44 protein-coding genes (1 of these 44 cut by a window edge) are annotated in these 57,671 nt (G+C 50.8%); 16 read left to right on the top strand and 28 right to left on the bottom strand.

All coding sequences use genetic code 11. The annotated features are described in order from the left end of the window. The first annotated feature begins 57 nt into the window (after positions 1-57). Positions 58-1,155 (top strand): M20 family metallopeptidase, encoded by a 1,098-nt coding sequence (locus tag ABEB26_RS00360; RefSeq protein ID WP_345719953.1) that lies wholly within the window; start codon positions 58-60, stop codon positions 1,153-1,155. Between the two features lie 212 nt (positions 1,156-1,367). On the opposite strand, the gene ABEB26_RS00365 is transcribed toward ABEB26_RS00360, so the two are convergent. The 18 genes from ABEB26_RS00365 to ABEB26_RS00450 all read right to left on the bottom strand — a co-directional run bounded on the left by ABEB26_RS00365 (position 1,368) and on the right by ABEB26_RS00450 (position 31,577). Next, entirely contained in the window at positions 1,368-2,114 is a 747-nt protein-coding gene (locus ABEB26_RS00365; RefSeq protein ID WP_345719954.1) for a DUF4388 domain-containing protein, read from the bottom strand. A gap of 167 nt (positions 2,115-2,281) precedes the next feature. Then, positions 2,282-12,496 carry an isopeptide-forming domain-containing fimbrial protein gene (locus ABEB26_RS00370; protein WP_345719955.1) on the bottom strand — a complete coding sequence of 3,405 codons (10,215 nt, stop codon included), beginning with the start codon at positions 12,494-12,496 and terminating at the stop codon, positions 2,282-2,284. 32 nt (positions 12,497-12,528) lie between these two features. Continuing rightward, positions 12,529-13,656 carry an ABC transporter substrate-binding protein gene (locus ABEB26_RS00375; protein WP_345719956.1) on the bottom strand — a complete coding sequence of 376 codons (1,128 nt, stop codon included), beginning with the start codon at positions 13,654-13,656 and terminating at the stop codon, positions 12,529-12,531. Between the two features lie 21 nt (positions 13,657-13,677). Beyond that, positions 13,678-14,175 (bottom strand): phage tail protein, encoded by a 498-nt coding sequence (locus tag ABEB26_RS00380; protein ID WP_345719957.1) that lies wholly within the window; start codon positions 14,173-14,175, stop codon positions 13,678-13,680. 44 nt (positions 14,176-14,219) lie between these two features. After that, a complete protein-coding gene (locus tag ABEB26_RS00385) occupies positions 14,220-14,735 on the bottom strand; it encodes a phage tail protein (protein ID WP_345719958.1) in 516 nt (171 codons plus the stop codon). Positions 14,736-14,789: 54 nt separating this feature from the next. Then, the gene (locus ABEB26_RS00390) at positions 14,790-15,302 is read right to left on the bottom strand and encodes a phage tail protein (RefSeq protein ID WP_345719959.1); all 513 of its coding nucleotides are present in this window, start codon (positions 15,300-15,302) and stop codon (positions 14,790-14,792) included. 17 nt (positions 15,303-15,319) lie between these two features. Beyond that, a complete protein-coding gene (locus ABEB26_RS00395; protein WP_345719960.1) occupies positions 15,320-15,802 on the bottom strand; it encodes a GNAT family N-acetyltransferase in 483 nt (160 codons plus the stop codon). Positions 15,803-15,853: 51 nt separating this feature from the next. Next, complete coding sequence (locus ABEB26_RS00400; RefSeq protein WP_345719961.1) at positions 15,854-16,999, bottom strand: type 1 periplasmic-binding domain-containing protein; 1,146 nt, start codon at positions 16,997-16,999, stop codon at positions 15,854-15,856. Positions 17,000-17,296: 297 nt separating this feature from the next. Next, positions 17,297-17,857 (bottom strand): ribosome recycling factor, encoded by a 561-nt coding sequence (frr, locus tag ABEB26_RS00405; RefSeq protein ID WP_345719962.1) that lies wholly within the window; start codon positions 17,855-17,857, stop codon positions 17,297-17,299. 28 nt (positions 17,858-17,885) lie between these two features. Continuing rightward, positions 17,886-18,632 (bottom strand): UMP kinase, encoded by a 747-nt coding sequence (gene pyrH / locus ABEB26_RS00410; protein ID WP_345719963.1) that lies wholly within the window; start codon positions 18,630-18,632, stop codon positions 17,886-17,888. Positions 18,633-18,787: 155 nt separating this feature from the next. Then, positions 18,788-19,372: a translation elongation factor Ts gene (gene tsf / locus ABEB26_RS00415; RefSeq protein WP_345720279.1), complete on the bottom strand. Its 585-nt coding sequence runs from the start codon at positions 19,370-19,372 to the stop codon at positions 18,788-18,790. 122 nt (positions 19,373-19,494) lie between these two features. Further along, a complete protein-coding gene (gene rpsB, locus ABEB26_RS00420; RefSeq protein ID WP_012192480.1) occupies positions 19,495-20,262 on the bottom strand; it encodes a 30S ribosomal protein S2 in 768 nt (255 codons plus the stop codon). Between the two features lie 341 nt (positions 20,263-20,603). Continuing rightward, positions 20,604-22,457 (bottom strand): hypothetical protein, encoded by a 1,854-nt coding sequence (locus tag ABEB26_RS00425; protein WP_345719964.1) that lies wholly within the window; start codon positions 22,455-22,457, stop codon positions 20,604-20,606. Between the two features lie 17 nt (positions 22,458-22,474). Next, positions 22,475-25,483: a DUF7948 domain-containing protein gene (locus ABEB26_RS00430; RefSeq protein ID WP_345719965.1), complete on the bottom strand. Its 3,009-nt coding sequence runs from the start codon at positions 25,481-25,483 to the stop codon at positions 22,475-22,477. A 16-nt stretch (positions 25,484-25,499) separates the two neighbouring features. Then, positions 25,500-25,637: a hypothetical protein gene (locus ABEB26_RS00435; RefSeq protein ID WP_345719966.1), complete on the bottom strand. Its 138-nt coding sequence runs from the start codon at positions 25,635-25,637 to the stop codon at positions 25,500-25,502. A 206-nt stretch (positions 25,638-25,843) separates the two neighbouring features. Next, positions 25,844-27,160: a nucleotide sugar dehydrogenase gene (locus ABEB26_RS00440; protein WP_345719967.1), complete on the bottom strand. Its 1,317-nt coding sequence runs from the start codon at positions 27,158-27,160 to the stop codon at positions 25,844-25,846. Positions 27,161-27,384: 224 nt separating this feature from the next. Beyond that, the gene (locus tag ABEB26_RS00445; protein ID WP_345719968.1) at positions 27,385-28,614 is read right to left on the bottom strand and encodes a glycosyltransferase family 4 protein; all 1,230 of its coding nucleotides are present in this window, start codon (positions 28,612-28,614) and stop codon (positions 27,385-27,387) included. 113 nt (positions 28,615-28,727) lie between these two features. After that, complete coding sequence (locus ABEB26_RS00450; protein ID WP_345719969.1) at positions 28,728-31,577, bottom strand: glycosyltransferase family 39 protein; 2,850 nt, start codon at positions 31,575-31,577, stop codon at positions 28,728-28,730. A 110-nt stretch (positions 31,578-31,687) separates the two neighbouring features. Here ABEB26_RS00450 and ABEB26_RS00455 point away from each other — a divergent pair, with 110 nt between their 5' ends. Next, complete coding sequence (locus tag ABEB26_RS00455; protein ID WP_345719970.1) at positions 31,688-32,293, top strand: HAD family hydrolase; 606 nt, start codon at positions 31,688-31,690, stop codon at positions 32,291-32,293. Here the strand turns inward: ABEB26_RS00455 and ABEB26_RS00460 are convergent. After that, on the bottom strand, positions 32,269-33,069 hold the full coding sequence (locus tag ABEB26_RS00460) for a TrmH family RNA methyltransferase (protein ID WP_345719971.1): 801 nt from the start codon (positions 33,067-33,069) through the stop codon (positions 32,269-32,271). The two genes, ABEB26_RS00455 and ABEB26_RS00460, sit on opposite strands and share 25 nt — an antisense overlap. 249 nt (positions 33,070-33,318) lie before the next feature. Here ABEB26_RS00460 and ABEB26_RS00465 point away from each other — a divergent pair, with 249 nt between their 5' ends. The 5 genes from ABEB26_RS00465 (at position 33,319) to ABEB26_RS00485 (ending at position 37,562) form a co-directional block, all read left to right on the top strand. Continuing rightward, positions 33,319-34,074 carry a class I SAM-dependent methyltransferase gene (locus ABEB26_RS00465; protein WP_345719972.1) on the top strand — a complete coding sequence of 252 codons (756 nt, stop codon included), beginning with the start codon at positions 33,319-33,321 and terminating at the stop codon, positions 34,072-34,074. Positions 34,075-34,107: 33 nt separating this feature from the next. Further along, positions 34,108-34,719: a class I SAM-dependent methyltransferase gene (locus ABEB26_RS00470; protein ID WP_345719973.1), complete on the top strand. Its 612-nt coding sequence runs from the start codon at positions 34,108-34,110 to the stop codon at positions 34,717-34,719. After that, a complete protein-coding gene (locus tag ABEB26_RS00475) occupies positions 34,688-35,098 on the top strand; it encodes a hypothetical protein (RefSeq protein ID WP_345719974.1) in 411 nt (136 codons plus the stop codon). The genes ABEB26_RS00470 and ABEB26_RS00475 overlap by 32 nt, the downstream gene beginning before the upstream one ends. A 151-nt stretch (positions 35,099-35,249) precedes the next feature. Next, positions 35,250-35,624: a hypothetical protein gene (locus ABEB26_RS00480; protein WP_345719975.1), complete on the top strand. Its 375-nt coding sequence runs from the start codon at positions 35,250-35,252 to the stop codon at positions 35,622-35,624. A gap of 9 nt (positions 35,625-35,633) precedes the next feature. Beyond that, a complete protein-coding gene (locus tag ABEB26_RS00485) occupies positions 35,634-37,562 on the top strand; it encodes a hypothetical protein (protein ID WP_345719976.1) in 1,929 nt (642 codons plus the stop codon). Positions 37,563-37,722: 160 nt separating this feature from the next. Here ABEB26_RS00485 and ABEB26_RS00490 read toward each other — a convergent pair whose 3' ends face one another. From ABEB26_RS00490 to ABEB26_RS00505, 4 genes are all read right to left on the bottom strand, one after another. After that, the gene (locus tag ABEB26_RS00490) at positions 37,723-38,574 is read right to left on the bottom strand and encodes a hypothetical protein (RefSeq protein ID WP_345719977.1); all 852 of its coding nucleotides are present in this window, start codon (positions 38,572-38,574) and stop codon (positions 37,723-37,725) included. A gap of 67 nt (positions 38,575-38,641) precedes the next feature. After that, positions 38,642-39,016, bottom strand: coding sequence for a hypothetical protein (locus ABEB26_RS00495; protein ID WP_345719978.1), 375 nt, complete (start codon positions 39,014-39,016; stop codon positions 38,642-38,644). A 40-nt stretch (positions 39,017-39,056) separates the two neighbouring features. Beyond that, positions 39,057-39,263, bottom strand: coding sequence for a YwbE family protein (locus tag ABEB26_RS00500; RefSeq protein ID WP_345719979.1), 207 nt, complete (start codon positions 39,261-39,263; stop codon positions 39,057-39,059). Positions 39,264-39,292: 29 nt separating this feature from the next. After that, a complete protein-coding gene (locus ABEB26_RS00505) occupies positions 39,293-40,123 on the bottom strand; it encodes an MOSC domain-containing protein (protein ID WP_345719980.1) in 831 nt (276 codons plus the stop codon). 214 nt (positions 40,124-40,337) lie between these two features. Here ABEB26_RS00505 and ABEB26_RS00510 point away from each other — a divergent pair, with 214 nt between their 5' ends. The 8 genes from ABEB26_RS00510 to ABEB26_RS00545 all read left to right on the top strand — a co-directional run bounded on the left by ABEB26_RS00510 (position 40,338) and on the right by ABEB26_RS00545 (position 50,276). Next, the gene (locus ABEB26_RS00510; protein ID WP_345719981.1) at positions 40,338-40,508 is read left to right on the top strand and encodes a hypothetical protein; all 171 of its coding nucleotides are present in this window, start codon (positions 40,338-40,340) and stop codon (positions 40,506-40,508) included. A gap of 54 nt (positions 40,509-40,562) precedes the next feature. Further along, on the top strand, positions 40,563-41,570 hold the full coding sequence (locus ABEB26_RS00515; protein ID WP_345719982.1) for an aminoglycoside phosphotransferase family protein: 1,008 nt from the start codon (positions 40,563-40,565) through the stop codon (positions 41,568-41,570). 14 nt (positions 41,571-41,584) lie between these two features. Next, complete coding sequence (locus tag ABEB26_RS00520; RefSeq protein ID WP_345719983.1) at positions 41,585-42,766, top strand: DUF4419 domain-containing protein; 1,182 nt, start codon at positions 41,585-41,587, stop codon at positions 42,764-42,766. A 230-nt stretch (positions 42,767-42,996) separates the two neighbouring features. Further along, the gene (locus tag ABEB26_RS00525; RefSeq protein WP_345719984.1) at positions 42,997-43,998 is read left to right on the top strand and encodes a WXG100 family type VII secretion target; all 1,002 of its coding nucleotides are present in this window, start codon (positions 42,997-42,999) and stop codon (positions 43,996-43,998) included. Positions 43,999-44,020: 22 nt separating this feature from the next. Next, a complete protein-coding gene (locus ABEB26_RS00530) occupies positions 44,021-44,413 on the top strand; it encodes a hypothetical protein (protein WP_345719985.1) in 393 nt (130 codons plus the stop codon). A gap of 75 nt (positions 44,414-44,488) precedes the next feature. Continuing rightward, positions 44,489-46,927 (top strand): YfhO family protein, encoded by a 2,439-nt coding sequence (locus ABEB26_RS00535; RefSeq protein WP_345719986.1) that lies wholly within the window; start codon positions 44,489-44,491, stop codon positions 46,925-46,927. Then, a complete protein-coding gene (locus ABEB26_RS00540) occupies positions 46,927-49,365 on the top strand; it encodes a tetratricopeptide repeat protein (RefSeq protein WP_345719987.1) in 2,439 nt (812 codons plus the stop codon). The genes ABEB26_RS00535 and ABEB26_RS00540 overlap by 1 nt, the downstream gene beginning before the upstream one ends. A 167-nt stretch (positions 49,366-49,532) precedes the next feature. Continuing rightward, the gene (locus ABEB26_RS00545; protein ID WP_345719988.1) at positions 49,533-50,276 is read left to right on the top strand and encodes an amino acid hydroxylase; all 744 of its coding nucleotides are present in this window, start codon (positions 49,533-49,535) and stop codon (positions 50,274-50,276) included. 146 nt (positions 50,277-50,422) lie between these two features. Here the strand turns inward: ABEB26_RS00545 and ABEB26_RS00550 are convergent, their stop codons facing one another. The 5 genes from ABEB26_RS00550 to ABEB26_RS00570 form a co-directional block, all read right to left on the bottom strand. After that, positions 50,423-51,007, bottom strand: a complete 585-nt coding sequence (locus ABEB26_RS00550) for a histidine phosphatase family protein (protein ID WP_345719989.1) — start codon at positions 51,005-51,007, stop codon at positions 50,423-50,425. Next, positions 51,004-51,879: a class I SAM-dependent methyltransferase gene (locus tag ABEB26_RS00555; RefSeq protein WP_345719990.1), complete on the bottom strand. Its 876-nt coding sequence runs from the start codon at positions 51,877-51,879 to the stop codon at positions 51,004-51,006. The genes ABEB26_RS00550 and ABEB26_RS00555 overlap by 4 nt, the downstream gene beginning before the upstream one ends. Before the next feature lie 261 nt (positions 51,880-52,140). Continuing rightward, the gene (locus ABEB26_RS00560) at positions 52,141-52,554 is read right to left on the bottom strand and encodes a hypothetical protein (protein WP_345719991.1); all 414 of its coding nucleotides are present in this window, start codon (positions 52,552-52,554) and stop codon (positions 52,141-52,143) included. A 1-nt stretch (position 52,555) separates the two neighbouring features. Beyond that, entirely contained in the window at positions 52,556-54,208 is a 1,653-nt protein-coding gene (locus tag ABEB26_RS00565; RefSeq protein WP_345719992.1) for a spermidine synthase, read from the bottom strand. Between the two features lie 89 nt (positions 54,209-54,297). Continuing rightward, positions 54,298-54,552, bottom strand: a complete 255-nt coding sequence (locus tag ABEB26_RS00570) for a YggT family protein (protein ID WP_012191371.1) — start codon at positions 54,550-54,552, stop codon at positions 54,298-54,300. A 201-nt stretch (positions 54,553-54,753) separates the two neighbouring features. On the opposite strand from ABEB26_RS00570, the gene ABEB26_RS00575 reads away from it, so the two are divergent. Beyond that, a protein-coding gene (locus ABEB26_RS00575; protein WP_345719993.1) for a hypothetical protein crosses the window boundary here: on the top strand, positions 54,754-57,671 show its 5' portion. It continues 502 nt past the right edge of the window; 2,918 of the gene's 3,420 nt are visible here — the first part of the coding sequence; the start codon lies at positions 54,754-54,756; the stop codon falls past the right edge of the window.

The following is a 57,671-nucleotide window of genomic DNA, read 5'->3' on the forward strand; positions in this document are numbered from 1 at the left end:
CAGGTTATGCTGGGGCTTTTGCTACAATACAGTCAGGTTTATCGAAAGGGGTTCTGTGTGTCAATCCGTACAAGTTTGGTTGATCTAACCTCGCGTTTAGTGGCGATTCCCAGTGTTTCCGCTGAAAAACGCGATTTGCAGCCAGTGATCGATCTGGTGGTGGCTGAGTTAGCCGATTATCCAGCGGCCTTGCTGCATCACCGTGATGCCAATGTCTACCCAATGTTGGTGGTCAATTTCAACCAAGAACTGCGTAGCGATCTTATCTTAAATGCGCATTTGGATGTTGTGCCAGCCCGCCCTGAGCAATGGCAAGCCTTCGAGCGTGATGGTAAATTGTATGGTCGTGGCACGCAAGATATGAAGGGATCGGCGGCAGTCTACATTGAAATTATTAAGGAAATTGCCCAATTGCCTGCTGCGCAACGCCCTAGTGTCAGCTTTCAATTTGTCACCGACGAGGAAATTGGCGGTGCTAATGGCACGGCTTTATTACGTGATGAAGGTTGGCAGGCCAATCTATTTATTGCTGGCGAGCCGACTAACCTGAATATTTGTCATGGAGCCAAGGGCATTTTATGGTTGGCAGTCGAGCAGCCAGGTGTGCCAGCCCACGGCTCGCGGCCTTGGGAAGGCGTGAATCCAATTGAGCGCTTGGCCAGTGGGCTTGGGCGTTTGTACGACTATTATCCAACTCCTGCGCAAGAAATTTGGCGTACTACAGTCACGCCTGCGATTATCAAAGGCGGCGATGCTGGTAACCGCATTCCAGCCAATGCCCAACTTAATCTTGATATTCGCTGGACACCTGAAGAAGGCGCTGATGCGGTGATTGATAACGTTAAGCAAGCCTTTGCGACTACCAGCGAACCCAACCCCAACGTGCAGATTTTGCATCGTGGCACGGCCCTAAATACGCCTGCCGAGGAGCCAAACTTACAACGAATTGTTGATGCTCAACAAACCAGCCTTGGTCGCCAAGCCCAACTCTTCCGCGAGCATTTCGGCTCTGATGCCCGTTTCTACAGCGATGCAGGCATTCCAGCAGTCTGTTGGGGGCCAGAAGGCGCAGGCTTACACACCGACGACGAGTGGGTCAGCATCGATGGCTTGGTCAATTATTATCAGGCGGTCAAAGCCCTGCTTGGGATGTAGGTGATCCACGAAGGCCGAGGGATCAGGGATCAGGGGTTAGGGGTCAGAAATCAGCTTGGCAGTACGAGGCTGATCCCTGGCCCCTGATAAACCCTGCACCTCTGTGTTAAAGCTTGCGCCCGGTCTTGCGCTTGCATCCTCAGCAATGATTAAAACAAATTGGCTACAGTACGGGAGCACTGTAGCCAATCAAGGAAGATATTGTAAAATTTTTAGCGGCGGGCTGGGCCTTGAGCCAAACGCCCAAGCAGACCACCTTGATTTGGTCGGCTAATATCGCTTGCTTGCGTTGCTGCTGGTTGGGTTGGCAGTGGAGCCGTCGTCAACTCAGGTTGTTTGGCTGGGGTTAGGGTTGGCGTTAAGCTAGCCAATGGCATCGGCGCAGTCGTTGGCTCCAACACCTTAGTTGCTAAGCTTTTAGCAGGATCAACCCCCATAATTGCCACCACGCCAGCTTTGACCAAGCGGACAATTGCTCGTGAAACATCGATTGGCTCGATGATCAAGCGTTCAGCGATCTGGCGAATGCTACTTTCTCCATTGATTGTTCGTGCTACCGCCACCGCCATCGAATCGAGTGGTTGGCTGGGCGTTGCGCCATTGCGAATGTAGGGAATCGCATTATCGCTAGGGATGAAAATGCGCAATTCGCTCCACGAACGAGCGCGATCCTCAGCTTCATCGCATAAGCTCATTGCATCCGAGAGCATTGTTTCTTGGGTTAGCTCGCGTAAATCGCGCACGGCGAATTCAGCGTTGGGTTCTTCAAATAGCAGCCAAACTGCCTCTGGCCCAACTTTATCGTTATATTCAGCGTGGCGTACCAGCCCATCGCGGGTCAGGATCAAGCCACGTCCATGTTTGCCGACAATTTCAAGCTCGCCACACATTGAGCTTTGTTGCATTAGTTCGAGTAATTCACGTAAAGGAAAGCTGTTGAATGTGCCTGTTAGTTCCATGGCAACCTCCCGAATCTGTTTGCCATAGTAACATAACTAACTTATACATATGTCAATCTGTAGTCCCCTTCTTGGTTAGTACTGAGATTTACTCCTGCGGTTAAAACAATCACGAGGCAGTAGTACTGCCCCGTGACTTCCGTTAATCCGAATTGATTATTTGGGATTTAGCGTGGTAATGGCCGTTCTGGCACGCCAGTCAAATCTTCTGGGGTGCTTGGGCGTTGCTCAGCAAAGACCAAGGTGGTGTTGGCTGGCACAATGTATGGCCCGCGAATGTTGTTGTATGTTCCACCGTTGATTTCGTGAGTTTCCAGAATCGCGCCATAGCTGGTCAAACCAAACGAATCGGCTTGCGCATAGATTCGACTGCCAGCACTGAGTTGGCCTGGTGGTACGAAGCTCAAATCTGAGCGATAGTATTGGCCACCGCTGATTAAGGTCAGGGTTGCGTTCGGTGCTAACACCGGCGCATTGGTTGGAATTGCCCATGCCATTCCGAAGAGCCCAATACTATTCCATGGTTGGTTGACTGCGGTCGGTGCTTGGGCTGGATTGATATAGGCATCAACCCAATAGCCGCCCGACAGTGGCTCCGAACCTGTGTTGCGAATCGTGACTCGAACTGTACCATTGAGCACTTGAATGCTATCAACCACTACGTCAACCGAGGCTGGTTTGGTCGCCATTGGGATGAAGACCAAAGCCCGATCATCATTGATGATCGTGATTGTGCTGGTGATTGGGGTGCCAAAGGCTGTTCCAGCTGGGTTGGTCAAGCTCAACAAGATGGTTTCGTTGAGTTCATAGGTGCTATCATCAAGGATTGGCACAATCACTTCAACGCTGGTTTGGCCTTGTGGGATGGTCAGCGTTTGAGTAACTGGGGTGTAATCGCTGAGATTGGCCGTACCGTTGCTAGTAGCAAAAGTTACCTGAACTGCGCTATTTGGATTTGGCGCGTTCAGTTGAACGGTTACGGTTGCGCTGCCAGTTGCTTCGACCACCTCGTAATTGTTGAGGCTGAAGCTGATGCGTGGCACAACCAAGGCCACAATCGCGCTAGCATTATTGTTGGCTAGCAGTTGGTCAATCTCATCGCTGACACTGACATTGTTGATTAAGGTTGTATCGCTCGCCAAGCTTGGGCTGATAATCCCCGAAATTTGAATCGAACCACTCGCGCCTGCTGGCAGATCATTGACCGTCCAAACGTAACTTGGGTTGGCTCCAGTATCGGTGATCGTCAAGCCTTGGCTGCTCACATTCACGTTGGTCAGCAATGGTGAGACAATATCGGTCAAGACGATGTTGCTGGTTTGCAGGTTGCCAGTGTTGGTCAGATGGATGGTAAAGGTGACTGGCGTGCCTGGCGTTGCAACACTTGGTGTAACTTGCTTGCTAATCGCTAAATCAACGCTGGTTATGGTGACAGTTACATCATCGCTGGCGTTGTAGCTACGTTCTAAGTTAACCGTACCACTGGCCGAAGTCCAACTGAGATCAACCTCGTTGACCAAGCTTGCGCCAATCGCTAAGGCTGGTGGCGAAGCGACGCGGGCTTGGTAGCCCAGTACCGTGGTCGAGCCAGTTGCGAAGCTAGCGAAGGTTGCTTCGACCGTTGTGCCATTGATTACAAAGCTGGTTGGAGCTGGGCCTGAGATAACGTTCAGCGAGCCAGCAACTGCACTCAAGCCGGTTGGCAAGCTATCTGCAACCAGCAGATCATAGGCGATCGAATTGCTTTGGGCGGTGTGTTCAATTGTCAAGGTGTAATCGAGCACTTGACCAAAGTCAGGCGTGCTGTCATCAACCGCCTTCACAATTGTCAAGGTTGGTTCAATCACATCGACGGTGGCGGTGTTGATTGTATCGGTCAAGCTTGGGTCGGCGCTACCATTGACGCTATTCAGCAGTTTCGCGCCACGCACCACGCTACTGCTACCATCGACGGTTGCTTGGTAGGTGATCGTAAAGCTGTCGTTATCGATGGCATTGGCAGCATTGACATTGCCTGGGTTGACCACGCTGCTCGCAGCAATCGTCAAGGTTTGACCACTGAGGTTAGCAGTCAAGCCATTGACGGTCATGCCGTTGGCGTTGGCAACGCTGGCCGAACCAGCGACATAGGTCAAGCCAACTGGCAAGGTGTCAACAAAGCTCAGATTGTTGGTCGTGCCTTCGAGTACCGTTGCGGTTAAGACATAGGTCACAACTTCGCCGAAGGTTACTTGGCTGCCAACTGTGCTAGCAATGCTGGTGCTCGCCACGGCTTTTTCAAGCTCAAAGCTGGTTGCAACTGCGTAATCCAACACATTGCTGTCAGCAGTGAAGCTTGGTAATTGTGATCCGCTAACATTCTTCCAGGTGATTGAACCTTCGCTGCTAGCCGTCGCACCTTGGTTGATGCTATTGGGCAGGGTGTATTCAATAACGACGGTTAGACGTTGGTCGTTGCTGCCATTGGTATTGATCAAGAGATTAATGTTGCCAGTGTTGATCAAATCGCCGTTGGCATCGAAGCCCAAATTGCCACTAAAGTTGGTGCTAGTTGCGCCATCGCTGACAATCGCCGAAACCAAGGCTGGTGTGCCAAAGCTTGCTGGCAAATCAACATTCAAATCGACATCATAGGCTGAGGCCAAGCTATTGGTGGTATGGCTAATCACCAGTTGCTGGCGGAGCTTATCGGCGGCATCTAAGCCACCATCAGCAGTAAGTTTGCTCAAATTGATGTTGAGATCTGGCTCAACCACAGTAACGGTAACTGAGTTATCGCTATCGCTCAGGTTGGGGCTAGCCGTGGCATCAACATCGTTGGTCAAGGCTGTACCCGAAGGCACGTTTTGGCCGACAGTTGCACGATAGATCAAGCTGAAACTATCGGTGTCGAGGCCATCACTTGGGTAGCTACCAGGGTTGGTCGCTGGATCGACGCGGAAGATCACATTTTGGCCAACGCTGGTCACTGTAAAGTTATTCAGCGTAATTCCGCCATTGCTCAAGATTGCGCCTGAGCCAACTTCATAGCTCATGCCAACTGGCAAGGTATCGGTCAGCACAATATTGCTGGTGCTACCTTCAATCACTGCTACTTCGAGGGTATAGGTGACGGTCTGGCCAGCTGAAACCGTACTAGCAGCGGGCACAATCGCCTTAGTCACTGTAAAGAACGAAGCAATTGCAGCGTCAACGCTATCGGTTTGGCTGTAGCGAGGCAAGCTCACATCTGCTGCGTTGCGCCATGTTACGCCGCTTTGCATGCTGGCCAAGCTGGCTGGAGCAGCAGTGTTGTTCACTTGAGCGCTAATCGTCAAGACAATTTGCGAGCCAATTGGCATGCTTGCTGGGGTATTGGTTTGCAGGTTGTTGCCAACAATTGCAAAGCTACCACCAGTTGCCCCGCCAGTTTGTTGGGCATTAACAATGTTCAAATTGCTGAGATTGCTGGTAAAGCTGCTGGTAATTGCCACGGTGTTGGCATCCTGGGCATTGGCTCCAGCAGGGTTGTTAATCGTCACGACGAAGGTGATTGGATCGCCTGCTTCGAGCTGGGCATCGCTGGTTTCAGCAACATTCAGCGTCAATTCAGGTTCTTGGACTGTGACGCTGACCGCATTGTTGTTATCAACCAAACCTGGGCCGGCGGTTGCATCAACATCGTTGGTTAGGGTTGCGCCCAAGCTCACATCGTTATCAACAGTTACCAAATAGCGAATTACAAAGCTATCGCTATCGGTTGCTGCGGCGTTATTGACATTACCTGGGTTGACCACGCTGCTGGTTGCAATCGTCAGGGTTTGGCCGCTAAGCGAGGCATTGAAGCCGTTGATCGTCATGCCATTGGCATCGAGCACTTGGGCTGAGCCAGCAACATAGCTCATACCAACCGGCAATGTATCGACCCATTGGGCATTATTGGTTGTGCCTTCCAGTACCGTCGTGGTTAAGGTATATTCAACTACTTGGCCTGGCGAAACTGTACTGGTTGCTGGCGAAATCGCCTTCGTTACGCTCCAAACACTTGGAACCGTAATTGTTGGTGATGAGCCATTGGCTATGTAAATTGGTCGGCTTACTCCACTGGCATTCGACCAAGAGATGTTTGCTGTGTTGCTAAAGCTCGCGGTTGGAGTAATGCTATCGCGAACTGCGCCTTGCACAATCACAGTCAAAACCTGATCGTTTGAGCCATTGGTATCAATCAAAAGATTGAGATTGCCAGTTACCCTGAGAACACCACCACTGAGCGAGAAATTACCAGAAACATTGGTGCTGGTAGCACCATCGCTGACAATTGCTGAAACCAGCGTCAGGTTTTGGAGTTCTAATGGCAAGGTGTCAGTCAGCAAGACCGACGTTGCATTATTGTTGCTGCTTGGCACGTGAGCTACGCGAATTTGGTAGCGTACCGTATCGCCAGCATCAACCCCACCAGTTGCGGTGGTGATGGTTTTGACTACGCTCAGGGTTGGTTCAACCACGGTCACCGACACCTGATTGTTGTTATCGACCAAGCTTGGGCTAGCACTTGAATCAAGGTCGTTGGTCAAAACAGTGCCACCAGCGACATTACCGACTACTGTTTGGTAGCTCATCAAGAAGGTGTCGATATCAACGCTGCCAGCATTGTTGGTATTGCCGGGGTTGACGATACTGGTTGCGCTAATCGTCAGGGTTTGGCCGCTGAGCGATACATTGAAATTGTTGATCGTCACGCCGTTGGCATTCGAGATTTGCGCCGAACCCGGCACATAGCTCATACCAGTTGGAATTGTATCAACCCAGACTGGATTGAGGGTTGTGCCTTCAATCACGGTCGTGCTAACGGTGTAAGTTACGACTTGACCGATGCTGACTTGGGTGATTGGCGGAACAATAAACTTACCAACTGTCCATGTGCTCGCCACATTGATCGTGGGAGTCGTGGCACTATCGTTATAGTTGGCGTTAAAGACACCGCCCGGGTTACGCCATGTAAGGTCGGCAGTATTGTTGATCGTGCTGAGTGGCGTAGTTGAGTCAGCCACCGCACCCCGAACCATCAAGGTCAACACTTGGTCGTTAGCGCCATTGGTGTTGAGATCCAGGCTAAGGTTGCCCGTGGTGCGTAATTGGCCTCCAACAATTGTGAAATTGCCAGCAACATTGGTGGTAGTTGCCCCATCACTGACTGTTGCCGAGAGAATGCTGGTAGCAGTCAATTGGCTTGGCAAGGTGTCGGTAATCATTACGCTAGTGGCGTTGGCTCCGCTACCTGCGGTTGGCTGCACCTTGATGAAATAGCGTACTTCATCACCAGCATCAACTCCAGTGGTGACTGAATTGATCGTCTTGCTGATGTTGAGTTCTGGCTCAACCACCGTAACTGTGACTTGATTGTTGGTATCGCTCAAGCCTGGGTCGGCACTCGCATCAACATCATTAGTTAAGAGCGTGCCGCTGGTGGCGTTGCCTGCTACGGTTGCCTGATAGGTAATCGTAAAGCTATCGGTATCGGCAACCGCTGCATTATCAACGTTGCCTGGATTGAGCACGCTGCTGGCGCTGATGGTTAGTACTTGGCCGCTGACATTGGCGGCAAAGCCATTGACCGTCATGCCGTTGGCATTTTCAATCACTGCCGAAGCTGGTACATACGTCATGCCAACTGGCAACGTATCAACCCATTGAATATTATCGGTTGTACCTTCGATTAAGGTTGTGCTCAATCGGTAGGTAACGGTTGCTCCAGCCCCAACTTCAGGGCCAGGTGCAACTACCGTTTTGGCTACGCTAAAGCTGTTGGCAACGGTAATCGTTGGCGCAAGATCGGTCGCCGTGTAGCTGGCCCGTTGGACACCAGCGCTATTTCGCCATGTGACGGTTGCAGCGTTAGCAATCGCGCCACCTGGGTTAATTTGGTTGCGGACTTGGCCTGCCACGATAATCGTCAAACGTTGATCATTGGTACCATTAGTATCAAGCAACAAGTTTGGTGGCGTGATAGTTACTAAATCGCCGCTACCATTGATTGCAAAGTTGCTAGAAACATCGGTGTTGGTTGCGCCATCGCTAATCGTGGCACTTTCAATCACAAAGTTTGGCACGCCAGCTGGCATATCATCGCTGATATTGATATTAAATGCGTTGGCATTGCTTGCGGCTTGATGCGAGACCTCAATCCGGTAGCGCACGGTATCGCCAGCATCAACCCCGACTGAACTGGTTGTGAGTGCTTTATCAATTGCCAAGCTTGGCTCAACCACTGTAACGCTGGCTGAATTATTGTTGTCACTCAAACCTGGGTTGGCACTCGCATCAACATCGTTGGTCAATACTGTGCCAGCAACATTGCCAGCAACATCATTCACGGTCGCTTGATAACTGACGGTAAATGCATCGGTATCGGCAACGGCAGCATTATCAACATTGCCGGGGTTGGTTACACTAGTGGCATCAATTGTTAATACTTGACCACTGATCGAAGCATTCAGCCCAGTAACTGTCATGCCGTTAGCATTTTCAATCACTGCTGAGGCAGGTACATAGCTCATGCCTGCGGGCAAGGTATCGACCCATTGCAGATTATTGGTTGTACCTTCAATCACGGTCGTGCTCAAGCGATAGGTGACGGTTGCGCCGACGGCAACGTTTGCGCCTGGGGCGGCCACCGTCTTGGTGACACTAAAGCTAGCTGGAATCGTGATCGTTGGTGCAAGATCGGTGGCGGTATAGCTGGCCCGTTGCACACTTTCGCTATTGCGCCATGTGACAGTTGCGGCGTTGGCAATCGTGCCACCTGGATTAACCGTGTTGCGAACCGTTCCGCGCATCACAATCACCAAGACTTGATCACTTGGCCCATTAGTATTGAGCGCTAGGTCTACTGGCGTAAGTGTGACCAAATCGCCACTGCCATTGATGCTAAAGTTGCTCGCAACATCAGTGGTAGTAGCACCATCGTTGATGATCGCACTTTCAATCACTGTGCCTTGCAAAGCGGCAGGCATATCATCGGTGATATTCAGGCCAAAGGCGTTGGCATTACTGGTTGCTTGAGGGAAGACTTCAATGCGGTAACGCACGGTATCGAAAGCATCGACCCCAGCGGTGCTGGTGCTGATGCTCTTATCAATCGACAAGAGTGGCTCACGCACTGTAACACTAACCGAGTTATTGTTATCGGCTGCTACGCCATCAGCAGTCGCATCAACATCATTGGCTAGCACCGTACCAGCAACATTGCCAGGCACATCGTTGACCCGAGCCTGATACGAAATCGTAAAGCTATCTGTATCCATAGTTGCCGAATTATCGACATTACCAGGATTGACGACACTTGCTGTAGCGAAGGTCAGGGTCTGACCCGAGAGTGAGACGGTAACGGTTGCAATGGTCATCCCATTTGGGGTTATGGTTGATGAGCCAGAAACATAGCTCATGCCAACCGGCAAGGTATCAACCAATTGCAGATTATTGGTTGTGCCTTCTAAGACATTGACGGTTAATTGATAGGTAACAATACTGCCAATGGTAGGTGTGCCACCTGCAATTACTGTTTTGGTTACCGTAAATGGTGCTGGAACCGTAATATTTGGCGCGGCGCTCGAATCGTTGTAATTTGAGCGTTGGAGTGAGGTTGCGTTGCGCCAAGTAATATTGGCGGTGTTGGCAATCGTTGCGCCAGGCGTTACTGCATTGGTAACAACCCCACGAACAATAATCGTTAAGGATTGATCGGTTGTGCCATTGGTATTGATATTAAGATTGGTAGCGGTTGTCGTCGAAAGTTGGCCTGAGCCATTGATTGTGAAATTACTGGTCACATCAGTATTGGTTGCGCCATCGCTGATCGTTGCCGATTCAACAACTGGTGAACCAAGCAATGCCGGAAGATCATCAACCACACTCAGATCATAGGCTTGGGCCGTGCTGGCAGCGGTATGATCGACCCGAATGCGGTAGCGCACGGTGTCGCCAGCATCGACGGCGGTTGATACGCCAACAATTGTTTTGCTCACATCCAAGAATGGCTCAACGATCGTCAGGTTGTGGGTATTGCCAGTATCACCTTGGCTTGGGTTGGCTGCGGCATTGACACTATTGGTCAAAACCACGCCGCTGACATTGGCTGGTACATCAAGCACTTTTACTTGATAGGATAAGCGGAACACATCGCTATCAGCGGTTGCCCCGTTATCAACATTGCCTGGGTTAACCACACTGCTTGCATTAATCGTCAAGGTTTGGCCGCTGACATTGGCAATTAAGCCATTGATTGTCATGCCATTGCTATTACTAACGTTAATTGAGCCTAGCACATAACTGGTATTCGCAGGCAAGGTATCAACAAATTGTAAGTTATTAGTCCTGCCTTCAATCACCCCAACATCAAGATGATAAGTAACATCTTGGTTAATCAAGGCCTCAGTTTCAAGGCTCGATTTGCTGACGGTAAAGGCGCGGGCCATGGTTGCATTGACATTGGCACTGCTATCAGTCAAGCCAGCAACCGTGCCAAGTGAGGCGCTATTGCTCCAAGTCGTATTAGCAACATTGCCAAAAACTGTACCTGCCACAGTTGTATCAGCAACTTTGGCGTTGAGCACTAAAGTTAGTTTTTCGCTGTTGTTGCCATTGGAACGATAGCGCAGATTAAACGGCGCTGTTGTGGCTAGGTCGCCACTTCCAATAGACATATTACCTGCTACGTTGGTATTCGTTGCTCCATCGCTTACGATAGCGCTAACAATACTGGGGCTATTGAGTTGAGCTGGTAAATCATCAGTCAGGTTGAGGTTAAATCCATCGGCTAAACTCAACGAAACCGTATCAGCCCCTTCAACAATGGTGGCATGTTCCACTTCAATTTGATAGGTGATCGTATCAAAGGCATCGAGGTTGGTAATATTGCTGGTGATGGTTTTGCGCACATTCAGAATTGGCGTAATCAATTGGCCAAAAATTTCTGATTCGCCCGCTGTTTGACCATCACGATTATCGGCCCCACCCCAGACAACCAAGCTATGGTTGAGGGTCTGGCCAGCGTAGGCAATCCCAATGAAGCCATTGGCAAAATGAGTATCACTGCCACTTGGCCCCATATCGCTCACTTGCACATCATTGGGAGCGATGCGTGCGCCAGTTTGGGCATTAATTTTTTGAGTAAAGATTTCGCGTTCGGTATTGCCAGGCGCACTGGGAGCCATCCAGGCGATAATAAATTGGTTATCGCGTGAGTTATAGGTAATCGCGGGGTCGGTTGAAACCCCGGTATTGGTTGATGAGAGCGCCAACAGGCCACCACTCAGCGCACCAGTTGCTCCATTGACCAGCTGACCATAGACGTTATAGACCGAGTTGGTCACATTATCGCCCGACCAAATAACCATGTAGAGATTATTATTGGGATTATAACCAACATTAACATCAAACGAATCTTGATTAACGTTATTGGCGATCAAGAAATCGTCAGCGCCAACCTCAGTTAAGGCTGCGCTCAAACGTTGACCATAAACATCAAAATCGCCGTCGGTGCCACTATCATCGGAGCGCCAAACGACTAAATATTCATTATTGACACTATTCCACACAATATTCGGGTCTTCAGGGCGGATGGTGGCAGTACCAGTTGTACCAACATCGGAAACTTTAACATCGCCACCGATCTCGATCAGGTTGCCGCCGCTATAGCCGAGCAACTGAACATACACTTCAAATTCACCCTCGGCTCGTCCGCCAACCATATCATCGCCATACCAAACCACTGCATATTGGTTGTTGGTGGCGTTATAAGCCACGGATGGCTCAAAGGCATCAAGCGTATTTACGCCATCTGCGCCCATTTGGCTTACTCGGAAGGGAGTGCCAATCAAGCTACCATTGGCAGCAACCCGCTGAGCATAGATTTCTAGTTCATTGGTGATCCCGGCGGCGGCTTGGCTATCGCCTTCAAAAATCACTAAATATTCGTTATTGACGCTATTCCAAACTACTTGCGGCTTGGCGTAGGTATCTTGAACATCAGCATCATCGGCAATCAAAAAGTCGTTGGTGCCAATTTCAGCACCAGTCGCTGCATCGATTAACTGACCATGCAAGTTTAATGAGCCAGTGGCAGTTTCTAAGCCTTCCCACACCAACAGATATTGGCTATCGGTGGCATTATAGGCAACCACAGGATTAACGGCGATACTGCCATCACTATTGCCAAGCCCACCCATATCGCTCAACAACACATCGTTGGAGCCAAGGAGGGGCGCAGCCATCGGGCGTTCAGCCAACGTTTGGGCTTGCTGCACAGGCTTTGGAGCGGCAAAGGCTCCACTTCCTTGCAGCACAAACAGCACTCCAGCTAGGAGTGCCGCTACCACAGCAGAAAGTCGAGATTGTTTCAACACAGCGGGATACCTTTCTGTTTGGGTTACCTTCATCAGACACACAAATATGAGTTGAGCCAGCCACTGCGTGGCGCTTGTTCGATTGTGCGAAGCAGTGGATGAAGATCAAGATTCGCCAGCTCAAGTGGCATAACTTGGTTGGTGGCTTGATCGGTTGGATGAGCTTGAACAATAAACAATGTAGGCACACTGGTTTGTTGGCTTGAATAGCGCTCGATTGAGCCGCGTGGAGTTGTCCATACCGCCTTGGCTAGCACTTGCAAGCGCTGTTGATCGTCAGAATTGGGCGAATCAAGCAAGGCTTGAGCGAGGTAAGCCCCAGCTTCTAGACCTAAAAGATGCGCCAATGCTTCAAATGGGCTTGTTGCTGCATTCGCTGTCGCAAGCGCATCTGGATGCCATGGCAAACAGGTAGTTAGGGCTAACTTTGAGCGTAGCTCAGGCTCGATTTCAAACCAAACCATTGGGCTAAGCACTAACTGACGCTTGCCAACAAACGGGCTATCTATCCACGCTGCTAAAAATTGTTTTGCCTCAGGGCCGCATGCCGTATAAAAGAGCAGATCGCTAGGGGTTTCTGCCAAATAATGCCAGAGTGGCGCAAAATTGCCGCGATCGGGCGCAACATGGCTCAGGTAGTGGCCAGTTGCCTCGCCTCCAGCATGGTTAAACCCCTCTAAAAGGGCATAATGCAGATCATAACCACTATCGTAGTGGCTCAGCGCATGCACAGTTGTGCGGCCCAAATGTTCAGCCGCCCAACGCCCAAGCGCATAGTGGGCCTGCCATAACCCCAAACTGTGTTGAACAATCCACGGATGTTGTTCGCTGTGGCGCGGAATATTTTCACCAAGATTGACAACCAGCGTTGGGCGTGGCATGCGCTCCAAAAAGGGCGTAACGTATTCGATTAAGCCAGTTTGAAGCCACAGCACTAAAATATCGACCTGACGGTTGCCGAGCAATTGTTGGATTTTTTGCTCAAGCATAATCACTCCAGCCCCAACTTCTTCAACATACACGTGTACATCGTTGATAATGCCATCGTGAATGCTGGGGGCTAGAGCGCTACGAAACCCTTGTTCAAATTGCTCAGCAATCGCCGATCGATCGACTGCGAAAGGGATGAGCATACCAATACCCAAACGCTGATTGTTCATTCCTTTAAATCCTCAACCAAATTAAGTTTGTGATGGGAAGATGCCTTGTAAGGCAATACAAAAATTAATTGTCAAAAACGGAGCCATATTCAGGTGGGCTTGGCTGCCCCCAACATTGCTAACCGCCAGTGGGTTCATCGTACCATTTGGGCCTGTGGTGGTATAGCCATTGACCCCACTCGAACGGGCAGGCGGATAGCCACTAGCGCTATTGGCTGGTTGGTTTGAGGCGGCTAAGCTATGATTATGGGTTGGTAATTCTGTAATACTCAAGGTATGTGCTTGCTCACCCGCCCGTTCGCCTAAAGTATGCCCACCACCCATATGGATCGGAACGCGCCCACGTAAATCGGGCAAAGCAAAATTAACGCGACCATCGCCACCATAGGTTGTACCCAAGAGCGAAAAGAGGGCTTGGTTTTGGTTGATTGGCAACAATTGGCCATTACACAAAGCCCAACCACGTGGGGCAAATACGAACGAAAACAGGCGAATTTCGGCTAAAAATGGTTCTGCCATATTAATGTCATCCTCTTAAATAGCTTAATGCCGATCGTTCGAACTTAGGTGCGGGGTGGGAAGACCCCTTGTAGGGCAATAATAAAATTCAGGGTTAGATAGGGCTGCATATTATTATGCGGTTGATCTCCACCAGTTAATGAAAGTTCTTGCGGCGATAGCGTTGTATCGGGAGCATTGCGAAAGGCATCGGTTGATTCGCTGCCACCAAAGAGATTATTCGTTGGATCAGCGTTATTGCCATCGATCCCAACATAATTAAAGATATGGTTATGGCTGGGGATTTCGCTTTGTAATAAGGTGACAGTTTCAGAACCACCAGTTTCTCCCAGATCGCGTAAACTCAAGCCTGGCCCTTGTCCTTGATGCATTGGGGAACGCCCTTGGAAATCGGGCAGGGCAAAGTTGCTTTTGCCATTCCCCCCATAGGTTGTACCTAATAACGAAAATAAAGCGGTATTTTGGGAAAGTGGCAACAACTGACCATCACAAAAAGCCCAACCGCGGGGTGCAAAATTGAATCCAACAATCCGAATTTCAGCGACAAATGGGTCTGACATACAAGCACCTCAACAATTACATATACTTAACGATTCAAGGCCTGTTTTTTTCGCTTAGGTTGGGGAGGGGAAGATGCCATATAACGAAATAATGAAATCTACAACTAAATAGGGGGACATATTCATATGTGGCTGCGAACCACCAAGCAGGCCAATGGTGTTGTTGGCAAATGGCGAAAGATCCCCAGCGGTTGCGCCTGCAACATATAAATTGGTTGCCCCAGCCTTGGCCCAAAATCCATTTTGCGGAATATTGGTTGTACCATTGTTCGAGCTGACCAAAGCTGGGTGGCTATGGGCAGGTATTTGTGAAACCGTCAGCGTGACTTCTTCCACTCCACCCGTTTCAGCCAAAACGAACCCGTTGCCTTGATGCAATGGAAAACGCCCACGTAAATCGGGCAAGGCAAAGGTTTCTTGGCCATCGCCGCCATAGGTTGTGCCAATTAATTGAAAAAGGGTTTCATACTCTGAGATTGGCAACAATTGTCCTTCGCAGAACATCCAGCCAGCCGGGGCAAAATTGCCACCAAACATCCGAATTTCACCAACATACGGTTGTCCCATGTGCGATCCTCCAAAAACTAAGGCCGCCATTCCATTTCGGTATACATACTCAAGCCACCGACAGCTTGAAATCCGAGGCGCTCGTACCAAGTACTTACCTGCGGATTTTCTTTATAGACATATAAACGAATCCGGCGTTGGCTAGCCTTAGCTTCAGCAATAAACTGAGTCATAAGTTGCCGACCAATGCCACGCCCACGAAATTGGGGCAGGATCGTTATATCTAAAACGCGCATTAGGGTTAAACTTTGAAATGTGTACCAGTTGCCAACTGGCTTGGCTTTATACAGCACAATTTGGTAGTTGCCATCGGGGTAGTGTTGCATGTAGTGGGCATGCTGGGCATGATATTGCATTTTGATGAAATCGGCCTTACGGGTTTCATCCCAATCAACGCGAGCCAATTCGGCTGCCCGCGTCGAGGCATACAAATTAAGTAGCAGCGACTCATCCTTAGGAGTCGCTGCCCGCAGACTCAGTGGGGCTGCTAATCCAATCATCGGTGATCTCCTTCAGCACACCAAACCCTAGAGAATCAAGCAAACCGAGTCTTATTCAAAATATGGTTGAATTACGCCGCTACGAATTGAATCAAGTCGCTGTTGAACGCTGACTTGATCAAGCGCTGCCAAGCTGATTGGTGCTACTTGCCGTTGTTGGCTAACTAAAAAGTGCAGGTAGGTTGGAGCATGGCTTGTACGATAGGCATTGATCGTGGTTGCCCCACGCAACCCATCATAACGAATGGCTTTTTGCCCAGCCTGAGCACTGGCAATCAACAACGCTGTATCGTAGCCAAGCGCATGATGACGGGTTGGTTCAGCCCCAGACACTTTGCTAAATGCCTGTTGGAAACTTGGGTTACTCGCTGTATTCCAACCACCAGCATAGGCCAAATCTAGCCCTTGTTTGCGCAGCCGTTGGGCTAATTTAGCATCGATCATGGCATTGGGCGTAAGCCACAGGGCTTTGCTGCTGGCGGTATAGCTCTGCCACCATTGCTGCGATTCGGCGGCATTTAATGCTAGATACACAACATCTGGATTGAGGTTGGCAACTTTGGCGGTGAGATCGGCTGAATCAAAACTGAAATCGCCAATTAACTCAGCGCCTGCCGCCGATAGACCTTGGGCAAAACCCCAAGTACAATCATAGCCACTGAGCGCATTTGAACGAATGATGATCGCGCGTTTGCCCCGTTGTTGGCTGGCCCAAACTGCGCTTTGCCAAGCAGCATCGGCCATGCCAAAACTATTGATCAACAAATTAGGGCTGGGGTTGACCAAGGCGAAATGCTCACCCAGGGTTGCCGCAACAATCGCTTGGTTGGGCAAACTGGCACTGAGGTTTTGTAGCCCCAAGGGTGTGCCAAGGCTTAGCCAAAGATCGGCGGTTGCCGATTTAGCGGCGAACACTTGGCTAAGGCTTTGGGGCGTTTGAAGATTAAATCGAAAGGGAACTACTGCTTGCTCGCTGGCAAACTGCAAGCCTGCCAAAAACGCTAGTGTTGCACGATGGTTGTGCAATTCTGTGGGCAGGATAACTCCAACCTGCATTACCTCTGGCTCTCGTAGCCGAATAGGGCTTCCCTCGTTGGCAGCGGCTAGCTCGGGCATGCTGGCAAGCAACCCGGATATAGCGCCCAACTTGAGAAACTGCCGCCGATTGATGGCTTGATTGTGATCTTGATCGGGCATGGTGGCATCCTCAAATGTATTAAATATGGGTGTGGATCGGGCAATGCGCCAAAAGCATACCATAGCCCTGGAATAACCCTTGTAGGAAAAAGGTCATAGTAGGATATAGTACCTAGGCTGATAGATAAAAAATTAAAAAGCCACCGCATGGGGTGCGGTGGTGAAATGAGCCTTGCAAGAATCAAAACTTACACTTGGCTCATGGGGGATTTTCGGGCTTGTACAGTCAGTTGAGTTGAATTAAGCGTTGGCCTACTGGTGGTAGGCCAAGCTGCAATCTTCCAACAACCACAAGTCCTAGACTTCCATGACCTCGGCTTCTTTGGTCGTGCCGATGGTTTCAACTTCCTTTTGGAAGCGGTCGGTCAATTTTTGCAACTCTTCTTGGCCACGGCGTTCGTCATCTTCCGAGATAGCCTTATCTTGTTGCAATTTGCGAATCGCATCTTGGGCTTCGCGGCGCACATTACGAATCGCGACTTTGCCATCTTCGACTTTGGCCTTGACCTGTTTGACCAACTCCTTACGGCGTTCTTGGGTCAATTGGGGAATCGCCAAGCGGATGATTCGGCCATCGTTGCTGGGGTTGATGCCCAACTCGGAATTTTGGATGGCCTTTTCAATCGCCTTGATCGCCCCTTGATCGTAGGGTTGAATCGTGATCATACGTGATTCGGGGGTAGCGATGTTGGCCAATTGGTTGAGTGGCATTTCAGAGCCATAATATTCAACCTTCAAATCTTCGACCAAGGCGGGAGAGGCGCGGCCAGTGCGCACTGCACCAAGGGTATGGCGCAACGAATCGATGCTCTTTTTCATTTTGCTTTCAGCATCGCGTAAAACATCTTTAACCGTCATACAAAAACTCCTTGTCATTTGGCTAATGCTACCCAGCGGTAGCGGGGGCTTCAGTGCTGGCTTTGCTAATCAAGGTTCCAACCTGTTCACCTAGCACAATTCGTTCCAAATTGCCTGGGCTATCGAGGCTAAATACAATGATTGGAAGATTATTATCCATGCAAAAGGTCAGCGCCGTACTGTCCATAATCGTTAAGCCACGGGTCAGGGCATCAAGATAGGTGATATGGTCAAATTTGGTTGCTTTGGGGTCGGTGCGTGGGTCAGCGCTATACACCCCATCAACCCGGTTTTTGGCCATCAGAATCACATCGGCATCGAGTTCGGCAGCGCGTAAAGCTGCGCCCGAATCGGTGGTGAAATAAGGATTACCAGTGCCAGCGGCCAAAATAACCACCCGCCCTTTTTCCATATGGCGCACCGCTCGCCGCCGAATGTACGATTCTGCCACCTCATCCATTTTAATCGCGGTCATGGCACGGGTTTGCATGCCGTTCCGCTCAAGCGCATCTTGTAAGGCTAAGGCATTGATAATCGTTGCCAGCATGCCCATGTAATGAGCTTGGGGTGGTTCCATACCAGCTTTGATTGCTGGGCCACCACGCCAGATATTGCCGCCGCCAAGCACAATTGCCACTTGCACCCCATGCGCCAACAATGGCTTAATCTCGGCTGACATATAGTTTAACACGTCAGGCGAAATATTGGTTTTACCATCGCCAGCCAATGCTTCGCCACTGAGCTTGAGCAAAACCCGTTTGTAGCGTGGTTGCATACCAGAACCCTCCAAGTGAAAGTCAAAAGGTCAAAAGCAAGGAAGAAACAAACACCTGCCTGATTTCAGAAAAAAACCGCCGCCTGCGGATTGAGTACAATCCACAAACGACGGTTGAAAGTGCCAAGATTGGGTTGCGCCAATCGTCGCACTGTTTAGTTGCTGCCAACTTCAAAGCGGCTAAAGCGGCGTACCACGATGTTTTCGCCCAATTTAGCAATCGCTTCTTGGACTAAATCTTTGATCTTGACGCTGGGGTCTTTGACAAATTCTTGTTCGAGCAACACGACTTCGCCATAGAATTTCTCGATACGACCTTCAACAATTTTTTCGATAATATTGGCTGGCTTGCCACTATCGACATTTTGTTGGCGCAAGATTTCGCGTTCGCGTTCGACTTCGGCTGCTGGCACTTCTTCGCGATTGACATATGATGGGTTGGTTGCAGCAACGTGCAAGGCCAAATCATAGGCCAATTTCTTAAAATCGTCGGTTTTAGCCACGAAGTCGGTTTCGCAGTTTACTTCTACAATCGCAACAACTTTATTGCCTGGGTGCACATAAACTTCGATCCGGCCATCGCTGGCATCGCGTGATGATTTCTTGGCGGCGGCGGCCAAGCCTTTTTCGCGCAAAATTTTGATTGCAGCATCAACATCGCCACTGGTATCGGTCAGCGCCTTCTTGCAGTCGAGGATGCCAGCGCCGGTGCGTTCGCGGAGTTCCTTGACTTGATCCATCGAGATACTCACAGGGTATTCTCCTTGTTGTAAAAACGGACGAGCATTGTTGCTCGTCCGGGGTCTGGGTGTCTATCGATACTAGGACGGCATTCGCGAGCGCAGGCCGGAATGACCTCGGCCTAGAATGCGTCTTCTTCGTACTTGGTTTGTTCTGCCAAAGCACGTTCTTCGATATGTTGTGATTGACGGCGGTTTTGGCCTTCCAAGGCTGCGTCGGCAATTTTGCCAGCCATCAGGCGGATAGCGCGAATCGCGTCGTCGTTTGATGGAATTGGGTAATCGATTGGATCGGGATCGCAGTTGGTATCAACCATTGCCACGACTGGAATGCCCAGCTTCTTAGCTTCGCTAATTGCCAAGGTTTCTTTGTGTGGATCGATCACGAACATAGCTGCTGGCAAGCGTTCCATCGTTTTGATCCCGCCGAATACGCGGTTCAATTTAACGATTTCGTCTTCCAACTTCAATGCTTCAGCCTTGGTAACCAAGTTGAATTCACCACGGTCGCGGCGAGCTTCCAAATCGTGCAAGAATTGCAAGCGGCGCTTGATGGTTGAGAAGTTGGTCAACAAACCACCCATCCAGCGTTGGGTCACATACAATTGATTTGAGCGGGTGGCTTCATCGCGCACAGCTTCTTGAGCTTGCTTCTTGGTGCCTACGAACAGCACCTTGCCGCCGCCAGCAACTGCATCGGCTACAAAGCGATAGGCGCTTTGCAAGCTGGTAACAGTTTGTTGCAAATCGATAATGTGAATCCCATTGCGATCCGTGAAAATAAACGGACGCATTTTGGGGTTCCAGCGCTTGGTTTGGTGGCCGAAGTGAACACCTGCTTCAAGCAGGGCCTTCAGCGACACTACACGGTTGGTAGTTGTGTCGGTCAAGGGATGACTCCTTACAAAATAATGTTTTCCTCCGCCGCCGCAGTTATTCCAGCACTGAACCAATCACCCAAAGGATCGGCAGGAGCGGTGCCATGCAGACGACGTGCGTCACTAGCGACCAGCCCAAGGGCTGGCACACCGTCGATTAGTATAGCATGACTAGTAGTAAAAATCAAAAGGCAGAAGCAAGAACATAGAGCATAGAACATAGAGCATAACGAACGATAGCCATTGATCCACGAAGGGCACGAAGGACACGAAGTAATTAATCTTCGTATCCTTCGTATCCTTCGTGGTTAAAAAGTCTGATCCCTTGCCCCTGAATCCTGACCCCCTAAACCCTACTGGCCCGTTGCCCACGCGAACGCAGCCTTGACAAGGGTTTGGCCATCGCTGCTGAGCGTGCCGCTGTCGCTCAGGAATAAGCCAACTCGTCGTGCTGGCGCAATCACGCTGCCAATCATGGTTACCCCTTGCTCGTAGCCGAAATAGACTTTTTTACTGTTGCTACTGCCTTGCGGGGCAATGTTGATTGCGCTGCTGGCTGGTACACCATAGGCCATGCTGCCACTCCCCGTGTAGACCGTGACCGTGCCACTTAAGCCGCCTGCCAAGCCATGGGTCGCATTGCTGATTACCAACGTATTGCCCGAGGCCGTGCCATAATCGGTGGTGGTGGTTGGTCCGGTCATGCCCAAATCGTCGTAGAGCGCATGCTCCCACACGATCACTGGCACGGCGACACTCGTGAATTTGCTGCCGACATTGCCCGCTGAGACCGATGACGAAATTAGCACCAGCTGCTTGCCCGTGGCATCCGCGCTGCTCGATTGAGCGGCGCTCTTGAGGCTGACCGTGTAGCCTTCGCCAACTAACAGTGACTGAATCGCCGTGTCATTGGCATTCAAGGCGCTGGCATCACCGACGACAAACAACGCGGTTTTGGCTGCACTGGGTGTGCTGGTGCTGCCAGTGCTGGTTGGGGTCGCAGGCACGGGCGTGATGCTGGCGGGAATGCCCGTGGCGGTTGCCGTCGCTGGTGCAACCGTCGCCGTTGCCGTATCAACGACGGTAAAATCGAGCGTGAAACTGCCGCCTTGTGTTCCCGTCGCATTCGCACCACTAAACGCGGTTACCACCAGTTGATGCTGGCCTGCGCTGGGAGTCCAGGCGGCATAATCGCTGCCCGTATTGCCCTGTAATGCATAGGGCGCACCACCCTCAATCCGATAGGGTGCACCGTCAAGGCTAAAGCGGACACTGCCGACCGTGGCCGGGCTGGTGTTGGCGCGAATGTTGAGTCGTCGCGTGCCCAAGGCCACAAAATCGAGGATAGTGGGAGTATCCATCGGATCAAAGCCGATAATCGCTTGGTCGGTATCAGCATTGAACAAGGTTAATGACGTGACGGCAATCCCACCAGCTGGGGTTGGCGTAGCAACCGTTGGTTCGCTGGTGCTGGTTGGTGTTGCCGTCATGGGCATTGGTGTGCCATTGGGGTCGAGCCACTGGCGGGTTTCGAGATTGAAGATTAAGGATTGAGTCGGCGTGGTTTGGGTAGTGATGTACACCAATGGCCATGTCGCCGATTCGATCATGATACCCCCAATATTACTGGGTGTGGTATATTCCTCAACACGTTGTTGTGCAATGGTTAGTTCGCTACCCATTGGCTGGACTAAGATAAAACCATGCTCATTATTTTCCAGATCAGCCCCAGCCAGTAAGAAGTAATTGGCAGTAGCGGTTGGATTATGCAAATTCCAACAATTTCCAAGCCTCGTAAAGCGACTCAATGGACATTGAGTCTTGAGTCCTGCTTGGGGAAGCGGTTCTGGAGTTGGACTATAGCCTAAGGCCATTTTTGTTGCAAATGCACTACGGCGTGGTGAAAGTGTCGAAATAATGCTCGGGGTTGGTAATACGCCGCCTGCTTCGACCGTGGCCAAATCCCACATTTCTTGGGTTTGCTGCACAGCCATCTGATCTTTAAAGGCGACTACACTGGCGATCTCGTTGAGTTCGGCCTGAGTTGCAATAGCGACAGTCGTAGCGGTTGTATCGGCTGTACCAACTGCGGTTGCTTGTTGACCACTGAGCGGCTCAGTAGGTAGATTGCGGCCACAACTCAGCAGTAAACCACTGATCAAGAGACTGATGAAACCCACGCTACGTAGGGTTGATTGCTTAAGCATATTAATTATCCTCTCTATTAACGTGAGCCACACGATGGATCACTGACTTGACCGCAAATATCGGTTACATGTTTGGGAGGAGTTGTTTCAGAGCGGGTTGCCGTCATCTGGTCGGTAAAGGCTTGCCAGCCATGATGCGGCGGAAATTCTTTATAGGCTGGTGTAAGCGGATCTGAGTCAATTAATAGGCTATAGGGTTGCCAATCACCATTCGGGCAAAGCGCATCACTCCCTTGCACAAAACAATCAAAGGGAGTGAGCCGTGCACCACCGCCACGTGGTAGTTGACAATTGGCAGTATTAGCACAATCAGTCATCAATTGCCCAATATGCATACCGATATTTTGATTACGGGCATAACGCACCACATTGACCCATTCAAAGATATAGGGTGCTTGATAAAGTTGCGGCATGGGATAGGCACTATAGAGCTTCCAATTAACATAGATAACCCGTCCAAAGACTGTTTTGATATCAGTCCCCCAAGTGTCAGGTGACCATGCACGCGGACAACTCTCGCAACTTCCAAAAATATAAATATGATTACTTTGCGCAGATTGGCGTTGATACTGATCATAGGAAAGCAACCATGCCACTGTCCACGCATAGGTTGACCATTCCCAAGACCCATGTTTTTCCCCATTAATTGGAACACGATGTGATCGGTCATCGCCCCATGGATGTTGATAATATTCGGCATCAAAGCCTGCAGCTATTTTGACCCGCGGAAAAATTTTGGTAGTAATCGACCCAAGATTAAGTGGATTTCTTAAATCCTCTTCAACATCATTAATCAACTCACCCCAGGCGATCCCATCATCGCCAGTCAGATAGGGGTTATCTTGATAGGTGATACCATCGTAGCGTGCAGCATTGCTTGAACCCAGCACAAGGGTCAATTCAGCCTTGGGCAATAAGGGCGAATCGAGGGTCGCTGGATTATACTGGGCTGGCAGTCCCGTGCACTGTTCGCCTTGCCATGTAGCATAGGGTGTTGCATAGCCTACAGCAAACGCCAAAGCCCATTCATAAATTTGATCATAGGATATGTATAACGATTCGGCCTGGTCGTTTTGTTGGACTAATAACATCACTCGCGTCGTCGGATCGCCATCTTGGCGACTTGGCCGACCAAATGCCAGCACAACCATGCGATCACCACCACGCCGCGCATCGCAACCTGATTGCAGCGCACCTTTAATACTTTTGCTCTGAACGTAATAGCTCACACTATAGGCAGGGGGTTGTGGTTTGGTTTGGATGGTGATATCGGCTACTGTGGCAAGAAATGATTGATTGGAGTTTGGACTGGTGGCTTGCCAGGTTTCGTGCCCGCCCACCAGCAGCATTCCGGCTTGATTCATGCCAAGGCCACTCACCACCGTATCAGCATGGTCATCCTCACGCAGCGCTAGTTGATCCACAATTTGCCCAGCGCTATCAACCGTGAGCACAAACCCACTCGTCCACTCAGCTGAGAGCGTTGCCAGCGGATAACCATAGCCTTGACTAACCCCACCAATCGCAACCTGCCCATTGGCCAAGGCGACCATAGATCGTGGATAGGTATAGGTAAATCCGTTCGGCTGATGATATTCCTGACTCAATGGTTGCTGAACCACAGCCCCTGCGGCGGGAACCCGCACATACCACAATTGTTCGTAATGACTATTGACCAGTGGCGCAGTATCCTGCTTGATCACACTGGCGATCACCTGTTCTTGCGCATCAATCACCAGTGGTCCAACTGTCCACCCACTGGTGGTCGTGCCTGATTGTCCCCAAACACTCACCCAATTGCTGCCTGTCCAGCGCTCAATCCCCGCGCTTTGAATCCCACTGCCAAGCGGCGTTTCACGATACCCACGATACAGCATGCCGTTAGGACTCTGCGCCAACTGGGTATAGATCCGCCCATTCCCTGCCAATGCCGTGTTGGTCAGCAAACTGCCTTGATCGAGCGTGCTCAGATAGCTGATCGGTGGCGTGATTCCTTCTTGGCCGTCTTGCCAAAGCACCTGCGTTTGCCCATTGCTTGGATGGATGACCATGCCAATCACGGCGGGTCGTGAAGCGGTTGCTGGTAAGGTCACGACGCTCGGTGTGCTTGTCGGCGAATTCCAGTGCCACACTTGGGCTGGGGTTGACGGACGATCACGGCTCCATGTGGCAACGGCAATCGCGCCAGTCGGACTCAGTGCTAGATTGGTACAGATACTGCCTGTGCTATAGGCTGTGCCAACCAACATCCGCTCAATCACGGTTGTGGCGCTTGAATCGTAGACCGTCACAACACTTTGTAAGCCCGAACACCCAGCAACATACCATGTGCCATTCGAATGCGATTGAATGACGCGTGGTTCGGTCATATCGAATTGTGATGGATTGGCCGTGATCGTCAAACTGGGGTCAAGCACCAAGGGCTGGCTCGGGTCGTATGCCCCAACCGCGAAGCCCACTGTGCCATCGTGGGCAAGCTGAAAGGCCACGGGTACGAACACGCGATCCTCACCGAGATCTTGCCAGGCGATTGGCGTACTTTCGGTGATGGTGGTTGTTGGATTGACCTGAATAACCAAGGAGCCATCATGGGCAATCTCCACCCCCAACGCCTCGGGATAGCGCCACGCAATCTGGCTGGGGTCGGCTCCGGCGGCCACGAGATAGCTGCTTTTGAGCGTCGCTGAGGGTGTAACGGTATACTGCAGATCAATCTGGGGATAGATGCTGCGGGCCTGAATCTGCTGATATTGGGGGACATCGCTGCGCCAGCGGCTTGGATCGGGCTGCCGATAATCCGAGACCGTCGTGACGAGCGGCTGGCTGGATTCCCACGCGGCTGGCGACGAGGCTCCCACTAACTCCATGGTCAACGTGATCGGCTCAATGCTGCTGGTGAGCGGCGGGGAGAGCTGCAATTGCCAGCCCAACGGCTGCACCTGCACCACACCGCCAGCCAACGCGGCTTCGTAGACCACATCATCGGCTAACTGGCCGTGATTGGGCACAAAGCCACTGCTGGTCATGGCTACTTGAATTATGTCAATATCGGGGGGGGGTAGGTGTGGCGGCTTGGCTGGTTGGGGTCAGCGGAGCGGCCAGCCAACTCAGGCTGCTGAGTAGCAGCAGGCCAACCACCCAACGCCGCAGGGGTTGCGGCCAACGGGCACGATCGTTCATGAGGCATGTCCTCCATCAACTCACAAAATTCACCTACCCAGCCTAGCACACTGGCGACGGGCTGGTCAATGATAGCAGGCTGAGAGTGAAGGATGAGGGATGAAATTTAACCACCAAGGGCACGAAGGACACGAAGTAATTAATCTTCGTGCTCTTCGTGTCCTTCGTGGATCAAAAAGATTTATGGCTTCGTGGTTACGCTTGCTTTACAACAAGCGAATTTTTTCGCGGTGGGTTTTGACTTCGCGGGTGGCGTTGCGGGTATCGACGACCACACGGCTTTGCTCGACGATCTTGGCATAATCAAAAGCACTGTGATCGGTCACAATTACCGTGCAATGGGCTTGCTGTAGCAGCTCATCGGTTAGCGGCACGGTTTGATATTCATGATTATGGTGATCGTAAAAGACGGTTATATGCGGATCGCAGCAATAAACGTTGGCTCCATCAGCTGCCAACAAATCCATTACTTTGAAAATTGGAGATTCGCGGTAATCGTCGATATCTTTTTTATAGGCCACACCGAGCAAGACAACCGTTGAGCCTTTGATGCTGCGTTCTTGATCGTTCAGGGCATGGCTGATCCGATCGCGGACAAAGCGCGGCATGGTCAAATTGATCTCGCCTGCCAGTTCGATAAAGCGGGCCGAAATATCGTAATGCCGCGCCTTCCAAGCCAAATAGAAGGGATCAAGCGGGATACAGTGGCCACCCAAGCCCGGGCCAGGTGTAAAGCGCATAAATCCAAATGGCTTGGTCGCAGCAGCATCGATAATTTCCCAGACGTTCAAGCCCATGCGATCACAAATTAACGTTAATTCGTTGACCAAAGCAATATTGACGTTGCGGAAAATATTCTCGAAGAGCTTGGTCATTTCGGCGGCGGCTGGCGAGGAAACTTCGGTTACTGCCGTCACGATATGGCCATAAAACAGTGAAGTTAGCTCGTTACACTGCGGCGTAACCCCACCAACCACCTTAGGAATATTGTGCACTTTAAAATTAACCGAGCCTGGATCGATCCGTTCGGGCGAGAAGGCCAAGAAATAATCTTCACCCACGCTGAGGTTGCAGGCATCAAAGGCTGGTTTGAGCACTTCAACTGTCGTGCCGGGGTAGGTGGTGCTTTCAAGAATAATCAATTGGCCCGGACGGAGCCGCGCGGCAATCTCGTTGGTCGCCGATTCGATATAGCTCATATCGGGGTCACGAGCTTCGTTGAGTGGGGTCGGCATACAAATAATAATGATATCGCAATCACGCAATCGCTCAAATTGGGCGGTTGCTTCGATCAACTTATTATTGCGTAGCGCGGCCAAATCGCTGCTTGGCACATCGCCGATATAGCTCACGCCCTCGTTGATGCTGGCAATTCGTTCAGCACTAATATCGAAGCCCAGCACATTAAACCCAACGTTGCCAGCCCGAGCCAACATTGGCAAGCCAACGTAGCCCATGCCAATAACCCCAACTTGAGCACGCCGTGTTTCGATCGCGCTGCGTAAATCTGCAAAGGTACTCACACTAAATCCTTTATTGTTTCATAGATTTGCATCTATGCGAAACTGAAAACCATGCGCCAAACAAGCTCGGCGCTAGAATGATTGTTGTTAATTCCCCTCACCCCCGACCCCTCTCCCACTGCGGTAGGTGAGGGGAGTTCCAACCTTTATGATAGGATGATCCCCCCTCGCCTGCTTGGCGGGAGAGGGGGCTAGGGGGTGAGGGAATATCCATCCTTACCGAATTATGACGATCGAATCGCCGCAGTATACAGCTTTTCAAGCCGTTCGGCGTAGCGATTCCAGGTTAATTCGGTTTCAACCCGTAAACGTGCCGCGTTGCCTAGCAGCCTAGCCTGCTCTGGTTGATTGAGTAGATCGTTGATGGCGGCACTCAGCGCTTGTGGCTGGGCAGGGGCTACCAACAAACCATGCTCGCCCGACGTAATCACTCCCGGCACTCCGGCAATCTTGCTGGCAATAATTGGCCGACCTGCGCCCATGGCTTCAAGCAGGGTGTTGGGTAAGCCATCGACGTTGCCACTGCGATCGCGCACCGAAGGCAGAATGAAGATCGTCGCTGCATTCAAGGCACTATTGATTACATCGTGGCCGATTGCCCCGGGAAATAACACGGCCTCGCCAATCCCCAAATCGGCGGCTTGAGCCATGAGTTGCTCTAGGCCTGGGCCATAACCACCAATCATCAATTTGGCAGTTGGATGCTGATTGAGCACCTGTGCAAAGGCCTGCACCAAATAGCGAAAGCCTTTTTTCTCGACCATGCGCCCAACTGTAAATAGCAATGGTATGGCAGCATCAAGCCCATGCTGTTGGCGAAACGCCGCGCCAGCGGCTGGGTCGGGTCGAAAATCAACGGCATCAACACAATAGGGTAGCACATGCAATTTAGCAGGTTCTGCGCCCAAAGCTGCCGCCCGCGTCGTCAGATCGCTCGATGGAGCAGTGATTGCCGAGGCATAGCGCATAATCGCTGTATTGATCCAGCCAGTTGGGGCGGTGCGTTCAGCGACTGAGACATCCGAACCGTGAGTGCTGATAATCAGTGGCAATTTGCGTTGACGCGCTAGCAACCATGCCGGAAAGCCATTCGGAATAGACCAATGACCATGAATTAAATCGAAGGGTTGTTGGGCGGTCAGCTGAGCCATGGTGCGCCAAGCCGAAGCAACTGCCAAGGGTGCAACCAAAAGCGCGGCGTTGCGCATTTGCACATCATTATGCAACGCGCCAGCATAGCCCCAAACATTTAAGCTAGGATGCGGCGCATAGCGATAGCGATGGATCTGCATGCCCCGCACCTGATCGCCACGCTTGAGTTCGGGATGATCGGGCAAAAGCATATGCACCTCGTGGCCACGCTCAACCACGGCGGCGGCAATTTCTTCGATAAAGGGCGCGGTCATCTCACCTGGATATTTAGGAAACGACGACGCAATCATGAGTATGCGCATAACTTGCTATTCGCTCATAGGCTATCGATCAATGCAATAGCCGTGTATGATGATCAATCAGTTTGGAGTCGTTGGTCCATTGCAGCTACAGTTTTGGCTCCAGCAAACTGTATTTATTGAATTTCGTAGATATAGACTGTGCGATTTTTCGGCCCAGCAAAGCTGGCTCGTAGCACAAACCCAGGTAGCTCTTCGCCTTTGAGCAAACGGCCTAAGCCAATTTGGGCTTGATCTTTGTTGTTTTGCACAGCATTGACCAGAATAAACGAGGCCTTGTAATAGTCAGCAACCTGTTTAATCACGGCTAAATCGGCCACATTTGGGTTCATTACGGCAGCGCGTTCAGCATGAAAATTGAGTTGCCATGGCACGCGAGTCATCACCACCGCCTCTGGTGGGGTATTTTGGCGCAACCATTCGAAGGCCTGCAAATCGGGCTGCCATTCGGCGTATTCGCTGCCTACGACGGTGGCACTTTTGTTGGCAGCCTCGACCCAACCCGGAGTGAGCGCCAATACCAACAATTGAGCCGCGACCAACAAGGCCAACGGGCGACCGCGCTGCTTCCAACAACGAGCAATTGCATCGTGAATTGCCACCAACGCACCAGCTGCTAGCAAGGCCAAAAATGGCACTAACGGCACAAAATAACGTTCTTCATCGGCGTGCCAATATAGCGCTAAGAACAGCACATACGGCGTGAAACTCACTCCAACCAAGGCCATCAAGCTGGCTTGTTGGCGACGAGCGGCAATCAGACCAATTAAGCTCAGCCACGCGCCCAACATCAACCACACATAGGGCTGACCATTAACTCCCTGATCGTTATTGCCCATCAAATTGCCGCGACCGCTGAACATGCCCAAGGCTGGGCTAGCAGGCAACAAATAGTTGCGGGTCGCCTCAAATTGATTGCCAATTTTATCAAAGGTCTTTTGATAACCCCAACGCAGAATCCAGCTTGGCTCGGGCAAGCCGTTGCTCCCCGGTAAGCCTTGCTCGTTGGTGTAGATATTGTAGATCGAATCGAAATTTGTGTAGCCGATGATCCAAGCATCATAACTTTCGGTCGAAAAGGCGGGCTTGCCAAATTCGTGCAGATTGCGGGCGATATAGGGTGAGAACACCAAAACCGCTGGTAGTACCCACCACAACGCGGCGGTGCGATAGGCCTTCCAGCGATCTTCGACCTGCCACAAACGCCAAATTAGCCACAAGCCCATGCCAATTGCCACAATCACGGCGCTGGTTTTTTGCCAACACATCAGCCCGATGATCAAGCCTGAGCCAAGCAAGCGCTCTTTGTTATGAGTTACCAAGCTACGCCAGAGTAACCAAATCGCCGCTGTATAGAACAACACAAACGCCAAATCCGAGGTGCTATAGATCATCAAGCGAAACATATGCCGATTGATCAGCACTAAAAGCACCGCAATCAAGCCAACCCGTTGATCCCACAACTGACGCGCAATTCGATAGACCAAGATCGACAGCAAACTAAAAAAGATCAGATTGGGAATTTTTGCGGCCCACGGTTCTGGCCCAAACAAGGCAAAGAATGGCGCGATCCAGACTGGCTGCAACATTGGCCAGGTTTCTTGCACCCGTGTCACGTTACCATCGGGGTACAGTTTGAAAAATTGGGTCACATAATCGACGACCCAGCCACGCCCCGCCACCAAGTTGCGAGCAACCACCCCATTATCGGAGTAATCGGCGTTGCCAAGGTAGTTAATTTGGCGAATTACGCTCCAACTATAAACGAACCAAACCCCAACCAATAAACCGAGTAAGGCCCAGCCCAAGCCTTGGCGGGTGCGCAAACGCCGATTGACCCGATCGAGCAGCCGATTGAGATCGCTCCAGTAGAAGGCTGCAATAAACAAGCTGGCTACCGCCAACGAAACCACAATAATTGCCCCAGGATCGAGCTTTTTGGCTTTGGGCAGCCATTCGTTGGCGGCTTGGCTAAGGCTCGGCCAACTGACCGCTAGCAAGCCAATCAGCGCGGCCATGGCTAAACCATAATCAAGATTTTGGCCTTGCAACAAGCGTTGACGGAAGTGCAACCATGTATCAATAATCTGGCGTTGCCAATTCCAAACCACCACAAACCCAAGTCCCAACAGCAGCAACTCAAACGACGGCAACAGCCAGTGCCGCGCAACATAGGCCAGCGTGAGCCAAAAAGCCACCAAGAGCAACCCAAGCAAAAATAATGGCAAACGCTCACGCGGATAGTGCCAACCAGCCAAGAGCAGCAAACCCAAGGCCACAGCCACGCGCCAAATCAGGCTCAACGCAGGTACATTAAAGCCCACGGTGTTGGTTGTGGCGCTAACGCCATACAAACGCAAACCATGAGGGCGGCGGTCATTGGGATACAGCGTTGTACCAGTAAAGGTGGCAGTATTATCCAAGGGGGCAAGTTGCTGTGGGTCGTGGCTCAGGCGTAATTCAAGCTCAAGGTTGCTTTGATTGAGCACAGGGGTAGTTAATTGATAGATTGTGCGTTGGCTGCTGGCCTCAAATACGGCGATCAGCTGTTGATTGACCAACACATGCACAAATGGCTGGCGTAAATCGCTGCGCAACACATCATCGGGCCAGCCAACTACATCAAGTTCAAGCGTATAACTGCTATTTGCGCCGAGTGCCGGAATCTGAATTTGAGTGCTGCCGCGCGTCCAGCGAAACCGCCCGCCGGTTGCATCAAGTTCGTCGGGGAAAACCGTGCCAAGATCGGTGGCAGCTTGGCCGAGCGCCTCGCTTGAAACCAAAAACGGCTGATCGCCCAAGCCATCGCTGGCAATCCGCACATGGGTCGGCAACTGATAGAGCGCGGTTAACAATAGGAGCGCCATCAGCAACACACTTGCGATTGTAATGATCCATTGACGCAGCGACCATGCAGCGCGGCGTTGCCACCAGTCTTGTACCAAGCCAGCCTCAAATCGTTTCATCGACAACAACGTGCCATTATACCAGAGCATCGCATCGGCGCTTTTCAGCAGTTTATCATTGCAATCAGCTTTGAGATTATGCCATGATTGGGCTTATTTGGAGCAGAATTATGATCAAAGCCATTGTATTTGATATTGGCGGAGTTTTGGAAATTACGCCACGCACTGGCTGGGTTGAACGTTGGGAACAGCAATTGGGCTTGGCTGCGGACAGCATCAATCAACAGCTGCACGATCTTTGGCTTGGCGGCAGCATTGGCACAATCAGCGAACAAGTAGTTGAGGCCGGTATCGCCGAGCGCTTAGGCCTAGATTCTAGCCAATTAGCCGCTTTTTTGGCCGATTTATGGGCTGAATATTTAGGCAAACTCAATGCCGAGTTGGCCGAATTTTTTGCCAGCCTACGACCACGCTATACTACCGCCATTTTGAGCAATAGTTTTGTGGGCGCACGCCAGCGCGAACAAGCAGCCTATGGCTTTGAAGACATCTGCGATTTAATCATCTACTCGCACGAAGAAGGCCTGAAAAAGCCTGATCCAGCGTTTTATCGTTTAGCCTGCGAACGGCTCAAGGTTCAGCCCCACGAAATGATTTTTCTTGATGATATTGACGTAGTGGTCGAAGCTGCGCGAAACCTTGGCATTAAGGCAATTCATTATCACTCAAATCAACAAGCGATTGCCGAAATTCAGGCCTTGCTAGCCGCTGCCTGAGTCAGAATTTCATACAACAGCACGCCTGTGGCCACCGCCAAATTTAGCGAATCGGCCTGACCATGCATTGGAATGCTGACCAAGGCTTGGCATTGGGCTTGTTGCTCAGTATCCAAGCCTTCGCGTTCGCTGCCCATCAGCAAAATCAACGGCTGGGGATAGTCATAGTTGCGATAGTGGCTGCTGGCTGAATCGGCTGCCCCAACCAAATTAAAGCCACTTTGGCTGAGCCATTGGTTAAATTCAGCCCAGGTTGCCTTAACCAAGCGTTGGCTAAATAAAGTGCCCATGCTGGCTCGACCCGTTGCTGGATCATAGGGATCGGTGCAATCGCCCAATAAGATCACGCCAGCCGCCCCAACCGCATCGCCAGTGCGCAAAATCGTGCCCAAATTACCAGGGTCACTGATCGCATTGAGCGCGATCCAACACAGGCCTTGGTCAGGCTTAACTTCGGCCAAAGTAGCCCATTGCTGGCGCACCACCGCTGCCAAGCCTTGCGGGCCATCTTTGCTCGAAAGGCTGGCGAAAACCTCGCTGCTAACTTCGAGAATGGTTGTGGCTTGTTGGCGTTGCTGCTCGACTAAATCTTGGGCAAATTGGCTACGCAACAGGTCGGGTGCAACGATCAATTGCTCAATTGGCGCTTGGGCCTGTACTGCCTCGGTTACATTGCGAATACCTTCAATAAAAAAAAGGCCTGTGGCTTCACGCTCACGGCGTTGGCGCAAAGCCCGAATCTGCTTAATCGCTGGATTATGTTTGCTGGTTAACATTGCCAAACTTTCTAGTTGAAATCATGCTTTTAGCTATTGTAACAAGTAATCTGATCAAAAGGGATCAGGGGTCAGCCATTAGGGATCAGCAAAATGAAACTGCGAAGATAATGAAGATCACGAAGGTTAAGGCTTGTCGCCACAAATTGCCCGAATGTTGAGGCTGGAATACTGACCCCTAGCCCCTGACACCTGATCCCTATAAATCGTGGTATAGTCTCTGCGGAGTTCTTGCTAAAAGGCACTATTGTGGAAGATATCGAATATAGCGTGATGGCGGCGGTTGAGGAGCAACATTGGTGGTATGTAGGCATGCGCCAAATTGCCCAAGCGTGGCTTGATCAATTGCCGACCCAGCGTGCTTGGCGGGCGCTTGATGCTGGTTGTGGCACGGCGGGCAATGTCGCCTATTTATTAGGCGATTATGGCCCAGCTTATGGCGTAGATCTCATGCAAGCGGCAGTGCAGTTGGGGCGCAAAAAAACTGATGCGCCGTTAACCCAAGGCTCGGTGCTAACGTTGCCCTATCGCGATGAAAGTTTCGATTTGGTAACCTCGTTTGAAGTGTTGTATCATCGGGCCGTCCCTGATGAAGTCGCCGCGCTACAGGAAATTTATCGGGTGCTGAAGCCAGGTGGTTGGGTATTATTGCGCATGCCAGCCTATCATTGGCTCTATTCAGATCATGATCGCTCGGTGCATACTCGTCGCCGTTACACCAACAAGGAAGTGCAACAGCTGTTGCGGGCTGCCGATTTTACGATTGAGCGCAGCTCGTATATCAACAGCATGTTGTTTCCGTTGATTTTGCTGCAACGCTTGATCGAGCGGATTCGGCCAAGTGCCTCAACCAATGAATCGGCGATGCAACTGCCTGGACGTTTGGCCAACAAACTGTTTGGGGCCGTGATGCGTTTCGAGGCCCGTTGGCTTGAATCAGGGTCTAGCTTTCCCTTTGGGCTATCGATTTTAACCCTCGCCCAAAAACCCAATCATTCGGTATAATCGCCAAATCCATTTAGTTTATTGAGAATACCTATGCAAGCCTTTTTAACCAATATTGCCCAGCGCCCAGCTTTATGGGCCACGTTGCGGCGAATTGTTGAAAATAATTATGTTGGCGAACGCGCCGCCATTGCCGATGAACTGACACCATGGCTGCAAACCAAGCCCCGCCGTTTTTTAGATTTTGGCTGTGGCACTGGTGAATTTGCCTCATCATTTCCCCAGCACAGCTATATGGGCGTTGATCTTTCGCAAGGCTATGTGCGCTACGCTGCCACTCTGAGCGATCATCGCTTTGGGGTGATGAACGGCAATGCTTTGGCCTTTGGCGATGCCAGTTTTGATGCAGCATTAATTGTCGGCGTGATTCACCACCTTGATGATGCATTAGCTCAAATCACCGCCCGCGAATTACACCGCGTTTTAGCGCCAGGCGGCGAAATTTTGATGCTCGAAGATATTCCCGCCCAAGATTGGTGGAATCTGCCTGGGCGTTTGATGCACTGGCTTGATCGCGGTGATGCAATTCGCCAAGACGCAGATTATGGGCGTTTGTTTGCACCCTACTTTACGATCCAGCGCCGCTGGTCAATTCGCAGTGGAATTTGTGATTATGCAGTTTACCGTTTTAGCCGCGTCGATTAAACGCGGGCTGGGTGAGCATGGCACGGCGATCCGCTTATTTGGCAGTGCGCTTGGCTTGCTAATCGCTGGCCAATTGTGTTATCGCAAGGCCTTGCTTGGGGCAACTCAACATAACCTCGAAAGCTTATGGCAGGTGAGCCAAAGTTTTTGGGGCATATTGGGGATTGGCTTAATTCTGCTTTCGCTGATTCCATGGTTGGCGTTGCTAGCTCGCCGCCAACTCAGCTTCTTCTACCCACTTTGGAGCATCGCCACCATTATTTTGGTGGTGATCAATTGGTGGTGGTTTGGCGGCGGCATGTCGTGGCAAACCCTCGCCGGAATTGGCTTGGTTTTGCTAGGGGTTAGCCTTTTATTTCGCGGCGGGCATAGTATTTGACGAGGTGTTAGGGGCTAGGAGTCAGGGGTCAGGATTTAGTAATTAGAGCTGAAGACAGGATTTGGGAAAGCAACTTTGGACTCTTCGTAGACCAAAACTGATCCCTAGCCCCTGACCCCTGACCCCTCTAGATAACAAACGAGCAACAAGCATGATGCAAACGTGGTGGATTATTGGCGCAGTACTGGCGATGATGCTGGGCAATTTGATCGTTCGATCAGGGATGGTTGGGGTGCAACTAGCCCATTCGAGCCGTTTAAGCACATGGCAAGTCTTGCGCTATGGCATGCAGCGTTGGCAAGTTTGGCTAGGCATGCTTTTGCTGTTTGTGGGAGTTGTAGCCTGGGTTAGCAGCGTAGTTTGGTGGCGTTTGGAGCTTGGCTATACTTTGCTAGGCTTGAGCTACGTTGCCACAATTGTGTTTGCTTGGTGGTTTGTGGGCGAAACCTTGACCCTCGAAAAAATGTTTGGGGCCATTATTATTGTGGTTGGCTTGCTATTGATCATTCGTGGTAGTGGATTTTAAGGGGCGTTTGTGCAAATGGCATTGGGTCGATATGCTCGGCCACTGCTGCTGAGTAGCGTGGTTGCCGGGCTATTGTTATGGCTGGGCTGGCAACGTTTAGTGCCATTCAACCTGGCAATTGGCGGCGATTTAGTCATTGGCGAGTCGGGCGAACAATTTGCCTTGATGTACGATCAGCCCTATCTTGAGCATGTGCATGCCCCCGAACCGGCCACGGTCGATCTTACCACCGCTGAAACCTATCGCTGGACGCAGCCAGAATCAACGATTGATGTACCGTATCTCAATGGCAGTGCTCATGTGATTCGGTTGAGTTTAGCGCCACCATCAGTACCACAAACCCCATTTTTGCTCCAAGCCAATGGCGCGGCGATTCGCACCGATTTGCCGCCAGGCCAACGCACTTTGCATATGTTTGCTCCTGATAGCGCTGATGGCGGCTTGACCCTCGAATTACAAGCCCCAATCTATAATGCTAGCCCCGACCCACGTTTGCTGGGGGTGGTGCTGTATCGCCTGCAAGCCCAACCATTAAGCCACACATGGTTTATGCCATGGGTTGCTTGGCTCGATTTATTGGTGCTCGTGCTCGTGGTTGGGTTTGGTGCTGCCTTGGCAGGTTTGGCTCCGCTGACTGCGGCTGGCGCGATCTTGGTCACCAGCAGCGGATTAAGCGTCTTGCTGGCAACGGTGCGGACGGTGATTACGATCGACACTGGCCAGTTGCGCACAATAAGCTTGGCTTGTTTGCTAGTAGCTGGGCTAGGGCGTTGGTTGGCTGAGCGCCGTCAAAACCCCGAAATCGCCTTAGTTGCAGGCATGACCGCCTTGGGCTTGGCGCTGCGCTTGATCGGCATTCGCCATCCCCAAACCAACTTTAGCGATCTCTTGTTGAATGTCAATAATCTGGCTAGCGTGGGCAGCGGCGATTTACTATTTACCGAAGGTTTGCCGTGTGCCGCAGGTGCGGGCCGTTCGCCTTATCCCCCAGGCCCGTATCTCATCACCCAACCGTTAAGTTTATTTCTACCCGCCAGCATTAATCGCGGCATTTTAATTCAGGTAGTTGGGGCTGTTGCCGATGCGTTGGTGATTCCCTTGTTGTGGTGGTTGATTGATCGCACGCGCGACGAGCGAACTCCAGCACGGGCGGCTTTATGGGCTGCCAGCCTGTATCTTGCTCCCTTGGCGATGCTTCGAGCAATGGTGATTGGCGAATGGAGCAATGTGCTAGGGCAGGCAATTGCCATGCCAATCTTGGCGTGGCTTGGTTTATGGCTTGCCAACAATCAGCCGCGAACATGGCAACCAGCCCTGATTGCAGGTTTGACAATCGCCGCCTTACAACATAGTGGCACGATGTTGTCGCTCGGATTGTGGGGCGTGGCCTTAGCGGGATGTTTAGCTTGGCAAAAACAGTGGCAAGTGCTTGGGCGCTTGGTGGTGGTTGGCACAAGCGCAGTCGTGTTGGCTGTTGGTTTGTATTACAGCAATTTCTTGGGCGATCCCACCCTTGCCAATAATGGCGTGATTTGCCCAGCGCCACGTCCGTTTGACCAAAAATTGTGGGGTGTAGTTTGGAACGATCTCATTGCGCTTGATGGGCGGGTTCCGGCTTGGTTTTGGTTGGTAGGTTTGGGCGGCGCGTTTAGCTTACGCCAAGGGTTATCACGGTTAGCGACTCCAATTTGGGCTTGGCTGGCAACCTTCGTGCTTTCGCTTAGCTCGTTGCTTTGGTCGGAGCAAACTGTGCGTTGGTGGCTGTTTATCTTGCCAGCCTTGGCCTTGAGTGGTGGCGTTGGTTTGGCAACTTTAGCTCAGCGTGGGCGTTTCGGGCGGGCAACTGCTACTGCCTCCAGTTTGTTCATCATCGCCGCTTCGTTAGCCCTTTGGACACGCTTTATCATCGAATATCGCACTGGAGCGTTTGTGCCGTAACCCGATTCACGAATACGGTTGGATACTATTCTAGCGAGAATTCAGGGACGAGAGTTCAGCTTCTAACCCTTGTGGGTCGATTATTAATGGCTAATCCTGATTAGTGCCTGCTCTATGCCCCTGATTCTCGGCTGCATTTGCTCAAGGTTCTGGGCTATGCTTAGACTTTGCCTGCGCGAATTTTAAGATTGAGCAAGCGTGCTGACTCGTTTTGGGCAAACCACTCATCTTGCTCTAAAGCTTGGTAGGCTTGTTCAAAGTAGGGCTTCGCAGCTTCATGCTTGCCTAAGGCGGCTAGATTCTCGCCAATTTCCTCGAAAACATAACCATCGGTGATGCCCGCAGCTTGAAGCTCGTTGGCTAATGCTTGTTGCAATGTCAGGGCTGCTTGATATTCACCCAATGAACGTAAACATCGCGCCACCGACCAACGCGCAATCTGAATTTGGCGCGGGCGTTCGCGTTGCAGCCATGCTTGTTCGGCCTCTTTAAACAATGCCAAAGCCTCAACAAACTCGCCTCGTTCATGCAGATCCCAAGCGGCATTGTTGATCATCGCTGGAATTAATGCTTGGGCTTTGGGGTCGTCAGAGGTGCGGGCTAGCTCTAGGCCACGTTGGTTCCAACCCAGCGCTTGTTGATCACCACCATAACTAATTGCCAACATATGCGCTGAATCAACCGCTAAGCCGATAAAACCCGCTTGGGCAGCCAGTTTCCAAGCTTGGGCAAAAAAATAACGAGCCATTTCTAGCTCACCAGCCGAATTATGGGTGCGGCCTCGCTCGAGGTAATAGCGCACTTTGGGTCGATCACCTGCCAAGGGCAATTGGGCTTCGAGTTGGTCGAGCCGTTCATGCGCTTCGGCAAACCGCCCACGCAACGAAAATGTGCGGGCAATTTGGCTGAGGAGTTCAAGCTGATCATCCCCACTGGCTTCGGCCAAGGCTTGTACAAAGCGACTTTCACTCACAGCAGGATCAGCATATTCCCACAGCGCATCAATATCCATAATTCAATTGCTCCATTCCAATCAAATAGCACAGCCTTGCTATTTTAAGGAGTCGAATGAATCAATGTCAAGAGTCAATTAGGCCTTTGGCCCGCAGCTCGGCATAAATGGCTCGATTATATGAGTACATCGCTTGTTGTTGGGCCTCACGGTCGCCCTCAAGCGCTGGATCATAGGAGTAATAGCCAATCGGACTAGTAAAATGGCTAATTACTCCAGCACTATCAATTTTTAAATGCTGATCATTGGTAAAGCGATTGACGGCATAGACTTCGAGACTACAACCTTCTGCATCAATCTCAACCAGATATCGAATCTCCCATGGCGTAACATACTGCCAGGGAATCGTGCCTCGGCCAGGTTGAGCCAAGAGTTCATCGAGAAAGCTCAGATCAGCGCAATCGAAAAACTGGCCAAATGCCGCCTTGAGTTCAGCAGTCATCAGCTATTCCTTAAAGCTTGGTGAGCTAACAAGGGCGATTTTAGTCATTTGGCGCAGCCAAAATTTGCTTGACCCGCCCTACTTCACCCGTTACCAAGCGCACTTTAATGCCATGGGGGTGGTTAGGCGATTTGGTCAAAATATCTTTGACGATGCCTGTGGTGGTCTTGCCTGTGGCTTGATCCTGTTTGAGCACAATCGCTACTTGGATGCCAGGTTTGATTGCACTGCGTTGTTGGCCGCTCATGCTTGCTCCTAAAAAATATGATCAATTGATTATACAGGCTGTTTGAGAATGACAACCTGATCGCCTAGGCGAATTGTGCCCAACTTACGTGGTACGAGCTGAATGCCAAATGGCACGCCGCCACTGGCAGTTTTGCGATACCGAGCTAATGTGCGTAAGGGTTCTTGCTGCACATGCTTTTGGCCCGTGGTAGGGTCGGCGGTAATTAGCACACAGCGTGGACAAGCTTGAGCGACTTCAAACAAGCATTCGCCAATTTGCAACCACTGCCACTGATCTTCTTGGTAGGCTCGTTCGCCATCAATCACAATGTTTGGCCGAAACTGCGCCATCGCGACAGGTTGTTCAAGGCGTTGGTTGAGATCGGCCAACGAAGTCTGTGAAGCGAGCAAAATTGGATAATCGTCGGCGTAACTTACACGGTCGCTGGTGCGGCCCGTGTAGCCCGATGGCATATCGGTTGGCAGCGGGCGTTCGCAACCTTCGCCCATATAAATCACCAAACAATCAATTCCTAGATATTCGCTAAAGGCTTGATTAATTCCTTGGTTGTAGACCATGGCTGGGTGTTGTTCCTCGGCCCATAAATTGACCCGCTCGATTGGCTGCAATAAATAGGGCAAGGCGATTGGCTCAGTGTGATTTGGCAAATACACCAGCAAGCCCTCAGACCCAACGTGGCTCTGAATCGCTAACATTTTGTCATGTTCACGCGCCGTCAAAATTCGGCGATTTTCGCTGGCAACGATCGCCCAATGGCGATCATTGGCAAAACCACGCAACTCCAAGCGAGCTTGATCAAGGGTAATTCCAGCAGTTGATTTAATCGGGTAAATCGTCAGATCAACAACCTGTGCCATTACGATACTCCTCCAAATCAAAGATCAAGCGCATTATAGACCAAATGGTTGCTAGCAGTAGAAATCCACGAAGCACCAGAGGTTGATATGATTGAGCAGCTGGATGTTGCACAATCTGCTTGACATTCAAAACTGCTAGGTCGATACTTAACTAATACACCAGCATCAGCCGCTCCTCGCCGTGTGTTAGCCTTAGCAACAAGGAATTCGACTTATGCACTTGCATCCGTTCAAGCTTGAACGTTTTTTTGTGCCTTTTGAATTTAGCGCCAAATATATGCTCAATGCATCCGATTGCCAATCAGTGACGATTGGCGCTGGCTTAGCGTTAGAGCGGATGCTACGCAATTTTTATTCAACGCCTGGCCTATTTTTAATGGTTTAGCTTGCTTTCCAAGGGCGCAAGGCAAGCCAGTTACTTCGATTAAGGAAGACTGTTATGCAACAAGCGCTCGCCCCCGACCCTGCCACAATTCGCCAGCACCTCGCCCAAACCTATGCGATTCAGCCCAACAGCATCGAGCAAATCAATCGCGGTAACGACCCACGCGCGGCGATTTACCATGTGCAAACCAATGAACAGCAGTATTTTCTCAAGCTCAAGGCTGGCTCAATCTACCAAGCAGGGGTGTTGTTGCCGCGCTATCTCAAGGATCGGGGAGTGGCGGCGGTGGTTGCGCCAGTCGATACCCGTACCCAACAGCTTTGGGGCCATTGCCAACAATTTCATAGCGTACTCTACCCCTACATCGAAGGTACAACTGGCATGGATCAAGGGATGTCGGCGTTGCAATGGCGGAGTTTTGGCCAACAATTGCGCCGAATTCATACGATGCAGGTGCGTGCGCCGCTACGCCACATGCTGCAAAGGGAGCAATTTCGCCCGCCATGGCTGCCAACGGTTCAAGCAATTCACAAGAGCATCAATACTTGGCCAATTGGCGATAGCTATAGCGCCGAATTGATCGATTTTTGGCGGGTCAAATCAGTCGAAATCAGCTATCTGATCAAGCGCATCTGCACATTAGGCCATGAGCTACGGGCCAATGCTGGTGATTTTGGCCTGAGCCATGGCGATATTCATACCGCCAACATTGTGCTCGATCAGATTCAACAGATTAATATTGTCGATTGGGATTACCCAATGTTTGCCCCCAAAGAGCGCGATTTGCGCTTTGTGGTTGGCTCAGTCATCGGCGTACCAGTGCAGCAGCATGAAGAACAATGGTTTTTTGAGGGCTATGGCCAACCAACGATTGACTACAAAGCTTTGGCCTATTATCGTTATGAGCGAGTGATACAAGACCTTGGCGATTATGCTCAGCGGATATTGTTGCGCCGCGATGCCCCGCAAGCGTTCAAACAAGCTGCCTTGCAATCGCTGCGGTCACGCTTTTTAGCTGGCAATATCATCGAATCGGCCTACCAAGCCGATCGAGCACGTTAATGGAGAGAACAGAAATGCCTACGATTGCTCCAATTTTAGCCCAAAACCATGGCTCAATTCAGTTTATGGTCGATGCTGTCGAGCCTTATCAAGGTTCGTTTGAATTGGTTGCGGCTCAGGCGCAATTTGCTACTCGGATTAAACGCCCGCTCATCCAAACGAGCCATGATTCGGCGCAAATGTTGGTCAGAACTAATACCGACAACTCATTAATTCAAACAATCCACTTGGCTTTTAGCCAGCACTACCCCTTAGTGCTCACGCCCGATTGCATTTGGCTAACGATCGCTCAAGGCTTTGCGAATCATGTTAATCGGCATACTGAGCATTTACGCCAGTATTTTGTTGCCCATGAAGCTAAAAAGCAGCTCAAGATTCGGGTTGATGATCTTAGTAGTCAATCAGCATGGACGCATGCGATCGAGCTATGGGCAGCATTACTTAATCAGGAATTGCCGGCCCAACTTGCCCAAACCTTACAATGCGATTTTTCAACCACAACCTCAATCAGTCGTACCGCCAGCCAAATTGGGTTGATGGAGAGTTTTGAGCACTATTTTGATTATGGGGCAGTTTGCGTTTGTGGTATTCCAAATATCACGTTGCTGGGCACGCCTGCCGATTGGCGCTCAATCGCTGAACGGGTAAAACGGCTAGCAACCTTTGATCTTGGTTGGTGGACGGAGCGGCTAGCCCCAATTTGCGAGGGCTTGATTTTGACCAGCGAAGGCCAACCGCCACACAGTTTTTGGCAACAAATCTACAAACCCTATGATCAATATGGCGGTGAAGTTGTAACGGGCTGGGTTGCCGACCTCTTCCCGTATATCAAAGATGCTAAAGAACAGCCAACGATTCCTAATCCGCTGTTTGGGCAACCACGTCCAAGCTTACTAAATGCTGAGCTTGATCACGAGCTTGATTTGCCCTACAACCCCGCAGTCTATCGCGAAAGGCTGGTTCAATATTTATTTGAGCTACCCACCGAAAGTGATGCAACTCCCAGCAAAAGCCTTGGCGACGGCATTGCCAACCGCCGCTTTCCTAGTGGCTTAGCTAGCGTACCAATTACAATCGAATTGCCTGATGGCTCAACCCAAGCATTGGCCTGTGTGGCTGGCTTGATTGGCTCTTACTACAATGCTGAGAAACAACAACTTAGCCCTGAAATTGGCTGGGCCATTTGTCAAGGATAAATGATGTGGGATGAACTTTGCAGCTATAGGCACAGGGGGAATGGAGAAATGAGATTTTAGCGGGTGATGTACCAGCAGGCTCAAAACCCTAATCCCTGAACTTTTTTCATGGATTCGCTTCCAAAGCAGAGCATGCTATACTCTTCCTCGACGAGAATACTCTGCATCCTAGCCTCATTTTAGCCACCACTGGATTCCTCGCAACTGAATTATTTAGGAGGAATGAGCGTATGACCGCCGAAATCGTTCAAGCTCAGTTTGAGCAGCTTGAGCAAATCGCCAGCCGTTTCAATCGCCAAGCCGAACAAAGTGAATTGATCACCCAAAGTATTCGTCAAGTTCACGATGCACTCGTTGGCGGCCAATGGCAGGGCGATGCTGCCAAAGCCTTTGCCAATGAAATGCAAAGCAATGTTTTTCCGGCCTTTAGCCGCCTAACGACCGCCCTACGCGAGAGTCAATCGGTTACCTTGCAAATCAAAAACCTGATGCGACAGGCTGAAGAAGAAGCTGCCCGCTTGTTCCAAGGGCCACTGACTGAAGGCGATGCCGCAGCAAAAACTGGTGGAGTACAGGTTGAAGCTAATACTACCCAATTTGTTGCCCAAGCAACGCCAACTCCAACCCCACCTGCTGACCCTAACAATTACGATCGCTTTGATCAAACCTTGCAATATATGCATCAAGAGATGATCACCAATGCCCAAAGCGAAACGGTAGCCATGATCAAATCATTGCTCGACTCATTTAGAAATCCCCAATGGTACGACTATCTTGGTGGTGGCAATCCAGGCGATAAACTTATTGCCGCCTTAGCAATGTGGGCTGCCAAAGTTCATAGCGGCGGCGATTGGGATCACAAGCCAAAATTGAACGATCTGCTTGATCTTGATGGCGATCCCTCTACCAATGCTGATAACGATTTCTACTTTCCGATTCGTGGCGACCAAACCAACGAATACTACTACGACATTTGGTCAAATATTCACTATGGGTACGTTGGGGCAGCCGCTGGCTTTGAGACGAGCACCCTTCAAGATGGAGCCAACCTTGGCGATGCCTTCACCGGCACAAACGATCCTGGGGATGTCCTAACTGTGCAGATTGGGATTGATCTCTGGAACAAATATGGCACTTCGATGACTTCTGAACAATTGCATGCCGAAATTTTGGCGCATCGTGACGAATTGGTTAATCTCGATAAAACGACATCAGGCAAAAATCAACGCTAGTTGATTCGGCTGGAGTTAGCACATGGCAGGGTTTAGTGATCTCTTGATGATCAGCGGTGTATTGGTCTTTTTTCTATTCAGTAGCTTGAGTTTGGGCTATCTTGTCGGTCAGTTGGCCAGCCCACATCCAACGATCAAGCTATTGCCGATTGTGATTGCTGCCAGTCTTGGTATTGCCTGTCTTGTTGGTTGTTATTGGTGCTTTAGCAGCTTTTCACGGTTTGATCTGATCGATCGTTGTCGGCCTGATGGCACGGGTTTTTGTGCTAGTAATGGTCAGGCAATCGAGCAATTTGAACAAGCTTTATTGCAAGAACAACGCTGGCAATTTGGCTTGTGGATTATCATTCCGCTGATGGGGATTCTTGGCTTGACATGGTTGTTCAAACGTCGAACACCGCGCCTAGCCAGCTAATCGCGTATAATTGAGCATCAGATCGTTGCCCATGGGTTGAACCTCAGCCCATGGGTTTTTAATGGAATGAGCGCCATGCAACCAAGCCTATTTTTGCGCCAGTGGCAACGCTGGTGGCCCTATCTCAGCATTACCTTCGTCGCCCTACTTTTGATGTGGCGAGTGGTGCTGGGCAATATGTTCTTGCCACTCGATATCGTGGCCCACCTGCATCCTTGGCGCTTTTCCTACGAACGGGTGGCGGTCAATAATCCAATCAATAGCGATCTTGTTACTCAAATTTACCCACGCCGTTTAGTGACTAACCAAATTCTTGAGCAAGGCGCGTTGCCGCTATGGAATCCGACGATTTTAACTGGCACGCCGTTGTTGGCCGATGGTCAGTTGGCCTTCTTTTACCCCTTGAGTTGGCTGTTTGTATTGCTGCCCGTTGGTTATGCTTTTGGCATTTACACGTTGTTGAATGTTTGGTTAGCGGGAGTCGGCACATTTAAATTTGCTCAACGCATGCAGCTTGCCCCAATGCCAGCAACCCTCGCTGCTGTGGGCTATATGCTCAGTGGCTTTTTACTCAATTGGCTGCATTTTCCCGAATTTAGTGCTGCTTGCGCCATGCTGCCGTGGTGTTTTTGGGCGGTGCTTCGCGCATGCCAAAGCCAACGTTGGCGCGATTGGCTGCTCGCTAGTTTGGTGCTGGCCTTGCCGTTAGTCAGCCAAATTCAACTAGCCTTCTATGTGTATGTTGGGGTTGGCTGTTTACTGTTGGCTCAACTGCTGGCCTTGCCAAGCTGGCCTTTACGTTTCAAGCAAATCGGCCAATTTAGTAGTGCAATTGGCTTAGCGCTCGGACTAAGCGCGGTGCAATTGTTGCCACAAATTGCGCTTTCGACTCAAGGCCAACGCCTTGACATTGGCTCAGGGCTTGGTTCGGCTAGCTCGATGATGGTTTGGCTATTGCGCTTGATCGTGCCGATTGTTGATGGCGCTGCCCGCGAAACTGCCAGCTCATGGCAACCACATTTATTGCAAGGTATTCAACCCTATGCTGGCCTCGTGAGTGTGGCCTTGGCAGGCTTGGCAATTTGGCGTAGCCAACAGCCTGGCGTGAAGCTGTTTGCCTGCATGGCACTTGGCTCGTTTGCAGTGGCCATTGGCACACCCTTGTTGCAACTGTTGCTTTGGCTGGTTCCACCCTACCGCCAATTTGCTGATCATCAACGTTGGTTTAGTTTGTGGGGTTTTGCCATAGCATTATTGGCAGGCTTTGGTTTGCAAAGTTTGCAGCAACCGAGCAATAAACCAAATCGGGCGCTCTGGATTCAACGCGGCATGTTACTGCTTGGCTTAATTGGACTGGCTGGCTGGGCTTTACAGCATATTGCCTTATTCACTGCCAATTCACGCTATGCCCAATATAGCACCATGCTGCGTTTGGCATTCAACCCAATCAGCCTTGCTATTTTGAGTTTGAGTGGGTTGACATTGGTAGGTTTGTTGATTAAACGCATCCCACGGCGTTGGATCAACCTGGCTGTTTTGCTGATTCTGCTGGGCGATTTGCTCTGGTATGGCGGTAACTACAATACCAGCGTTGATCCAGCGATCTTCCAGCCAACCGCTGATCTACAAGCCAGTTTGGCTGCCGAGCCAGCCTTGCAAGATCCTGCAATTCTGTATCCGCCAACTCGCCAGATCAATTTTCTGCTGCGCCAACCAGGGGTGTTTCGAGTGTTTGGAGCTGATTATCAAGCCATGCCCACGAATGTGTTTAGTGCCTTTGGGCTGGAAGATATTCGCGGCTATCAATCGCTCTATTTAGCCCAATACAATCGGCTAACCCGCCTCATGGATGGCAAGGATTATCATAAACTCGGCGAGGGGGGCAATAGCCTGCATGCGTATTTCACCATGGCCTACAACCAGCGGCGTTTGCTGAATATGCTGAATGTGGAATATCTGATTTTTACTCCCAACAGCCCCAACCCTGAGTTGTATCAACCCTTAGAATTAGTGCAACGTAACGATGAAGGCACGATTTATCGTAATCCTGAGGTATTGCCACGAGCCTGGATGGTTTATCAAACCGAGGTGATCAGCGACGACTTAGGCCAACTTGATCGGCTGGCAGCTAGCGATTTTGACCCAGCCAAGCAAGCGATTGTGGCCGAGCCAATTCCCGCGCTTGGCCAAGCACCCACCCAAATGCTCACGCCTACAGTGAGCTACAGCCCAAATCGGGCGCTAGTGCAGGTCGAAACTTCAGTAGCAGGCTTGTTAGTTTTGGCCGATGCCTACACCAACGACTGGCAAGTAAGCGTTGATGGGCAAGCAGTCCAACTGTATCGCACCAATTATACTTTGCGTGGTGTATGGTTGGATGCAGGCCAACACACGGTCGAGTTCAGTTATCGACCCAAGAGCTTACTCGTTGGGGGCTGGGTTAGTGGCCTAAGTTTAAGTCTGATCCTGATTAGCCTATGGTTGAGTTGGTACAAAACGCGAAAGGCAGCATAATGACAAGCATGTGGAATGAACGCACTGTACAGGATGTGTTACAACGACCAGAACGCTTGCTCAGCCAAACCGATTGGCGGCAGATGATTCAGCAGCAGGGCGGATTGACCGCGTTTTATCAACAGTTACAACAACTGCCACTTGAAGCCAATCAACAAGCGGTACTGAATGTTTTGACGACCTATCCAGGTGCGCCTGTTGAAACCTATTGCTCGCTATTGAATGTGCATAAAGCGACCTATCATCGCTATCAAAAAGCCTTAATTCAAAAACTAACCAGCTTGCTCAATAACGAGCAACCGCAAGCTCACCCGCTAACCCAAACGCCTTCGTTGCACCAACTTCGCCCGATTTTGGCCGATTTTGTGGGCCGTACAGCTGAACTCAAACAAGCTAACTATGCGATCGATATTGCCCATAATGCGGCACGGGGCGCGGTGATCAGCGGCATTCAAGGCATGGGTGGAGTTGGCAAAACCGAATTAGCAATCTATTTGGCGCATCAGTTGATTCCGCATTTTCCCGATGCCCAGATTGTGCTTAATTTATATGGCTCGCGCGAGCAGCCACTGACCACTGAGCAAGCGCTGGGCACGGTGATTGCGCTGTTTAAGCCTAACGCCAAATTGCCCGAGCAGCGCGAAAAACTGCTTGAAATCTATCGTGAAGTGCTGACTGACAAGCGGGTGTTGATTTTGGCCGACGATGCGCGAGATTTGGCCCATGTACACGATTTAACCCCGCCAGTTGGCAGTTGTTTGTTAGTGACCAGCCGTTTACGCTTTGCCATGCCGCTGATGGCTCAACTGCATCTGAGCGAATTTCAGGAGCCTGAGGCAATCGCTTTGCTCCAACAAATTTGCCCACGACTTGAGGCTGACACTGCCCAACAATTGGCCGCCGCATGTGGCTATTTACCCTTGGCCTTGCGCATCAGCGCCAGCATTTTGGCCCAAAACCCTGAGCTAGCAGTTGATGAATATCTGAGCCAACTGCGCGATCAACAGCAACAACTTGCAGCCTTAGAACACCCTGATGATTCGCAAGTCAGCGTGGCAGCCTCGTTGGCCTTGAGTTATGCGCGTTTGCCCAGCGAATTGCAAGCCTTGGCCCGCCAACTCAGCCTGATCGTGGCCGATTTTAGCAGCGCCATGGGCTTGGCAACGGCTGGACTAGATTTCAACATGGCCAACGAAAACTTGCTGTATAAATTGGCCTCGCACAACTTGATTCAATTTGAGCATCGCCAAGAGCGCTGGCGCATGCACGACCTCGTGCGCAGTGTACTACGGCGCTATTTGAACGAAGCAGAGCAAGCCCAAATCCAATTGAATTATGCCCAAGCCAGCGTTGAAACACTAAAGATTATTTATCAAGATTTTCGAGCAGGCGGTGCTACGCAAACCCAAAGCGTTGATAATTTTGATCGCGAATATGCGCATATCGTTGCAACGTGGCAATGGGTACAACAACAGCCAATCTCAACAGCAACAGATAAAATCGTGGTTGAATTAGGATTTTCCAGTGGTGGAGTGAGTCGGATACGAGTTGGTCGTCGCTATAGCACTTTAGCCGAACACGAATTTGGGTTTGAAGCTGCTCTGCGTATTCAAGAGCTTTATAAAGCAGCAATATTTGCTGGAGCACTCGCTAATAGATATAGCGCTCTCGCAGAGCATAAAATATCACTCGGGTGGCATGAACGGGCTTATGCGCTTGCTCTTGAGATCAACGATCTCTATTTACAATCGTTATTTTTAGGTGACATGGCAACATGTTATAGCCAAATGGGTGGTGATAAACATCTGGATAAAGCACTGGACTTAGAACGAGAGGCACTACGATTGTTTAGGTTAAGTGGGTATGAGGGTGTAGGTGAAAGCCTCAGGGTAAATAATCTCGCAACAAACCTTGCCTTGCTTGGATACCATGAAGAAGCTGCTGAGTATTTTATCGAAGCTGTTACTATTGCGCAAAAATTTGAGAACCAAGCTGATGAGTGTCGTGCACTCTATAATCTCGGTGAAACTTATCTCAAATTGAATCAACTTGACCAAGCTCAAATAGCCTTCGATCAAGCACTCACGATTGTTGAACGGATGAATTTTGATGAAGGTCGCACTTACATGTTGCAAGGCCAAGCAAATGTAGCAATGCTGCAAAAAAACTATCACCAATCAATCGAAAAGCTGAATCAAGCCTATGCCATTATGCAGCATTATAATCGGACTATTGCGTTAAACATTCAGTGGAAAATCGGTATCCTCTATTGGAAACTTGGCGATGTGCCAGCAGCCGAAACCCAAATGCAAGCAGTGCTGAAGCAAGAACGACCATTAGGGCTTGATCGAGTTCAAGCCCATGAACAACAACTCAGTAATTTACGCAATCGCCAGCCCTTTGATGATGGCCTGTTGCAAACAATGTTAAATGAATAAGCTTATGTCGAAAATTACATAAGTTCTATGCAATTCTAGCAATAGGCTGTTGGGGAATCGGCTGAGATTTGGTACAATAGCGAGGCAACTATTTTGGCACTGCTGCCACTCCCACTCCCATGCTTGGGCTTGGTTGGCAGCCTATGGCTTACACAAAGGAGTGATCAATGGCCACCGCATCGCCAACGCTCAGCCGCTTGGAATATCCACAAGAAGATCACGATACATGGGCGGCGCTCTGGCAGCGTCAAATGCCCCTAGCGCAACAACACGCCTGCAAGTTGTTCCTTGAAGGCATCGATATTTTGAATCTCGATCGTACCCATTTGCCCGACCCTTTAGCGGTTAGCGATTACCTGAACACGCTGACTGGTTGGGCGTTAGGCGATGCCCAAAATGCCTATCTTGGGCCAACCGAGTGGTTTGAGCATATCGCTGAACGGCGTTTTCCGGTCACCAACTACATTCGCCGCCCACATGAATTGGAATTTACGCCACTGCCCGATTTGTTTCATGAATATTTTGGCCACTTGCCGGCTTTTACCAACCGCGAATTTGCCGATATTGCCCAATTGTTTGGGCCACTATATCTCTCGGCCAAAGACGAACGCCAGCAATTAGGTATTGCACGGATTTGGTGGTTTAGTACCGAATTTGGTTTGCTGCGAGAAAATGGTGAGTTGAAGGTTTTGGGGGCTGGGTTGCTCTCATCGCCAGGCGAATTATTGCACGCGCTCAAACCCGAAACGCCACGTTATGAGTTTGATATTGAACGGGTTGCTGATACCGCCTCAGCACCCTATGGCTACCACGAGCACTACTTCATCCTCAATAGCCTTGATCACTTGCGCTCAATCGTCGATGAATATGCCGAATTAGAAGGCCTGCCCAAACCTGCATTGCCCTTATAAAACTCCGAACGATCCCTCACCCCAACCCCCCTCACCCCAACCCCTCTCCCACTGAGGCGGGAGAGGGGAGTTCCAATCGGCATGATGGGATTCTTTCCCTCTTCCATGTGCAGGATGAGGGGGTTTAGAGTGAGGGCAGTTTTATATTATTCCCACAGCAAAGGAATACATTCAGCATTGCCAACCAAGCGGCTGCCACCATCAGTATTCCAGCGCCGCATCACTGCATGATCAAGCGTGGTGATAGTTTGGGTTTGCAGCCAAAGCATGGTTCGAATAATCTGGCCATGGGCAAAAACACAGCTAATGCCATCCAAGGCTTGGAGCCGTTGCATGGCGGCTTGCACCCGTTCGATCAGCATGCGAAAGCTCTCAGCATCAGAGGCATGGCGATAATCAGGGTCGCAGCGTTGCCAATATTCCTCAACCAGTGGCCGCCGATCATCTTGGTTGGTATCGCGGCAGAGGCTGGGCGAAAGATAGGTGAATTCGTGGATTGGCCAAACCTCAGCTTGCAAATCGGGATAGTGTTTCAGCAATGGCTCAGCGGTTTGGTGAGTACGCAGATATTGCGAAACAATCACCCGATGGGGCTTGGGCAAGCGTTGGATCAACTCATGGGCTTGTTGCCAACCTAAAGCTGTCAAGGGAACGCTGGCTGGGTCGGGCGTGCGCTCACCAGCATTGGCAAGGCTCTCGCCATGGCGAATCAGCCAGCATTCATGGCTCATTTGGTGCTCCAGCGGGCATAAATCGAGGTCGATAATAAACGGCCTGCTGATTGTTCGCGCAAGGTTTGTTCGCCGGCCTCAAGCTCGCCCGGCAAACCCGCCAAGGTATCGCCAAGCGTGTTAGCCAACATCAAAGCCGAGGCGCGGGTATCGTAGGTTGTTACCAGAAAGAACAACGGTTTGGGAGCCAAAATCGTGCGACATTCTTGCAAAAGCACCGGAAACGACTCGGCAAATTGCCAAACTTGGCCTTGGCTGCCCCGCCCAAAGGCTGGCGGGTCCATGATAATGCCTTCGTAGTGAGCGCCACGCCGCGCCTCACGCCGCACAAATTTCAAAGCATCATCAATAATCCAGCGAATTGAATCGGGCGCAAGTTGCGAGGCTGCTTGATTTTCTTTGGCCCAATCGACCGAAGCTTTGGAAGCATCCAAGTGGGTTACTTTGGCTCCAGCTTGCGCGGCGGCCAGCGAGGCCACGCCAGTATAAGCAAACAGATTGAGCACCCGTGGCTGCTCGTTCGATCGCTTAATGTGTTCGGCAACCCAATCCCATTGTGCACCATGTTCAGGGAAAACCCCAACATGGCGAAATGGGGTCAGTTGGGCTTTGAAGCGTAAGCCTTGGTAGCTCATCATCCATGTTTCAGGGTGCGGCTTGAGTTTACGCCAATTTTCGCCCTTGCCTTGATATTCATAAATTGCATGAGCCGCTTCCCATGCCTTGGCATCGAGTTTGGGTTGCCACAAGGCTTCGCTTTCGGGGCGAATCACGGTGACTGGGCCAAAGCGCTCAAGTTTGCGGCCATTGCCACTATCGAGCAAGGCGTAATCGTGCCAATTATCGGATGTTAGCAGTGAAAGTGTTTTCATAACTTTAGTGGTCGGGGGTCGGGGATTAGGGGCCAGTGACCCCTATATCACATTGACCTTACCAAACCTGATACCTTTGTTTATGGTTTGAAAATTTATCCACGAAGGACACGAAGGGCACGAAGGACGAGGGGCTAGGCTAGAGGCTTTTGAAACATGTTGCTCCCCTCACCCCCAGCCCCTCTCCCACTGCGGCGGGCGAGGGGAGCACTCGTGAGATGCCCCAACCAATCGCCGTGAGATACCTTCATCCCTCATCCCTCATCCTTCTACCGGCTCCCAGCCATTGCGCAAGTAGATTGTGCGAATATCTTTTGAGAGCAAATAGCCTAGAGCCAGCACAATCAGCAGTAATGGCGAAAGCACCTCGACGCTGATGATCGAATTGCTCAGCAGCAGGGCATTGCTGAACACATAAAACGTGCTCAGAATAAACATAATCACGGTGGCAAACCAAGCCCAACGCCACAAGCGCCATAAGCCAAAGGCCAAGGCAATGAGGTAAATCGTGACGACACTGGCCACATCGCTGGGCATAACATCAGTGCCGCCCGTTGCCAAGGCGGAAATCACTACCAACGCGGCAGCTCCATAAAACGCCAATACCATCAGCACAATACCCTTGGGTCGTTTGGCGCGGCGCAACTTAATTTCTTCTGAATCGGTGGTTGACATACTATTGACCTTCATCAACCTGCCCCAAAATAATTCGGTCGATCACCGATTCTACTGGGGCAAGGTCGTCGGTAAAGACCCGATTTTCGCCTACGCCATCCCAACGGCGAATTGGCTTTTTGCTGCTATTGCTGGCCAGCGCTTGTTCCATCACATAGCGCAGGGTCGGGTCTTCAATGGTTGCCAGATTGGCTTCAAAGTTGGCAACGCCATCGCCAACATCGCCAGGAATCCCAATCAACATTGTATTGAAGTTATTCGGCACATCGATCATATAAACATGGGCAAACACGCTGCTCATGGTGCTAGCCAAGACATTGACCAAGCGATAATCGCCCCCAGCAGATGTATTGGGCTTGCCCGCATTGACCACCGCAACTCCATTGGGCGCTAAATGGTCGCGTACCGTTTCAAAAAACTCACGGGTGGTGAGGTGAAACGGAATATAGGGCTGCTTGTAGGCATCCATGCCGATAATATCATATTTATTGTCGTTGCCAGCGAAGAAAATTCGGCCATCGGCAACGTAGGTATTGAAATTGGGAAATTGAGGAGTTTCGCCGCGTGCTTGATAATATTGCACGTCGTGCATCGCGAAGTATTCACGGCCTAACTCAACAATCCGTGGGTCGATTTCGATCCCATCGATCACTGAATCTTTGCCGTAGATTGCCAGAAACTGCTTGGGGACTGAGCCAGCCGCCGAGCCAACCATGGCCATGCTGTTGACACTTTCCATGCTGCGGTTGGGGTAGAAATAGGGCGCAATATTGTAAAAATCCCATGGCCCGTTGGTTAGTAAATCGCTGGCATTATTGGTTTGCTCAAACTTTGGGTAGTAGATTGAGTGGATGGCTTGGCCTTCGTTGAGCACCAAGCCGATCATTTTGTTGGCATCGCTGCCCCGCTCGACAATCTGAATATAGTTATAGGCCGAATCATCTTCGGTGATCAAGCTACAGCCACGGCAATCGGCAACCTTAATTGGCTCGCTTTGGGGCCAAAATGCCAATGCCACCACAACGATCAAGGCCACCAAGGCCACTGGCAACAACTTGCGCCGCTCCAACCAGAAGCCGGGCAAAATGAGCACCAACAAACCCATGGCAAAAATATAAATCGTCATCTTTGTGCCAACTGTGGGAATTAGGAAGAGCACCGGCAAGAAGGTACCAAGAATCGAGCCAAGGGTCGAGATCGCTGAGAGATTGCCCGCCGCCTTGCCTGCATCGGCAGCATCGCGAATGGCGAGGCGCACTGCGAAGGGGCTAACCATGCCCAATAAGGTAATTGGCACCGAGAATAAGGCCAAAACTCCCAGCAACGAGCCGATAAACGATCCAGCTGAACGGGTGGCAAAAGCATCAAGCGACCACTTCAAAATTGGCTGTGAGATCCAAGGGATCACAGCCGAAGTGATTGCACCAACCAAAATGATCGTGCAAAGCAGGCCTAATTCAGGCCGACGGTCGGCCCAACGCCCGCCGAGGGTATAGCCAATCGTCAGATAGAGCAAAGTTAAGCCAATCACGTTGGCCCAAATCAACTGCGATGTACCGAAGTAAGGAGCCAACAGTCGCGAAGCAGTCATTTCGATGCCGAGCGTACAGATCCCCGCACCAAAGACCAACAACATAAGGTAACGACGTGCCAATGCTTGAATCCTTTCAACAAAAAGCCGTGGAGGCCACCCAATGGGCGTTGCATCCACGGCACGGCATGACTAAAAAATCAATTAGCGCTTTAGCTAACCGATTGAAAAACCGTTTGCAAAACTTGCAGAATCAGCAGCGCAATTAACGGCGAGAGATCAAACATGCCGATTGATGGAATAACTCGCCGGATTGGTAGCAAGATTGGGTCGGTGATTTCGCGCAGAATCAAGGCAAAGCGCGATTGACCCGTCGGATCAAACCACGACATGATGATTCGCACAAAAATCGCGATTTCGAGAATTGGGATTAACAGGAGAAAAAACTGGCTAATGAAATTGCCCATGAGCGCCCCCAACAGGTGGTTTGCCGCATTTCTGCGTGCAGTATACCATAAGCGTTTGGCTTATGGTCAGCTAAGCGCAGGCTAAATTGCCCGATGTCACATTAGTTCATACAAACTCTCTAGGTAGCGTGATAGTTGCGTGATAGTTGCTGGCTATCCTGCCGTTGCGATGAGTTTTTACCTATTGATTAGGAGGAATGTATGCGACGGATGGTGCAGTTTTTGGCAATTGTGCTGCTGGTGGTCGGTGGCGCTTGGCCGCAATTTCAGGCCAACGCAGCTCAATCGGAGCCAGTTTTGCAGGCTCCCACGGCATTCAATGCGGTAGCCGACGACCAATTTTGGAATAACGATAATTTGGTGGCCGATGCCAATAATAAGATTAATGCGATTACAACATTGAATAACGATCTGTTTGTTGGTGGTTTGTTTAGCCGTGTCGGTGGCATCGATGTCGCACGAGTAGCCCGTTGGAATGGTGAGCGTTGGTTTGCGCTGGGTAGTGGCATCAGCGGGGCAAATGCCAAAATTGAGGCGATCGATGCTTCGAGTAGCGGCAATATTTACGCTGTGGGCGAGTTTGGTAATGCTGGCGGGGTCGCCGCTGATAGTATTGCCCGCTGGAATATTGCCACCCAACAATGGTCGGCGCTGGCTACCAATGTTAATGGCTCGGTCGATGCGGTGGTAGTTGTGCCCGATTCGAATGGCGATATCGTGTATGTTGGTGGAAGCTTTACGAACATCGATGGGGTCAGCGCCAATCGCGTTGCCCGCTGGACGAATGGCACGTGGAGCGCCTTAGCTGATGGCGTAGCTGGCACAAATGCCCAAGTTTTTGCTTTATCCTTCAATCCGAGCAACACGGCCCAAATTGTGGCAGGTGGGGTGTTCACCAGCGCCAACGGTTTGGTTGCCAACAATATCGCCTTGTGGGATGGCAATGCATGGCAAAGCCTTGGCACAGGCGCTAACAACGGCGTGAATGGTCGGGTGCGCTTTGTCGATTTTCGCAATAGCAATTTTGTGGTGGTTGGCGGCGGCTTCACTAGTGCTGGCGTTGTGGCTCCAGTTGGTGGCTCGGCTGCTTGGCGTGGCGGCAATACGTGGGAAGCCTTCACCGGACGCGGCTTTAATCCAATTGCGTCAAATTCTGAAATTCGCGCGATTGCCGAATTACCTGGACGAATCTTTGTTGGTGGTAATTATTTTGGCCTCGTGAATGCCAGCGGCCAAATAACGTCGGGGAGCTTAATGGGGCTATGGAATGGCACGACCTGGCAGTTTGTGCCAAATTCACCATTCAAAATTACCCAAATCGAACGGATTGGCACAACTGAACAATTTTTCGTTACTGGTGAAAGTACCAATATACTCAATCCGAGTGGTTTTGTGAGTTTGTTTATTCCCACGCCAACTGGCAGCAATCAGCCACATCAATTTTTGCCCTTGGGTGGCACAATCAGCGGACCAGATAATGCGGTGTTTGCAGTGCATGCCAGTACCTCAGGCGTGTTTGTCGGTGGCGAATTCAATCGTGCCAGCGATCAAGCGATTAATAATATTGCGCTGTTCAACCCAACGACCCGCACTTGGTCGGCATTATTTGGCAAAACTGAAAATGGTACCAACGATACTGTGCGTGCGATTGCTCCATTTGGCAGTGATCAATTGATCGTCGCTGGCGATTTTAGCGAGGCTGGCGGAATTAACGCAGCAGGCGTAGCCAAATGGGATATTGGCGATCAGCAGTGGTTTGAAATTTCTAATAGTATCAATGGCTCGGTGCGGGCAATCGCGGTCAATGGCAGCGAAATTGTGATCGGCGGCGATTTTACCCAAATCGATGGCACAACCGTTAATCATATTGCCCGCAGTACCAACGGCGGTAATTCATGGTCGGCGCTTGGCACAGGCATTGGTGGGCCAGTTCATGCCTTGGTGTTTCGCAGCGGAACCTTATTTGCAGGCGGCGATTTTAGCACTGCTAGCGGCGTGAGCGCCAACAACATCGCCCGTTGGAATGGCACAGCATGGCAAGCTTTGCGTGGCGGTACTGACGATATTGTATTTTCGTTAGCGGTATTTGGCACCCAGATTGCGGTTGGCGGCTCGTTCAATGCGGCTGATGGCGTGGCCGGAACCAGCGCGATTGCCCTTGTTCACCCGACAACTGGGGTTTGGTCGCCCTTGGCCCAAGGCTTTGGCATTGGCAACACGGTTCAAACGCTGGCAGTACGTGGCACTGATCTGTATGCCGCTGGTACATTCTTCTACTCGCAGCCTAATCCCACACGCCCAACCAACATCGCCCGTTGGGATGGAACTGCCTGGCAAGCATTGGGTAGCGGGATTAGTGGCGGCCCTGGCAATGCTGATTCGGTCAAAGGATTTACAATGAGTGTGCGCGGCGATGACCTGTTTGTTGGCGGCACATTTGATGCTGCTGGCGGCAAATCATCCAAACGCTTTGCCCAATGGACTCAGCCCGAAGTTGATTTAGTGGTTGGTCTGCGCGATTCGGCTGATCCTGTACAGGTCAACACGCCATTCCAATACAACGTGGGCTTAATCAACCAAGGCACAATTACCTCAACCAACGTGATTTACGAACAAACCTTTGATAGTTCGGTTAGCTTTGGGGCGATTACTCCTAGCCAAGGAACCTGTAGCTTTAGCAATGCCACGACCTTGCGTTGTACGCTTGGCACGCTTATGCCCAGTGCTCGCGCTACTGTGGTAATCAACGTTACCCCAACCCAAGTTAAAACAATCCTGAGCCGTGGCACAGTTAGCTCGCCTGCTGATGAGCCAATTACTGCCAACAATCAGCAGCAAATTAGCACCCAAATTATTGCGCCGGGCAACCCTGTGCCAACCATCACTAGTATTACACCCAATAGTTTTGTGCAACAGGCCTTGGGTATTGTCCAAATTAGTGTTAGCGGCACGGGTTTTGTCGCTAGCTCCAAGGTGTTTGTTGATGGGATTGAACGCCCAACCACCTTCTTAAATAATGTTCAAATTAATTTCTCAATTCCAGCCAATACAACGTTGGGCAATCATAGCGTGATTGTACGCAACCCCACGCCTGGTGGTGGCGATTCGAATAGCGTTAA

The organism is Herpetosiphon gulosus, assembly GCF_039545135.1.
Lineage (GTDB): Bacteria > Chloroflexota > Chloroflexia > Chloroflexales > Herpetosiphonaceae > Herpetosiphon > Herpetosiphon gulosus.

Bases quoted from the DNA above. Each gene is read 5' to 3' on its own strand.
- ABEB26_RS00365 (WP_345719954.1), bottom strand. From the start codon at position 2,114: ATGGAACTAACAGGCACATTCAACAGCTTTCCTTTACGTGAATTACTC.
- ABEB26_RS00375 (WP_345719956.1), bottom strand. From the start codon at position 13,656: ATGAACAATCAGCGTTTGGGTATTGGTATGCTCATCCCTTTCGCAGTC.
- ABEB26_RS00380 (WP_345719957.1), bottom strand. From the start codon at position 14,175: ATGGCAGAACCATTTTTAGCCGAAATTCGCCTGTTTTCGTTCGTATTT.
- ABEB26_RS00385 (WP_345719958.1), bottom strand. From the start codon at position 14,735: ATGTCAGACCCATTTGTCGCTGAAATTCGGATTGTTGGATTCAATTTT.
- ABEB26_RS00390 (WP_345719959.1), bottom strand. From the start codon at position 15,302: ATGGGACAACCGTATGTTGGTGAAATTCGGATGTTTGGTGGCAATTTT.
- ABEB26_RS00395 (WP_345719960.1), bottom strand. From the start codon at position 15,802: ATGATTGGATTAGCAGCCCCACTGAGTCTGCGGGCAGCGACTCCTAAG.
- ABEB26_RS00400 (WP_345719961.1), bottom strand. From the start codon at position 16,999: ATGCCCGATCAAGATCACAATCAAGCCATCAATCGGCGGCAGTTTCTC.
- frr (WP_345719962.1), bottom strand. From the start codon at position 17,857: ATGACGGTTAAAGATGTTTTACGCGATGCTGAAAGCAAAATGAAAAAG.
- pyrH (WP_345719963.1), bottom strand. From the start codon at position 18,632: ATGCAACCACGCTACAAACGGGTTTTGCTCAAGCTCAGTGGCGAAGCA.
- tsf (WP_345720279.1), bottom strand. From the start codon at position 19,372: ATGGATCAAGTCAAGGAACTCCGCGAACGCACCGGCGCTGGCATCCTC.
- ABEB26_RS00425 (WP_345719964.1), bottom strand. From the start codon at position 22,457: ATGCTTAAGCAATCAACCCTACGTAGCGTGGGTTTCATCAGTCTCTTG.
- ABEB26_RS00430 (WP_345719965.1), bottom strand. From the start codon at position 25,483: ATGACCAGCAGTGGCTTTGTGCCCAATCACGGCCAGTTAGCCGATGAT.
- ABEB26_RS00435 (WP_345719966.1), bottom strand. From the start codon at position 25,637: ATGAACGATCGTGCCCGTTGGCCGCAACCCCTGCGGCGTTGGGTGGTT.
- ABEB26_RS00445 (WP_345719968.1), bottom strand. From the start codon at position 28,614: ATGCGCATACTCATGATTGCGTCGTCGTTTCCTAAATATCCAGGTGAG.
- ABEB26_RS00450 (WP_345719969.1), bottom strand. From the start codon at position 31,577: ATGAAACGATTTGAGGCTGGCTTGGTACAAGACTGGTGGCAACGCCGC.
- ABEB26_RS00455 (WP_345719970.1), top strand. From the start codon at position 31,688: ATGATCAAAGCCATTGTATTTGATATTGGCGGAGTTTTGGAAATTACG.
- ABEB26_RS00460 (WP_345719971.1), bottom strand. From the start codon at position 33,069: ATGTTAACCAGCAAACATAATCCAGCGATTAAGCAGATTCGGGCTTTG.
- ABEB26_RS00470 (WP_345719973.1), top strand. From the start codon at position 34,108: ATGCAAGCCTTTTTAACCAATATTGCCCAGCGCCCAGCTTTATGGGCC.
- ABEB26_RS00475 (WP_345719974.1), top strand. From the start codon at position 34,688: ATGCAGTTTACCGTTTTAGCCGCGTCGATTAAACGCGGGCTGGGTGAG.
- ABEB26_RS00480 (WP_345719975.1), top strand. From the start codon at position 35,250: ATGATGCAAACGTGGTGGATTATTGGCGCAGTACTGGCGATGATGCTG.
- ABEB26_RS00490 (WP_345719977.1), bottom strand. From the start codon at position 38,574: ATGGATATTGATGCGCTGTGGGAATATGCTGATCCTGCTGTGAGTGAA.
- ABEB26_RS00495 (WP_345719978.1), bottom strand. From the start codon at position 39,016: ATGACTGCTGAACTCAAGGCGGCATTTGGCCAGTTTTTCGATTGCGCT.
- ABEB26_RS00500 (WP_345719979.1), bottom strand. From the start codon at position 39,263: ATGAGCGGCCAACAACGCAGTGCAATCAAACCTGGCATCCAAGTAGCG.
- ABEB26_RS00505 (WP_345719980.1), bottom strand. From the start codon at position 40,123: ATGGCACAGGTTGTTGATCTGACGATTTACCCGATTAAATCAACTGCT.
- ABEB26_RS00510 (WP_345719981.1), top strand. From the start codon at position 40,338: ATGCACTTGCATCCGTTCAAGCTTGAACGTTTTTTTGTGCCTTTTGAA.
- ABEB26_RS00515 (WP_345719982.1), top strand. From the start codon at position 40,563: ATGCAACAAGCGCTCGCCCCCGACCCTGCCACAATTCGCCAGCACCTC.
- ABEB26_RS00520 (WP_345719983.1), top strand. From the start codon at position 41,585: ATGCCTACGATTGCTCCAATTTTAGCCCAAAACCATGGCTCAATTCAG.
- ABEB26_RS00525 (WP_345719984.1), top strand. From the start codon at position 42,997: ATGACCGCCGAAATCGTTCAAGCTCAGTTTGAGCAGCTTGAGCAAATC.
- ABEB26_RS00530 (WP_345719985.1), top strand. From the start codon at position 44,021: ATGGCAGGGTTTAGTGATCTCTTGATGATCAGCGGTGTATTGGTCTTT.
- ABEB26_RS00535 (WP_345719986.1), top strand. From the start codon at position 44,489: ATGCAACCAAGCCTATTTTTGCGCCAGTGGCAACGCTGGTGGCCCTAT.
- ABEB26_RS00540 (WP_345719987.1), top strand. From the start codon at position 46,927: ATGACAAGCATGTGGAATGAACGCACTGTACAGGATGTGTTACAACGA.
- ABEB26_RS00545 (WP_345719988.1), top strand. From the start codon at position 49,533: ATGGCCACCGCATCGCCAACGCTCAGCCGCTTGGAATATCCACAAGAA.
- ABEB26_RS00550 (WP_345719989.1), bottom strand. From the start codon at position 51,007: ATGAGCCATGAATGCTGGCTGATTCGCCATGGCGAGAGCCTTGCCAAT.
- ABEB26_RS00555 (WP_345719990.1), bottom strand. From the start codon at position 51,879: ATGAAAACACTTTCACTGCTAACATCCGATAATTGGCACGATTACGCC.
- ABEB26_RS00560 (WP_345719991.1), bottom strand. From the start codon at position 52,554: ATGTCAACCACCGATTCAGAAGAAATTAAGTTGCGCCGCGCCAAACGA.
- ABEB26_RS00570 (WP_012191371.1), bottom strand. From the start codon at position 54,552: ATGGGCAATTTCATTAGCCAGTTTTTTCTCCTGTTAATCCCAATTCTC.